We start from the raw sequence: 57,671 nt of genomic DNA on the forward strand, positions 1-57,671 counted from the left end.
TGGAGTTCCTCCAGTAGCAAGACCCAATACCATTTTTGGATTTGCTTTTACTTTATCTATAATATACTGAGACGCTTTCTCGCTCATTTCCTGATAATCATTTACTTTAATAATGTTCACTTTATTCATTCTCCTTTCGATAGGCAACTTCACCGCGGCATAAGGTCATAACAACATCATGCTCTTCATTCAAAATAACGATGTCTGCATCCTTTCCTGCTGCGAGGCTTCCCTTGCGGTCAAATACACCAAGCTGTTTTGCTGGATTAACGGAAGCCATCTGGATCGCATCCTCTAATGAACAGCCGGTAAATTCAATCATATTTTTAACTGCGTGTCCAAGGCGCAATATGCTTCCTGCTAATGTTCCGTCTTGAAGTACTGCTTTTCCATCAGCAACAGTTACATCCTGTCCGCCTAAATCATATTGTCCATTTTTCAGGCATTTGGCTCTCATGGAATCTGTGATTAAAATTAATCCTTCTTCACCCTTTTGCTTAAATGCAAGCTTGACCATCTCAGGTTTGACATGAACACCATCTGCGATAACTTCAACCATCAACTCATCATGCAGAAGAGCTGCTCCTGCAACACCTGGCTCACGATGATGCAGGCCGCGCATTTGGTTAAACAAATGGGTAACATGCGTGCATCCCGCCTCGATTGAATCTTTCACTTCTTCGTACGTGGCATTTGAATGGCCAATGGAAGCAACAATGCTTTTGCTGCTTAAGTATGATGCCAATTCCTTGCCGCCCGGCCGTTCAGGTGCAAGGGTTACTAATTTTATATTCCCTTGAGATAGGTTTTCCCATTTTTTAAAAAGTTCAACATCAGGATCAATAATATATTGTGAAGGCTGTGCTCCAGCCATCTCTTTATTCACAAATGGTCCTTCAAGGTGCACCCCTAAAATTTCAGCTCTTCCCTCAGACTGCGGTTTACTCATATAGCCTGCTGCGGATTTTAATGCTTTTTCAATTTCTTCCTGCTCTTGTGTCATGGTAGTCGCTAAAAAGCTGGTCGTGCCTTCTGCAGGCAAGGTATTCGCCATAGTCATAAGAGCAGATTCCGTTCCATCCATTACATCAGCTCCAGCAGCACCATGTATATGCACATCTATAAAACCTGGTACTGCTGTCAGATTTTCCTGCAAATCAAAGACGACAGCATCTGTTATATCTTGCAGATCTTCTAATCGTCCGATCTCACTTATTTTTTGGTTCGTAATTTTAATATATCCTGTATAAAATTGATTCTTTTCTGAATAGATTTGCATACCCTTTAACAAAATAGGCTTATCCATCATTTTTCATCCTTTCATTTTCAAGGTCATTTTAGCATTGTACTCATATAGTTGTCTATACCAATTAATCGTAAATTCATATAGACAACTAATAAACTAGCTGTTATGATTATTTTCATGAAAAGCGCTTTCAGCTTAACAAGCACAACCAAAATATAATTAAGGAGTTGAGATTTATGTTAGGTTTTTTACAGCGCATTGGTAAAGCTCTAATGCTTCCGATCGCAGTGCTGCCGGCAGCAGGTTTGCTGCTTCGCTTCGGACAGCCTGACTTACTGGATATTCCCTTCATCGCTAATGCAGGGGACGCTATTTTTGGAAATTTAGCTTTAATTTTTGCTATTGGTGTTGCCATGGGATTTGCAAAAGATAGCAACGGTGCGGCCGCTTTATCAGGAGCGATCGGCTATTTAGTTTTAACAGAAGGTGCAGTAGCAATTGATCCGGATATTAATATGGGTGTTCTTGGCGGTATCATTGCCGGGATCATTGCAGGGCTATTATATAATAAATTTCATGATATTAAATTACCGGATTGGTTAGGGTTTTTCAGCGGACGCCGGTTCGTACCAATCGTAACATCTGTTACCATGATTTTGCTCGCATTTATTGCAGGTTATGCATGGCCGCCTGTTCAGGCAGGAATAGATGGAATTGGAAATTGGATTATTGAACTGGGTGCAGTTGGTTCAGGTATCTTTGGATTTTTAAACCGCTTATTGATTCCATTAGGACTTCACCATGTTCTGAACAGCTTATTTTGGTTCCAGTTTGGTGAATTTAATGGAGCAGCTGGGGATATTGCCCGTTTCTTCGCTGGAGATCCAACTGCCGGCGGATATATGACAGGCTTCTTCCCAATCATGATGTTTGGTTTGCCTGCAGCAGCGTTTGCAATTATCGCGACAGCAAAGCCGGAAAACCGTAAAGCAGTCTCTGGTATGTTTATTGGTCTAGCGTTAACTTCCTTCTTAACGGGAATTACAGAGCCAATTGAATTCTCATTTATGTTTATTGCTCCACTTCTTTACGGAGTGCACGCTTTATTAACTGGGGTATCCATGTGGTTAACTTCCATGTTAGGCATTAGAGATGGTTTTACCTTCTCAGCTGGTGCAATTGATTATTTGCTCAACTTTAATATTGCCGAAAAGCCGCTTCTTCTTTTACTAATCGGTCTCATCTATGCGGCAGTCTACTTTGTCCTATTTTACTTCCTCATTCGGGCCTTTAACTTAAAAACACCTGGCCGCGAGGATGAAGATGAATCTCTTACTGAAGATGAAGACACGGAAACAACTGGCGGTACTAAATATGATAAAATGGCAAGTCAATTTATCAAAGATATTGGCGGCACAGAGAACATCGATGTCATTGATAACTGTGCGACACGCTTACGTTTAAATGTTCATGATATGAATAAAGTAAATGAGTCTGCATTAAAAGCGCACGGCGCCAAAGGTGTTATGAAGCTCAACAAAACGAATCTGCAAATCATTGTAGGTACAGACGTTGAATTTGTTGCAGATGCTATGAAGAAACAGAATAAGTAAAAATGAAAGCTGACTGGGGTCTTTTCCAGTCGGCTTTTTTATACCTTTTCCTTTTCTGTAATGAGGCGAGACGGGGCTTCGTTTGATTCTAACTTAATACCTCTTCCTAATTTATGGGATTAGCACTGTTAAAACTTTATTTATGTAGTTGATTACCCTTTTATAGTGTTTATAATTCAGCTTTTCGAGTCACGGATTTCAGACCTGTGTTTCTGCTCTTTTTGTATTTATATACCACTTATTGGGTGTCCGTGTCCTGTTGCTGCTCTTTTTGTCTCTCTATATACCATTTACTAGGATTCACTGTCCTGTTTCTGCTCTTTTCGCCTCTTTATTTACCATTTACTGGGATTCACTGTCCTGTTTCCGCTCTTTTCGCCTCTCTATATACCATTTACTGGGATTCACTGTCCTGTTTCCGCTCTTTCCGTCTCTCTATTTTCCACTTACTGGGGTTTAGTGTCCTGTTTCCGCTCTTTCCGTCTCTCTATTTTCCACTTACTGGGATTCACTGTCCTGTTTCCGCTCTTTCCGTCTCTCTATTTCTCATTTACTGGGTTTTAGTGTCCTGTTTCCGCTCTTTCCACCTCTCTATTTTCCACTTACTGGGGTTTAGTGTCCTGTTTCCGCTCTTTTCGCCTCTTTATTTACCATTTAATAGGATTATATGTCCTGTTTCAGCTGTTTCCGCTCTTTCAGTCTCTCTACTTACCATATATCATGATCCCCTGTCCCGTTTTTCTCATTTCTACTAACTATATACCCATTATTGGATTTCCGATTCCTTTTACTTGTCTCCAGCTATAATATGCTGGTCTATATGTTTATACTTCTGAGATTTTTTTGAACACATCCTTAACGATTTCACATTCATTACTCATTCTGATAAGCTCCCCTGCAGATGTTTTAAATCTTTCTCAACCTTTTCCAGTTTTAGGTACATTTGCATATCCATTGCTATCGTGATAGCAGTCTATTATACTATGAATATATTGTCTTTTTTCGACAATATTGGACATAATGCGTAATTTTTGCATGTACCCCTGAAAAAAGGAGGTCTTTTAATGAAAAAAAATCAGCGCAAAACGGAGTTCACTTCTGCACAGGAGGAGGTAGCTGCAACTGCAGTTATGCGAAGCAGCCGAAAAACAGGATTTTCATTCCCATTTTTCAAGCCTCTAAAATTGAAGTTGTTTTTTGCTGTGCTTTTCACCGTACTGCTTATTGGTACAGGGATTTTTATGTACCAAAAGCTTTTTACAGGCAGTACTTATGCCAGTGAAACCGTGAGCATTGTTGAGGAAGTTCGGGAACTTTCTTCTCTCGCAACTGCTGAAGCCGTGATTACTACTGTCATCAAAGAAGAAAACAATAAGATTTTTAATAAAGAGATAAATGTAAACTTCCCTGGTACGAAAAGAACGATCCTGCTTGTTGTTCCAGCAACTGTTCTTGCAGGTGTGGATTTACAATCAATCAGCAATGAGAGCTATACGGTAGACGAAGAAAAGAAACATATTACAATGACACTTCCGCATGCAGAGCTGCTGCAGGAGCCATCGATTCAAATGGACAAGGTTCAGACATTCTCCGACCAAGGAATCTTCCGAAGTGATGTAGATTGGGAGGAAGGCTTCGATTTAGCAGCTGTCGCTTCTGATGATATAAAAGAACAGGCTGTTAATTTAGGACTGTTAGCAAAAGCAGAGCAAAGTGCAGTTAATGCGCTCACTAGCCTTTTTAGCGGTCTTGGCTACACAGCGTCTATTGAATTTGAATAATTGAAGCGAATGCAAGTAGAGAATGATCTCTGCTTGCTTATTTTTTGTCTAACAGAAGTTTGTTTATTGACCTTTCTTTTTTCTCTTTTATTCCTTATCATGAAAGAGAGTAATCGTATACATATTAGATCTCACTGGAGATACAGCCAGTGAATTGGAGTGACGGATCAGTGGAAACCAAAAAAGCTTTGCCTGTACTTTTTGCCGTGATGTTTCTGGTCATGGTTGGTTTTGGAATTATTATTCCGGTTATGCCCTTTTACGCAGAAGAGATTGGAGCTTCTCCAACACAACTCGGACTGTTAATGGCTGTTTACTCCCTTATGCAGCTGCTTTTTGCACCGATGTGGGGAAGAATTTCAGATAAAATCGGCCGAAAACCTGTCATTATGATTGGGATTTTTGGTTTAGGTATTTCCTTTCTTTTGATGGCACTCTCGACGGAGCTATGGATGCTCTTTGCAGCGCGTGTGCTAGGCGGCTTTCTTTCCAGTGCCAATATGCCAACTGTTATGGCATATGTAGCAGATATTACAAGTGAAGAAGATCGCGGCAAAGGGATGGGTATTGTTGGAGCTGCCGTTGGCATGGGGTTTGTGTTTGGACCTGCTATTGGCGGTGTGTTTTCCAGCGAAAGCCTGCATATACCATTCTTTATTGCCGGAGCTTCTTCCTTTATCACATTCTTTTTCGTATGGATGGTTTTAAAAGAATCACTCACACCTGATCAAAGAAGCTCTGCAAATAAAAGAGCTCCGCTTCGGCAGGCATTTAATGGACCCACCTCCATGCTGTTTTTACTGCAGCTCTTTGTTTCCTTATCTCTATCAGGACTTGAAGCGACTTTTGCCTATTTTGCTGCTGAAAAGGCAGGCTTAGGCACTGTTCAGCTCGGCTATATCTTTATGATCATGGGACTGGCAGGAGCCATTGTCCAGGGTGGAATCGTTGGCAGGCTGACGAAAAAATGGGGTGAAGGTGCTGCGATTCAAATTGGAATTGTTGTCTCAGCCATCGGTTTTGGACTTATTCTTCTGACTGACAGCTTTTGGAGTGCTGCTTTATTTTTAAGTGTGTTTGGAATTGGAAATGGCTTTATTCGGCCAAGCGTCTCTTCTTTGCTGACCAAGCAATCTGTTTCTGGTCACGGAAGTATGACCGGGCTATTATCATCCTTTGATTCGTTCGGACGTATTATTGGCCCTCCCCTCGGCGGCTGGCTTTTTGCCTTTGCGATTGGGCTTCCTTATATTTCAGGAATACTACTATCCCTGCTGGCGCTGATTCTATTCCAGGTCTATAAAAGAAAGTCAAGAACAGCTATTAATCACAGCTCCCCTATAAAATAGATACATTGAAACTCGGCTGACAAACGCTTCTGCATAAGTAGCGTTTGTCAGCCTTTTTCCTGCTCTTTTATGATTGCACTGGTATTGAAGATTAGGATCTTAACACTCATGGTTTAATAAAACAATGATGCGGGGAAAAATACTGTCATCTTTACCTAGAGTTAAAGGTTAGGAGGATTTTATATGGAGCTTCATAACGGTAAATTATTTTGGGAAGAAATCACTGAAGATATAGAAGTAAAAACAGGAAAACAGCCAAAAAGTCATTATGATGTCATTATTATCGGCGGAGGCATGTCAGGAGCATTAAGTGGTTACATACTGGCAAAAGAAGATTTAAGAATTGCTATTGTTGATAAGCAGAAAATGGGCACAGGAAGCACAATGGCTAATACTGGTTTGCTGCAGTATTCGAATGACATCATGCTTTCTGAATTAATACAGCAGATTGGCAAAGACAAGGCCGTCAGATTCTATCAGCTTTGCCGGGAAGCAATGGATCAGCTGAGAAAGGTCGCTGAGGAAATCGGATCAGAAGCTGATTTTCTGGATAGAAGCAGCTTTTATTATGCAAGCGAAGAATCTCACATTGAGCTGCTGAAGAAAGAATATCAGGCTCTTTCCGAAAATGGTTTTGAGGTCGAATACTTATCAGAAGAGGATATCAGGGAGCAATACCCTTTCACAAAACCTGCCGCACTTAGAACGCACGGCGATGCTGAAGTGAATCCTTTTAAATTTAACCGAGACATTTTAGCAGAGCTGAGTAAAAAGGAAAATGTTGATTTATTTGAGAATATTGAGGTAACAGAAACAAGAGAAAAGGATAATGAAATCGAACTCGTGACGTCTTTAGGGGTTTTAAAAGCAAATCACCTAATATTTGCAACCGGTTATAATAAATCACTTGCATTTCCTGGTACAGAACCTGAAATCAACCGTTCTTATGCCATAGCAACTGAACCAATTGCTGATTTATCACCTTGGAAGGACAGAGAAATGATTTGGGAAACCAAACGGCCGTATCTGTATTTGCGGACAACAGCAGACGGACGCATTATAGCTGGCGGGCTTGATGAAGAGAAACCAAATGCGCCTAAAAAAGATCGCACCATTGAAGATCATGCTAAAGAACTGCAAGAAAAAGTGCAGTCTCTGTTTCCTATGTTAACGATTGAGATTGCTTATTCCTGGGGAGCTGTTTTTGGAGAGTCTGCAGATGGTCTTCCTTTTATCGGGCGTATTCCAAAGAAAGAACAGACCTATTGCCTGTTAGGCTATGGAGGAAACGGTACAGTATACAGTATGCTCGGAGCCCATATCCTGCGCGATTTAATAACTGGCCAGCATAATCCGGACGCTGAGATCGTTCAGTTAAATCGAAATTAAGAATTTTTTCCTGCTGCCATACAGCATCTCGATAAAAGCAAAAGGGCTCTCCATACACAATACTTTGAGAAAACCCTTTTGCTATTTATTTTGTTGGAGGCGGTTCTTCCATCCAGCTGTGCTTAATCATAAGTTTTGCCCCTTTATGGGCATATTCAAAAACATCTTTCATGATCCCAGCTAATGTACCCGCAATATCATTTCTTAAGCTAAAGGCTGTGCCAAGTGAATTGCCTCCTAAAGAAAAGCTGCAGAATAAACTGACACAATACATCATTAGTTTATCTGAAAAAGGTGCTAATGTAGACTTTGTGATGTTCCCCCCTGGGGGTACAGGAATCTTTAAATCACTTGCTGCCAGCAGCTGACTTAAGTCTTCTACAATCCCCTGTGCTATTTTCCCGCCTTCAGTAAAATAATCCTTAACTTCTTGTTCATAAGCACATTGTGCAAACCCTTTAATGAGAGTCATGCCAAAGAGATTTGCTTCAATCGCATGGTACATATGAGCAACTTCTACTGTATTTAAAGATCTTTTATTAGCAAGAGGATTGATTCCGCCTAAATAGCTGTTGTCTTTAACAAAGTCTACTTTTAATGGCATTGGTACACTAGGAGACTTCGTTAATAGCCCTCTTTGCAATAAATAAGCTGTACAAACCTCATAATAGCGCTGTGTGATGACTGTTAATTCTCTAAATAACTTTATTATATCTTCCCGATATGCCATCGTTATGTTCAAGGTGTGCATGCCCATGCTTATTTGCTTAAGAAGTCGCACAAGCATAATGTCAAAACCATTATCGTATAGCTTTGGCACCTCTTTATTCACATCTGCTTCTGTAAAACCTAGAGGAACCGCCATTCCTTCGTCTTTAAAAATATCAGTGATCCGTTGTATATATGGCTTAATTTCACCCTGAAGGCTTGTCATAATTTCTTTTGCTTCTTCATCATCTGCTTGCTCAATAAAGTAATCAATCATTCGGGTAATCATGGTCTTCTGTTTAAACGTCATCCAGAGTATGCCTATTTCAGAAGAAGTGATTGCAGTTTGCTTTGACATCCTTTTCCCTCCAAGAAGTTCACAATTCATCATTCCATGCTATTTTTCACATGGACCGCAGAAATCATTCTCTCTAAGAGAAAGTATTTAGCCTCAATTTCAGCTGGCTTTTTCCTTTGCAAATCATTCCCCCGCTTGCCTAGCTGCTGCTTGTCATTTAGAAACTTTTTCCTTTAGAATAAACATCATAAAGGAGAGTGCGTATCATGTTTTCTATTTTGCTGATTGAGGATGATACTTCCTTGTTCACAGAGATAAAAGAACGGCTTGGTCAATGGTCTTATACTGTTCATGGTGTACAAGATTTCAGCAATGTTTTAGACGAATTTTCACAATTAAAACCTGATCTTGTCATCATTGATATACAGCTTCCTAAATTTGACGGTTTTCACTGGTGCAGAGTGATTCGTGCTGTTTCAAATGTACCGATTATTTTTCTGTCATCCCGTGATCACCCAACTGATATGGTGATGTCCATGCAGCTTGGCGCAGATGATTTTGTCCAGAAACCATTTCACTTTGAAGTTCTCATTGCTAAAATTCAAGCTATTTTAAGACGCGTCTACAATTACAGTTCAAATCAGTCAGAGTTTAAAACCTGGTGCGGAGCTGCTGTTGACTTTGAAAAAAACACAGTTTCTAATGAACATGGAACGATTGAACTCACCAAGAATGAAATCTTTATTTTAAAACTGCTGATTGAGAAGAAAAATTCAATTGTTACACGAGATTCATTAATGAATAGCTTGTGGGACGATAAACGATTTATCAGTGACAATACACTTACTGTCAATGTAAATCGCTTGCGGAAAAAGCTTGATGAAATTGATTTAGGCAAGCAGATTGAGACTAAGGTCGGACAAGGCTATGTGGCGCTGGAAGAGGAAGTTTCATGATGATTGGCACCTATTTACGTGAAAGATTGAGCTGGATCCTTCTTTTTTTCGCAACACAGTTTTTGATTCTTTTTATAGTCTTTATTGATTCAAGTATTCCTGTTGGCTCTGTGCTGTACATACACTTACTGTCATTCCTTCTGTTCGCCATTTTTTTGACTGTTCGTTACCATAAAGAAACAAAATTTTACCGAAGTCTTGCAGATAGAGAATACAATCTCGATATTACAGGCATTATCCAAGCTGAAAGTCCATTTGAGAAGCTTGTTGAGGAAACCATCACAGAGCAGACGGCTCTGCTAAAGCGAGAGGCAGCTCAAAATTTTATCCTGCTTGAACAAGAGAAGGACGATTTATTAGCATGGATTCACGAGGTGAAAACGCCGTTAACTGCCTTGAAGCTTATGATTGATCGTCTGGATGATGAAACGATGAAGAAGCAAATGACTTATGAATGGCTGCGGGTTCATTTGCTGCTTGATCAGCAGCTCCATAAGAAACGGCTGCCTTTTATGCAGAATGATTTATATATCGAGAAAACAGAGTTAGAACCGATTGTTTTTGAAGAGATCCAAACATTGCGGGCATGGTGCATGCAAAAAGGGCTTGGCTTTCACATTGATCTGCATGAAGAAGAGGTATATACGGATGCGAAATGGCTTGGCTTTATCCTTAGACAAATCCTGTCTAATGCAATTAAGTATACTGAACAAGGGGATATTATTGTAAGAAGCGAAAGAAAAGGTGATCAGCATATCCTTCAAGTGCAGGATTTTGGCAAAGGCATAAGTGCAAAAGATCTCCCCCGTATATTTGATAAAGGCTTCACATCAACTGAACAGCATCAGAATAGCGCTGCAACTGGAATGGGCCTCTATTTAGCGAAGAAAGCAGCAGACTCCCTGCTCATTCATATTGATGTAACATCAGCTAGAGGCAGCGGTACTACCCTTACTTTAACCTTTCCTAAAAAGAATGATTTTGTAGATATGAAAGCATTGCATTAATCTATATATATACGTTTCAAGCATGTGACAAGAATGTCACATGCTTTTATCATTTGTTCGTCCAATCGAAGGAAAAGAATGTTCCCACATTTTATAATAAAGACAAATTTACAGAATGAAAGGAAGGATCCAATATGGTAATTTTAGAGGCTCAAAAAATATATAAAAGCTATGGAAATAAATTTAACAAACAAGAGGTTTTAAAAGGGATTGATGTCAGCATTGGAAAAGGAGAATTCCTTAGTATTATGGGTGCATCCGGATCCGGTAAAACGACATTGCTGAATGTCCTTTCCTCTATTGATCACGTAAGTACTGGAAGCATCAAAATTGAGGGCAAAGAAATCACATCTCTAAAGGAAAAACAGCTTGCTGAATTTCGCAAAAAGAGTTTGGGATTTATTTTTCAGGATTATAACCTGCTCGATACTTTAACGGTGAAGGAAAATATCCTGCTTCCGCTCTCGATTGCGAAGGTATCAAGAAAAGCGGCTGATTCCCTTTTCCATTCCCTTGCAACGGAGCTTGGCATCCGTGAGATTGAGCATAAGTACCCGAACGAAATTTCAGGCGGGCAAAAGCAGCGTACTTCTGCAGCACGTGCGTTTATTCATGAACCGAGCATTATTTTTGCTGACGAGCCTACTGGTGCTCTTGATTCGAAATCAGCTTCAGACCTGCTGAATAAATTGAGCGAGTTAAATATGAAGCGCGGTTCTACCATTGCGATGGTGACACATGACCCTGTCGCTGCAAGCTACAGCTCGCGCGTTATTTTCATAAAAGATGGGCAGATTTATACACAGCTGACAAAGGGCGATCAGGACAGACAGGCATTTTTCAAGGATATTATGAAAACACAGGCCGTTTTAGGAGGCGTCCAGCATGAGTCTTAACCAGCTAATTTTTCGCAACTTAAAGAAAAACCTAAAAAATTATTATTTATATGTGTTTGCGCTTATTTTTAGCTCGGCTCTCTATTTTTCCTTTGTGACGCTGCAATACGATCCTTCCATGGATGAAATGACAGGATCCATAAAAGGCGGCGCGGCACTGCGGGCTGCATCAGTTCTGCTTGTCGCTATTGTTTCCATCTTCTTAATTTATGCAAATAATCTTTTCATCAAAAGACGAAGCAAGGAAATTGGATTATTTCAACTGATCGGGATGACCAAAGGGAGAATATTTCGGATTTTGACTTTGGAAAATTTCCTGCTGTATTCTGCATCCGTCATAATCGGTATTGGAGCAGGCTTTGCTTTTTCAAAACTGATACTGATGATTCTTTTCAAAATTATTGATATTGATATGCTTGCAGAGCTGCGGTTTTCACCAGAGGCGCTTCTTCAAACAGCTATTGTATTTGCAGTTATATATCTGCTGATCATGCTCATGAACTATTTGTTTATTAAAAGGCAAAGCATCTTATCTCTATTTAAGGTGACATCGTCTACAGAGACTCGTGTCCGGAAGCTATCCATATTTGAAATTCTAATTGGAATTGTCGGAATCACCCTAATTTTAACTGGCTATTATGTTTCTTCTAAGTTATTTAGCGGTGATTTTACCAATATGAATCGTTTATTCATGGCGATGATCTTTATACTGGCATCCGTGATTATTGGCACGTATTTGTTTTTTAAAGGCTCGGTCAGCTTTATCTTTAATTTAATACGGAAAAGTAAAAATGGTTACTTAAATATTAATGAAGTTCTTTCACTATCCTCCATCATGTTTCGCATGAGGTCGAATGCGATGCTGTTATCGATCATTACAACGGTATCAGCCCTGGCAATTGGACTCTTGAGCTTAAGTTATATTTCGTATTATTCGGTGGATAACGGTGCAGCAAGCAGTCAGCCAGATATGTATACATTGGCTGATTCAGAAGCTGCTGCAGCGTTTACAGCAGAACTGGATGCAGAAAATATTGATTATAGCCAAAAAGAGATTGAAGTGTATCAGGCGAAATTAAATATAGGTGAAATTATGGACTCCAGCTTGGAAGAAATGAACTTTGACCCTGCTAATGTCTCAATGGGAATTATCAGTGATGAAGCATTGGAGGATGTTGATGTTCAAGCAGATGAAGTATTATTTGCTGGATATAGTGATGCTTTAGGCAGATTTTATAATTTCGAGGACGATGGCAGCATTACTCTTTTTTCAAAATCTTCTTCCATGGATCTGCGCTATATTGGACTTGAGAAACAATCGGTTGTTCCCTACTTTTTTTCAGGCGGAGGATTCCCAGCCGCGATTGTAGATGAAGGTGTTTTTACACAGCTGCAGAATGATCTGGATCCTGAAATACAGTATGAAACATCTGCTTATATTGGGATGAATATTAAGGAAGAAGCACAATATGAGCTTGCGAATGAAGTTTTTAATGACCTATTCGCTGATGCTGAGGGCATGAATATGTCCAGGATGAACAGCAGTGCTTCACAAAAGCTTGTGATGGGTCTTGCGATGTTTATCGTTGGCTTCTTAGGACTAACCTTCCTGATTACTTCTGGATGTATCCTATATTTTAAACAGATGGACGAAAGTGAAGAGGAAAAGCCAAGTTATGTCATTTTGCGCAAGCTCGGATTTACGCAATGGGATCTGCTGCGCGGCATACAAGCAAAGCAATTATTCAGCTTTGGAATTCCGCTTGTGCTAGGTCTCTCTCATAGTTATTTTGCCGTGCAATCGGGCTGGTTCTTTTTCGGTAACGAGCTGTGGACACCAATGCTGATTGTTATGGTCGTTTATACTGGATTGTATTCAATCTTTGGGGTGCTTTCCCTATTGTATTATAAGCGTGTGATTCGGGAAGCACTTTAATCTAAATACCAGCTGCCTATTTCTCTAGTTGAAATAGACAGCTGTTTTTTTGTATTACAACTTCCTAATGGTATGCTGCCTTTTGAGTTCCTATAGACAGAATGTTCTTTATGGTTAATGAGCTGGAACCGAAAAAATCGTCTATCCGTCTTGCTTCTTTGCAGAGTATTTGGTAAGATAACTGACGAACGTTCGTTAGATTCGAGGTGATTGAATTGAAAAGTACGGAAATTAAGGAAGCTGCTTTGAAGTTCTTTACCATTCATGGATATGAAGGGGCTTCTCTTTCACAAATAGCAGATGAAGTTGGCATTAAGAAGCAATCTATTTATGGACATTTTAAAGGGAAAGATGATTTGTTTCTTCAAGTGCTGCGCGATGCAAAGGATACGGAACTTTCTTCAAAGTTAACTTATTTTCAATCAACATTGGATGAAGCTCCAGAACAATCTTTATATGGTTATCTTCAGCTTGTCATTGATCTGTTTCAGAAGAATGAGCATCTGAAGTTTTGGCTGCGTATGTCCTTTTTTCCGCCCGCACACTTGGCTGAAGCCATCACAGAAGAAGTTGTGGACTTGGAAGATCAAATGCAAGTGGTCATTGAAAAACGATTTAGTGAATGGATTGAAAAAGGGCTGATTCACAATAGTGATCCTTCCATACCTGCTCTCGCCTTTATTGGGGTCGTCGATTCAATTCTTCTAGAACTTGTATATGTAAATGATGAAAAAAGATTATATAAAAAGCTGGAAGCATCCTGGTCCATCTTTTGGAGAGGAATTTCATCGTAGAAAAAGAGGTGTTCATTATGAAAAATCAAAAAGCAGTATTAGTCATCCTTCTTAGTAATGTTTTCATTGCTTTTTTAGGGATTGGACTCATTATTCCTGTCATGCCGTCATTTATGAATATCATGCATTTGTCAGGCGCGACGATGGGCTATCTGGTCGCCATGTTTGCCGTTGCCCAGCTTGTGATGTCACCGTTCGCCGGGCGCTGGGTCGACCGGTTTGGGCGGAAAAAAATCATTATTCTTGGACTCTTCTTATTTGGGGTATCTGAACTTATCTTCGGTTTAGGCAAAAGTGTGCCTGTCCTTTATCTCTCCAGAATATTAGGAGGGTTTAGTGCAGCCTTTATAATGCCAGGTGTTACTGCATATGTAGCAGACATCACGTCCCTGAAAGACCGTCCTAAGGCTATGGGATATGTCTCTGCGGCTATTAGCACTGGATTTATTATTGGCCCTGGAATCGGCGGGTTTATAGGCGAATATGGTGTACGGCTTCCATTCTTTTTTGCAGCTGGCATTGCTTTTGCAGCCTGTATTCTATCGGCCTTTATATTAAAAGAGCCGCTTTCTAAGGAGAAGCTTGCTGAATTAGCAAACAATCAGGCACAATCTAATTTCTTCTATGATCTTAAAAAATCAATTCGGCCATTATACTTTATTGCCTTTTTAATTGTATTTGTACTTGCATTTGGCTTATCTGCCTATGAAACAGTTTTCAGCTTATTCTCAGATCATAAATTTGGATTCACACCAAAAGACATTGCGGGTATTATTACGATCAGTTCCATCTTTGGTGTTATCTTTCAGTTATTTTTGTTTGGGAAATTGATCGATCTGCTTGGGGAAAAGAAGCTCATTCAGCTTTGCTTGATCGTTGGTGCTATTTCTGCATTTTTATCAACCGTTATCTCAGGCTATTTTGCTGTTTTAGCTGTCACATGCTTCGTTTTTCTTGCTTTCGATCTCTTGCGTCCAGCGTTAACGACATTCCTGTCTAAAGCAGCTGGAGAGGAGCAGGGCTTTGTGGCCGGCATGAACTCAACATATACGAGTCTCGGCAATATTGTGGGTCCAGCTATTGGCGGTATTCTATTCGATGTGAATATTCATTACCCTTATCTCTTCTCAGGTGTGGTAATCGTAGTTGGACTTCTCATTACGGTCATCTGGAAGGAAAAGCAGTTCTCTGAGAGTTTAGCGAAATAACACAGCGCTAAATAGATTTAAAGGAATATAACAAAAGGCATAGCGGAACATACCGCTATGCCTTTATTTTTAGGCACCTGCTCTTTTACAGAGCTCCTTAAATGTTTGAAGCAGTTCCACATCGATTTCATGCAATAGGCTTCTATTTTTCCGTACACCTGAGCCAACATGAATTTCATAAGGTGAAACATCTTGTAAAAATGCCTCGATATTCTCTGGTGTTATGCCTGATCCCGGCATAATCGTCAAATGGCTGCCTTCACAGGAATTTATCAGCTCTTGCAGCTGTTCTTTTGCCTGTGGAGCTTTTTCTGCTCCTCCAGATGTTAAAATACGGGATATCTGTTTGTAAGACTTTAACACTTCTAATGCTTCCAATTGATTCTCTACTTGATCAAAAGCACGATGATACGTAACATCCAGGCCTTCTGTATCTTCCAGCAGAACAGAAAGAGCCTCTTCATCGACTTTATTCTCTGCAGTTATTGCTCCGATCACAATTCCCGCTGCCCCAATATCTCTGCATGCTTTAATGTCTGATTTCATGATTGCTACATCCTGCTGTGTGTATGTAAAACTCCTGTTATGCGGGCGGATCATCACGCTGACAGGAATCGAAACAGCATGGCAAACCGCCTCAATCAAGCCATAGCTCGGGGTAAGCCCGCCTTCTCCAACAGCTGTAATTAACTCAATTCGATCTGCTCCTGCTTTTTCTGCTAGTATTGCATCGTTTAGCGTATCCGCAATAACTTCTATCAACATATGTTTTATAACTCCTTTAATTGAAAAACTTCATGGATCGTGCCTACTTCATGGCCTGAATCATTTTTCACTGAATTGGGCTTAAGTGCCCTTAAATTCCGAATGGTTTCTTTATTGCTATAGTCAATCTGCTCTAAGATAGAAGCAACAATATTTGGCCACACTTCTTCGGATCCATTGATCACCTTTAAAGCAAAGCCAAGGCGCTCTTTTCTTAACCCAAAGCAGTATACACCCTGCGCTCCCCCTTTAGCAAAGATATTATCGTCCCGAAGCAGAATAGAGCAAATAAAATGATGAGAAGCAATGATATTTGGCTCCTTGTTCATGATTGCTCCAAGCTTTTGAACAGCTGATCTTAATGCGGAATCTTTAATCATATCTGGACATGCCAGTTTTAAGTAAGTTAAAGCCATATTTTCCAGAGGGATTGCCAATACAGGAACACCACAGCCATCCGTCCCTGCCTTGATTAGGTCAAGTGGAACTTCTGACAGCTCAGAAAAAATGTCATTGATTTGCTTCTGCAGCGGGTGCTCCTGTCTCCAATAGCCGCTTACCTCATATCCTAATTCCCTGCAGACAGCGGCAAAGCCGATATGCTTGCCTGCACAATTATGATAGAGACGCCGTTTTTCTTTGCCTTCTCGAAGCATTTCCTCATAAGGTCCCTTATTTAATGGATAGGACGGGGGACAGAGCAGTTCTTCTTCACGAACAGGCAATTTATTCAGCAATGACTCCAGTGCTGCAATATGGTAATGCTCTCCGCGCTGAGAAGCGCCAAACAGCGCGGCCTCTTCATCCGTTACTCCATATTTTTCAACGATATCTGTTAGCAATAAAGGCAGTGCTTGAATCGGTTTAGCCGCTGATCGAAAGAAAACATCCTGCTTGATATCTCCAAATTGGCGGACTGTTTCTTTCTTGTCGTTCACACCTGCAATAATCCCAAAATGGACATTTTCAACACTTCCATTTCTTCTTTCTTCAATGATGGCATGATGCATGAAGATTCCCCATTTCTGCTGTTTATTACCTATCATACTATATTGCCCGATATATTTTCTAAATAGCTTTTTCAAGCATTTATTACTTAGTGTAAACGAACTGTTGTCAAACTATAAGTTGTTCGAACAACCTAGAAAGAAGTTATGTCAAAAATACAGAATAAAATTCTAAATATTATAAAAATAGTATAAAATAATATAAAAAGAGTTTCGGGGGTTTTGTATGGGGAGATGGAAAATGATTTTATTAATAGTTGGTGTCTTTTTGCTTATATTCGCCATTGTTACAGTAACACGTACCTTTATGACAGAGTCAAGGCAGCCTGAACCAAATAAGGCTGAAGTAACGCTTGATGAAGACAAAGCTATACGTCATTTTTCGGAAGCGCTTACCTTCAAAACCATTTCCTATCAGGATCGAACTGCCTTTGATTATCCAGAGTTTGAGCGCTTTATTGAATTTTTAGAAGACACATATCCGGCTGTTCATCAGCAGCTTGAGGTAGAGAAAGTAAACGATTATGCGCTAATTTACAAATGGTCTGGAAGCGAATCCGGCAAAAAACCAATTGGTTTAACCAGTCATTATGATGTGGTCCCTGTTCTTGAAGGAACCGAAGCAAACTGGGAGCAAGGTCCATTTAGCGGCACTGTTACCGACGGAGAAATTTGGGGACGCGGCACCTTGGACGATAAAATTGGGGTAATTGGAATTCTTGAAGCTGCAGAACATCTTTTAGAGGAGGGCTATGCACCGAAAAGAGATGTGTATTTTATGTTTGGTTTTGATGAAGAAATAGGTGGAGATGAAGGAGCGGCTGCGATTGTCGATCTGCTTGAAGAACGGGGAGTGACATTTGATTTTGTTCTTGATGAAGGCGGAGCGATCGTGGAAAATATGGTTCCTGGCGTTGAACAGCCTGTTGGTGTGGTAGGTGTGTCAGAAAAAGGGTCGGCTACTGCTGAACTGACCATTTCCGGAAGCGGAGGGCACTCTTCTCAGCCAAAGGATCATACCAATATCGGCCGAGTCGCCAGTGCGATTGCAAAGCTTGAGAATACTCAATTTAAAGCAGATCTGCGCGGTCCAGGTGAAACCTTATTTGAATTTGCCGCACCAGAAATGAGTTTCGGCATGCGATATGTGTTTGCAAATAAGTTTATTTTTGAACCGATTATTGAATCGATTTTACTAAAACAGCCAGCTACTGCCGCCTTAATTCGAACAACCATTGCACCAACCGTCTTCCAGGCTGGTGAGCAATATAATGCGCTGCCTGAACAGGCGACGGCCATTATTAATCTTCGTGTCATGCCAGGCGAATCGCTTGAGAATGTGAAAAAGTTTATTGAAGAAACCATTGATGACGATGAAATCTCTGTGTCTGTAACTGGGAGCGAGGCAACAAGTGTATCCTCGACAGACAGCTGGCAGTTCCAAACCATTCAGCAGGCTGCCCGCAATGTCTACAGCGATGCTGTTATGGTTCCATACTTAATGTTTGCCGGATCAGACGCAAAGCATTATGACCGTATCGCTGATAATACGTATCGTTTTCTGCCCGTTCTCATCACCTCAGAAGATTTAACAAGGATGCATGGCACAAATGAACATGTCAGCATTGATAATTATTTGAATGCGATTGCTTTTTATATGGAGGTTATGAAGGAAAGTGATCGAAAATAAAAAGTGCCCAAGAATGTCTGATCATTCTTGGGCATTTTCTTATTTCCATTGTGCAATTGTATTGACAGGCAGACGGTAAGATTGGTATCCCTCTTCATCTGCTTTACCAATTGAAATGAGCATAATTGGTACATATCTGTCTTTATCCATATCAAACGCTTCAGCAATTTGATCCTTTTCAAAGCCGCCGATTGGGTTCGTGTCATACCCATGCGCCTTTGCTGCAAGCATAAGCTGCATCGATACCAGACCGCTATCAACAAGCGTAAGCTCTTTATTGATTTGCTCTGGCAATGTGGAATAAATTTTTGAGATTGATTGAATTTGGCGCTCTTTTACTTCCTCAGGCATAATGCCAAGTTCAACTGATTTTGTGAAAATTTCTTCTGCATACGTATGACTCTGCAGATCGGCAAATACCGCAATCACCGCAGATGATGTTTGCACTTGTGATTGATTAAATTTAGCAAGCGGCGCAAGTTTTGCCTTTGCTTCAGGGCTTTCAATTACAAGAAAGCGCCAAGGCTGCAAATTAAGAGATGAAGGAGCTAAGCTTGCTTCCGTTAAAATTTCCTCCATCTCTTCCCGGCTGATTTTTACCTCAGGATCATATTTTCGAATTGATCTTCTGCCTTTTAAAACATCCATAAAATGGTTCATATAAGTTCTCTCCTTATGTTTAATTTTCAGGCTGTGAACGTTGTTTTATAACTCCGCAAGCATCTTCAAACAGTGTGTAATTTTGATCCTTGATAGGTCAATGGTTATTAAATCCAATATATATTCTTTCCCTATAGTGGTCAAAAAAAGTGCTCAATGAGGAAATTGATAGGAAACTTGCTGATTTTGATAGGAAATTCAATAAGTTTGATAGGAAACTTTGGAATGGTTTGTGAATTTTTACAAGTCCGTTCCATTGCGCTGCAGACCCTCGCTTTCCGTGGGGAGGAAGCTGAGCCTCCCTCATGAAATTGGCAAGTTTCTTAAAATTGCTTTGTTTTTCTTCATTTTTCTCTAGTGTCTAAAAGAATGGATATAGCACATTCAAACAAATATATCCACGTTTTTTAAAAAATGGAATATAAATTTGAGTTTATATAGACCGGAGGAGGCGTTTTCCAGTTTTAGGTAGTGATCATATAATCGCACCTATGGATCTCCACTTACGACATGGTGGTGGACCCTCCCATTTCTCTCAGCGTCTATGCGCGCAAATTCCTTCGTTCGACCTGACCATGTGTGGATGCCGGATATGCTCCTCGGGGGGGTCTTTGCCCTAATGCTCGGAATGTTGACCGGCTAATCCATGCTTCATTTGTCATAATTAAGAAAAAGTACAAAACAATATCACTTGTCTATTGGTTAAGCAGCTACCTGGTTATTCGTAAAATATGGGATATCTCGAAGCATGCGTTCTTCACTGAACGAACTCTCACGTGTTCCAATCATAAACAATATTTTGATTAGTTTTCGGCCTAAAGCAACATAAGATTGTTTGCCCTTTAAGGGATTCTTTGTCCTATTTTTGTAGTGATTATGAAGGGCATTGAAGGCTTTATTATGGCAAGCCAGGGGACGGGCAACTTGATACAGTATGGAACGTAATCTTCGCCGTCCCCGCTTTGTAATCGTTGTCTTCCCTTTGTGTTTACCGGATTGGTTCATCTTCAAATTGAGTCCCGCTAATTTAATAATTTGGCGTGGATCTCTATAGTTTGAAAGGTCACCAACCTCGGCAAAAAAACCAACAACTGTCATTGCCCCAACACCTTTTATGGCAATCATGCGCTCCGCTCCTGGAACGCTCAATACAAGCTCTTCTAGCTGCGTCTTAAGAGCTTCAAGACGTTCTTCTAACCGTTGATATTGGCCTACAAGATAGAGAATTTCTTCACGAGCCATACGGAGACCTACGGTCATTCCAATACTCGAGGCAGCTGCTTGTTTTAACTTTCGTATTAGCGTGATACTAATATTCTTGTACACTGACGTCTTTAGTTCTTGGAGTAGTTCATCTTCTGTCTTTTGACAAATATCTTTCGGCAAGTAGCCACATTTCAAGAGGTATACTGCCGTTTTCCCATCCCATTTTTTGAAAACGGTCAAGAATTCAGGGAAATATCGATCTAGTACATTATGCATTTGTGCTTTAATGGATGAAAGATCTTCCTGAATAATGTCAAATAGTTTTACGCCTTCACGCAGCTCTGCATATACCCCTTCAGGTAAAGTGGGCTCATGGTAGCGCCCGGCACGAATGAGTTGAGCAATGACTTTTGCATCCTTGGTGTCATTCTTGGTAGGGGAATCATCATCTAATTCCTTTGACTTTTTGACCTTCATTGGATTGACTAGAACCACCTTTATCCCTTGTGATTTCAAGAAATAAGCTAAGGGAATCCAATAATGGCCGGTCGGCTCCATGCCAATAATCACATTGGGACGGCCTGTTTTTTCGCTTAATTCTTTTGCCCACTCAAATAATAGCTTGAATCCCGCTAAACAGTTCCAGAAAATAAGCCGTTTGGATAACTCAATTCCCCGATCATCAATCACCCGGGCAACATGTCTGTACTTTGCAATATCGACACCGATAATCAGTGTGTGTTCATTAATTTGCTTAATTCGTTCATTTTGTGTAATATCCATAATAGAAGTCTCCCTTCGGTACTTAATTCGAGGTCATGCATGACACTCTCTATCGTACCAAGGGGACTTTTTTTTTGCACATCGCTTAAACTTCGAATTATAGTCAAATTACTTTATTACAGGAATGCTCCTCGGAGCAAGCTCCTGTGGGGTCTCACCTTTTCCTCTATTGCCCACAGGAGTCGAGGGTCTTCCGCTCCATTTCACTCATGTTGATGATATATGACAAATAAAAAAATAAAACAACATATGATTAGAAGAATTCACTTTCTAACCATTCGCTGCTATGATCGTGCTAGATTGTGTCCCAGCCACCCTATATCTCAAAAAAAATAGTAGGTAAAGCCATCCGCCAATGACCTTGCCCACTATTCTTAGTATGTTTCTTCCAACATCTTATACAGTCTTCAATGTCCGTTTTAAGAACTCTCTTGTACGCTCCTGGTCAGGATTGTTAAAGATTTTTTCTGGAGGTCCTTCTTCCGCAATGACGCCTTTGTCCATAAATACAACACGGTCAGAGACTTCTCTCGCAAATTCCATTTCATGTGTAACGATTAACATGGTTAAGCCTGTTCCAGCGAGCTCTTTCATAATTTTTAATACTTCGCCAACCATTTCTGGATCTAACGCAGAAGTCGGTTCATCGAAAAGCATTACATCGGGTTCCATTGAAAGGGCACGAGCGATAGCAACACGCTGCTTTTGACCGCCTGATAAATGGCGAGGCTTAGCATTAATGTAATTTTCCATCCCTACAACCCGCAAGTATTTGCGTGCAATTTGTTCCGCTTCTTCCTTTGAACGCTTTAATACTTTTATTTGTCCGACCATACAGTTATTTAATACATCATGATTATTGAACAAGTTAAATTGCTGAAACACCATCCCCAGCTTTCGGCGGTATTGGTGGATATCATGACGGTCGTCCAAAATATTTTCTCCATTATAAATAATCTGGCCGCCGCTTGGTTTTTCAAGTAAGTTTACACAGCGCAACAGTGTTGATTTCCCCGAGCCTGAAGAGCCGATAATTGTAACAACTTCACCTTTTTCCACAGAAAAATGAATATCCTTTAAAACCTCATGCGAACCAAATGATTTGCTTAAGCGCTGGATTTCAATGATTGTTTCCATATATGTTCCTCCTCTCAGTCAAAAAATTACATCCCTTTATTGGCTTTCTTTTTCATATCTTCTGCTGTTTCAATATGCAAGTTATTGCCGATCACAGTGTAGTTATCCGGCCCCTCGAGTTTGCGTTCGAAGTAGCGCAGGATGAGAGTAATCGCAAATGTCATAATAAAGTAAATAATACACGCGACAAAGAATGATTCAAAATAGCGGAAATTATTGCCCGCCACCGTTTTCGTCTGGAAAAATAATTCTGTCACAGAAATAACACTTAATACAGCCGTGTCTTTAATATTAATAATGAATTGGTTCCCTGTTGCCGGCAAAATATTGCGGATTACTTGCGGCATAACTACATGAATCATGGTCTGCACATGATTCATGCCGATCGCCTGTGCCGCTTCATATTGGCCTTTATCAACCGAGATGATGCCTCCACGCACGATTTCAGCCATATAAGCACCTGTATTAATCCCTACTACCACGATACCTGCAATAATCGGGTTCATATGAAAATTAAAGGCAAGTGCAGATCCATAAAAAATGACCATTGCCTGTACAATCATTGGCGTGCCGCGGAAAAATTCGATATAAATGGTTAAAATGGCATTGATCAGTTTAAGCAGATTCTTTTTTATTCCTTTTTCAGGAGCAGGTATTGTTCGAACTACACCTGCCAGCAAACCAATGAGCGATCCAATAATTGTTCCTGTTAAAGCGATGACTAATGTCCAACCAGCTCCGCGCAAAAACATCGGCCAGTTTGACTGTATGATTTGTATCATCCAATCGAGACTCATGGTGATCCTCCTTTTTTAATGAATATGTCAAAAAAGAAGCCGGCTACATGTCATGTCATGCAGCCGGCCGTGCAGCGGTATTAGTTTGCTGCTGGCTGATTTTTAATCGCCTCATCCATAATTTCTACACGTTCTTCTTCAGAGATACCCGCTAAGATTTCATTGATCTTTTCAGTTAGCTCGCTGTCTTTTGCAACACCTACAGCAATAGCTGTATCGTCCTCAGATGTTTCAAAGCCTTCTGTAAATTCAACCATTGCAAAGTTTTCATTTGCAGAAGAAGCACTCACACCTTCAGGACGTTCGGAAACGTAGCCGTCAATTACGCCAGATTCTAGCGCAACACGCATAGCAGGGAAGTTGTCCATTGCCGGCTGCTGTTCAACACCATCAATTTGTTCAATAACTGAGTAATGGAACGTATTCAGTTGAGCCGTTACTTTTGCACCGCTGAAATCTTGAATAGAAGTGGCATTTTCATAGTCTCCGCCTTTTTTCACTACCATGACAAGGTCGGATTTATAATAGTTGTCTGAGAAATCAATTGTTTGCTTTCTTTCCTCAGTTGGTGACATCCCTGCGATAATCGCATCAATTTTATCAGAAGTTAAGGCAGGTACAAGACCATCCCACTCTGTTTTAACAATCACTAGCTCTTTCCCTAAGCCTTCAGCGATTTTTTTCGCAATTTCCACATCATAGCCGCCTGCAAATTCAGCGTTTCCATCAATTTTTACACCGCCATTTGCATCATCCATTTGTGTCCAGTTAAAAGGTGCATAACCTGCTTCAAGACCTACACGGAATACATCTTTCTCAGCATCAGAATCTGAGCCTGAACCCGCAGAACCCTCATCTGAGCTAGTCCCGCACCCTGCTAAAAGCAATACTGCCGCAAGTGCCAATACACTTAAAAACGATAATTTTTTTCTCATATTTTTCTGCCCCCATTTTTTCTTTTAATAAAAAACAAAAAAGACCTGAGATGAACTCAGGTCTTTGTATACATAGATAGCCTAAATCCTCCACTTTTCCCTTAAAGAGATAGCACACCTCGAGTAAACCGGGAAGTTTACCGAGACAGTCCTGCAGCTCTTAACTGCAGACCCAGCATCCAATACTTGAGCATATTGCACACTTCGGCGGGATTTCCTTCTTTTTAGCATCATCGCTGCTCACGCTCAACTAAAAACTAATAAATACCGCACCTCTACCTCACCGAAAAGTGAGGTTTATTCAATTTTCATATAATCATAGGCTACAATAAAACATATAGTTCTGTCAACCTAGTAAAAACTGACAGCTTTTGGTTAGTTATTCTGAAATAATTTCTAGCTTTTCTCTAATAGAAGTTCTTGGCTTTGCTTCCGGCACATGTTCAGCATATCCGATCATTAATGTGCCAACGATCTTTTCACCTGGCTGCACACCCACCTTTTCACGGAAAACCGGATTGTAAATCCAGTCATTTGTGCGCCAGATCATTCCGATCCCTCTTGCCCATGCTGCAAGCTGGAAGTTTTGAATAAATGCTGAAACGGCCCCGTAATCCTCGTCCCATGTTTTTTGACGAGGATCCTCAGGCATAATGACGACTAGATGTATGGGAATAGAACGGAAATACGCTGCTTTTTTTGCTGCCTTTTCTGCCGCTTCCTCTCCAGTGCCCTGAGTTGCTTTAAAAGCTTCTATATATTTTTCTTTTCCTTCCCCGCTATATAAAAGAAAACGCCATGGCTCAGTCATTTTGTGGTTTGGCGCCCATTTTGCTACCTCAAGCAAGTCAATGATTTCCTCAAGAGCTACTGACTTCTCCTGAAACTTCTTAATGGAGCGTCTTCCTTTAATCAATTCATCAATACTTTGCTGCATTTCTCCTCATCCTCTCTCATTATTCCCCTCTTCTTATAAGCGTAATTTAAATTGGTCTTTTAGGCAATTTAAGCGTCCATGGAGTGTGTTACTGAGATTTATTTATCTATGACTGTACTATCTGCTATGAGCTTACTTATTCAAGTCCGACCTGCTTGGCATTCCTGCCTGGGCACCAAGTTTTGTTACAGAAAGACCTGCTGCTTTAACGGCAAATTGGCAGGATTCTTTTAAAGGCAAGCCCTCAGAAAGGGCAACTGCTAAAGCACCAATAAATGTATCCCCTGCTCCTGTTGTATCAATTGCATCCACTTTTAATGCAGGTATCGAGACTCTTTCTCCTTGATCAAAATACTCCGCACCGTCTTTTCCTTTCGTGATAACCAGCTTTGAGAGAAGAGCTTCTTTGTTTGTAAATGCCGAAAACAGCTTGTTAGCCTCCGCTTCATTTGGCGTGATATAGGTAATTTTATCAATCCAATTTTCTGGTATGTCATGATAAGGAGCAGGATTGACGATCACATTTACATGACCTTCAGCAGCTATTTCTAGTGCTCTTTCTACCGATTCAAGCGGTATTTCAAACTGAAGCAGCAGCCAGCTGCTCTTTAATATCTCTTCTCTATGCGACTCAACCATTTCTGGTGTAATTCTCTTATTCGCTCCAGGCACGACTATAATTTTATTATCGTTATTCCAAACTGTAATACTGGCGATCCCCGTTTTTTCATTCTTTAGACTGCGAATATGCTCAATATTAATCTGATGGCCTTTTAAATGGTTTATATATTGCTCACCAAATAAATCGTCTCCCACACAGCCAATCATTTTTACCGGCGCCCCCAGTTTTGCTGCCGCAACCGCCTGATTAGCCCCCTTTCCTCCTGGCACTGTAAGAAAGTTTTCTCCCAGAACTGTTTCGCCTAATGCAGGCTCTCTGTTTGTAATTGTAACAAGATCCATATTCATACTGCCGATTACAGTGATCATCTTTATTCTCCCTTCAATTAGTAAAAAACACGAAGAATTATCTCCACTCTACTGTAAAGAATAAGTTAAATAAAAGTAAAAACCTTTGACAACTGCAAAAAAATCCTGTAAATTACCGTATGTACGAACATTTAATAACTAACACAATAATAATATTCGCTTTTAGGAGTGTTGAACCTTGGATAATGTATTTGATTATGAAGATATTCAGTTAATTCCTGCAAAATGCATTGTAGATAGCCGTTCTGAATGTGATACATCTGTTAAATTTGGCAAGCATACATTTAAGCTGCCAGTTGTGCCTGCGAATATGCAGACTATTATTGATGAGAAAATCGCTGCTTATTTAGCTGAAAATAATTATTTTTATATTATGCACCGCTTTGAACCGGAAACACGTATTGCATTTATTAAAGATATGCAGTCTCGTGGTTTAATTGCCTCAATTAGTGTTGGGGTAAAAGAAGAAGAGTACGGGTTCATTGAGCAATTAGCGGCAGAGAAGCTTGTGCCGGACTATATTACAATTGATATTGCCCATGGTCATTCAAATGCTGTAATCCGTATGATTCAGCATATTAAGAAGCATTTGCCTGAAAGCTTTGTCATTGCCGGGAACGTCGGGACACCTGAAGCGGTAAGAGAACTTGAACACGCTGGTGCAGACGCAACAAAAGTCGGAATCGGACCAGGGAAAGTTTGCATCACAAAGATTAAAACTGGGTTTGGCACTGGCGGCTGGCAGCTTGCGGCATTACGCTGGTGTGCAAAAGCAGCAAGCAAGCCAATCATTGCTGACGGCGGTATCCGTACACATGGCGATATTGCAAAATCAGTCCGGTTTGGTGCTTCAATGGTTATGATCGGCTCTCTTTTTGCGGGGCATGAGGAATCACCTGGCGTTACAACTGAAATTGACGGCAAACTAGTTAAAGAATATTTTGGCTCGGCTTCAGAGTTCCAAAAGGGAGAAAAGAAAAACGTTGAAGGCAAAAAAATGTATGTTGAGCATAAAGGTGCTTTGCAGGACACATTAACCGAAATGGAACAGGATCTGCAATCCTCCATCTCATATGCTGGCGGAAACAAACTTGAATCCATTCGCACTGTAGACTACGTAATCGTGAAAAACTCTATTTTCAACGGTGATAAAGTTTATTAATACTGTGATAAGGCCAGGGAGATCGTTCTCCTGGCCTTTTTTATTTTGGATTGTGCAATTTGGATGAAGGCTATATCCGTAATTGATTCATTAAAAAAAGCAAAAGCCCGCTTGTCTCCTTCTGACTAGCCAGGCTTTTGCTGCTACCATTGTGAAATGCGGAAGACAGTCTGTTCTCCCGTTTTTTATACGGTTAATGCCTCTTTCATTTTTTTCTTAACGATTTTAGCTGCATTAATTTTTGTGTGCAGATTTGGGGCAATGAAGCGTTTGTACTGGTTTCCTTTAATGGCTTCTCTGATTTCCTGGGCAGTGCTAAAGTCTTTTTCAAATACATTTTTGACAACTCCAATGTGGATAGGGTGATGGGAGTCGCTTCCGCAAACGACTGGAATGTCCAGCTGTGCAGCAAACGACAGAACATCTTCCATCATTTCTTCTATCCCATGCTCATGCATATCTTTTCCATTCAAATCAAAAGCATGGAACCTTTTGAGCAGAGCAGGATCATGATGATGCAATGGTGTTGTTTCTCTTAACGGATGGGCACCAATCATCAGCAGGTCATGATGCTCACCTAAGTCCAGTAAGTTCGGAAGTGAGATAAAGGATTCCTTATCCGTATGGAAATCAAGCAGCCTGCGGATTTGCAGAAGCCTCTCTTTATGTCCTATGAATAAAATATGACCTGTTTCGTAAACATCAATTTCCATTCCAGTAAACACTTTAAAGCCATCAACATCGTAATAATCATCTATATAATCAAAGTGCTCATCGAGCTGCTCGTAGATTTCATAGTAATTTTTCGTGTTAAAATGCTCCGTCATTGCGATTGCAGTCAGTCCTGCCTCTCTTGCATTCAAAATAACCTCTTTAAAAAATTCAATATCAAAATCCACTCTTTTTGCCAGTTTAACATGTGTATGAAAATCTATGATCATGCTGAATCTTCCTTTCTATTAAAGCGGGAATTGATATCCCACTATGTAGATCAATGCTGTTATTAGCGTACTAATTCCTATAAAATAGTAATCATATTTTGTCATTTTTAAATAATTCAGTTTGATATCTTTTGCAATATTATTCTCCAGCGTGTAACTAAAACCTCTTACCTCTAAAACCTCTACCGTTGTTCTGGTCCGCTTCGCTGTATTCAGCATCATCGGATAAAAGGCCATGATACACATTTTGATATAGTAAAAGACATAACGGCTGTAAAGAAAGCCTGATTTAGCCGGCAGCTTCCCTCTTAATCGGAAGGAATGAATAATGTTCTGATATTCCTCGATTAAAATCGGCAGCATACGATAACCATATGAAACGCCAAAGCTAAACTTTCCTGGTACCCCTAATTTAAGAAGTGCGTCACTAAACTTTTCAGGATCCATACTTGTAAAGACTGCCATTGTCGCTAAGGAAACCGTAGCTACCTTCATCGTCACTGGAATAACAGCAATTAAGACTGTAAAGCTATTGCCTAAAAACATGGCCGCAAAAACCAAATACGTAAACTGCGAAATAACACCAACAATCAGAAGGAATATAAGCAGCGGGCTTACTCTCGACATATAGGCAAGTACTGCCGTAAATAAGGTCAGCCCAATTAGGATCGTCTGATTATGTGTCAGCCATGGAATGATTGAATAGATGAGCACCCAGAGAATCAGCATACGCGGATCCAGCTTAGCAAGCGGAGTTGGTTCATTTCCATATGCTGTTCGCATGAGTTCAATTTTTATATTTTCAACGGTCAGCTTGCTAAAGAACTTTTGAAAAACACTCACTTGCAGATTCCTCCCATTTGATTCTTCTTAAAAAGCCGTCAATCGTGAGTTCAACTGGGTGGATCTTCAATTCATGACATAAAGAAACGATTTGAGGCTCAACCAGTGAGGCTTCCTTTAAAAGAAACTGGTTTGAAAATAACTCCTGCGGTGTTGTATCAGCGATGACTTCTCCGTGATTAAGAACAACCACCCGCGTTGCCCACTCAGCAACAAGCTGCATATCGTGGGTAGCAATCACAGCGGCCTTGACCGAAGAGTCCAGCTCCCCGAGCATGGCAATCATTTCTTTCCTTGTTGCAATGTCCAGGCTTGCTGTCGGCTCATCTAATAAAACAACCTCAGGCTGCATTGCCAGTCCGATGGCAAGGGATGCTCTTCTCTGCTGTCCCCCGCTCAATAAGCGTCCATCCCGATGCTTCAGCACTTCTAGGTTAAACTGCTGAACAATTCTATTCGTAATCTCCTCTTGAGCAGGATGATTGCGCACTTTAAGGAAGAAGGATATATCTTTCCGGATTTCATCTTCAATGAACATCTCTTCTGGATTCTGATAGATATGGGCAATTTTCTCAGCCCTTTTTTCAGGAGAAACCTTTTTAAGAGAATCCCCTTTATAAAAGACATCACCCTGCAGCGGTTTAATCAGACCGGAAATAAGCTTGAGTATTGTTGACTTTCCCGCTCCATTACTTCCTACTAAGGCAATTCTGTCACCTGTCTTAATTTGAAGTTTAAGATTTTTAATAACAGGTACAGTCTTGCGGGATAAGGTTTTATAGCCATAATGTACTCCATTGAATTCAACAATTGACTGCTGTTTTTCAGGAGAGACCGTAAACGGCATACCTTTCTCATGAATGGTGTAGTTTTCAAACCAGCGTCCCGCTTCTTCTAGTGTCACAGGCAATTGCTCTGACAGAGGACGTTCATGAAAGGCTGCCATTGTTACTTGAGGAGGATGTATATGTTTTTCTGTGAGCTCCTCCACCAAGTTCAATGCCTCTTTCACAGGCTTCTTCCACTTAACGCTTCCTTTTTCCATCAGCATCACATCTTTGCAGTAATTCGCAATAAATTCAGTATGATGCTCAATGACAAGAATCGTTAAACCTAATTCGGAATGCAGGTATTTTAACTTTTCGTACAATTGTATAGCATGCGCAGGATCCAGCTGTGCTACTGGTTCATCAATGATTAATACTTCAGGCGTAAGGGCAAGTGCACCTGCTAAAGCCACAAGATGCTTTTGCCCTCCGCTTAACTGCCAGACATATTCATCTGCTAAATGAGTGAGATCAAGAAGCTCCAGTGCCCTCTTGCCTCTTTCCATATAATCCTTATATCCGTAATTTAACGGAGAAAAAATGACTTCATCAAGCACCTTTGGACGAACTAGCTGATTCTCAAAATCCTGATATACATAAGCAACTTTGCTTGAAAGGGATGCAACATTTGAAGCTGCTGCATCCTCTCCATTAATAGACATTTTCCCTTCAAAATCTCCTACATAATAATAGGGGATTAGGCCATTTATCACTTTGCAGAAAGTAGATTTACCTGCCCCATTTCCGCCTATGATTGCCGTAAACTCATGCTTTTTAATTTCGACAGAAACATCCTTTAACACCCATTCTTCTGATCCGGGATATCGAAATGAAACATTTTCAAATAGAATCATTGAACCTGCCCCCATCTGACTTGTTATTATGCTGCTTGATCAAGATCAGCTGTTCCGCTTCCTTTTTTGCGAACCAATTTATAGATGATAAAGGTTGCTCCTGCCGCTAAAATTACCCAAGCACTATAGCCAATCCATTTTTGATCATCTGCAAACTGATTAATAAAGTCTGCTGACCAGAAAGCTAAGTTCATATCCATCTCAGCAATAAATTCTGCAATCATACCAACAAATGTTAAAATAACAATCGTTGCAATTAACCCAGGCGTAATATAAGAACCAATAGATGTTTCCACTTTCGCATCACGCGGACGCATACCTAGTAAAGGTTCGATTTTTCCATATAATTTTGGTGTTAAGATCAACGTAGGAATGAGACCGACTAACACACCTGTAATGACCATTTCATTTAAAAAGCTAACACCTTCTAAGACAACTATACTTTCAGGCAATCCTGGTACGGCATCAAAGCCTTCTACTCCAAACCAGACCTTCCCGATATCAACAATTGTGCTGAGGAGCTGATCAATTCCCACTCCAACAAGGGATGCAATCGCAAGCTGAACCTTGCTTAACGGGTTGCGGACAAGGAGACCTGCAACATATATGGCGAGCGTAAATTCAATGAATCCTTCAATTTCGCCAATGCCGCCAAAATCGCCCATCAGCAAACCTGCAAAAACGATATTTCCTACTGAAGCACCGACTGCAACATAAAGCGGATGAAATAAAGCTGCTAAGATGAGTGGAATAAAAGCAAAATAAGAAATAGAAAATTCAATTGGCCCCACTTCATTTGATGGAAGCAGCTCCGTAATCATTTTCGATAATCCAAATAAAGACATAGACAAAACAAATACCATCATTTTTTGTGACTGTGTTAATTTTCTTTCCTTGTTAATACTCATTTTCTTCACTCCCTTTTTTGATCTTGCCTCCAGTATAGAGATGGTTTGTGAAGATAGTTTTAAGATAATGTAAAATTACTATCTTTTTTATTTATATGAAATTTTTATTTCATTTTTGTAGTATACTCAGATTATGAAGATGAAGGAGGGCACAGAGAATGGTAGATTTCACAAAGCAGCAGCTTTCAAAAAGCCAGCAGATTATTGCTGACTATATCCAAAAAAACATCGATAACGTACCTTTTATGAATGAACTGGACATTTCAAAAGCTTGCGGGACAAGTGTTGCCACTGTATCCCGCTTTTGGAATGCTGTTGGTTTTCAAAATTTAAAGGATTTTAAACAATATATTAAAACGGCGGCAAATCAAGTGACACCAGCGAGCAAAGTAGAGGCGTCCCTGAGAAAATATGAAAACGGCTATACGCCGTTTATGCTTGATAGCGCACTCCACTATTTATCGGACACAAAAAAACACTTAGCAGATCAAAGTTTTCAGCAATCGATTAAAAAAATTGCGAATGCGGAGAACATTCATTTATTTGGTGCAGGCTCTTCAGCAAGTCTTGTTTCGCTATTCGCCTTTCGTCTTAAAAGATTTAATAGTAATGTATACACCTTTAACTCAAGCGGCCATGAGATATTTGAGGATATGATTCATATGAAAAAAGGGGATGTGCTCTTTCTTTTTGGTTTTGTGCAAGCATCTGTTGAAATTAATGTCTTGCTCGATTACGCCAAAAAGAAAGAAATCTGCACCATTTTAATGACAGATATGCTGGTATCTCCATTGCTTGAACAAGCCACTTATACCTTGTATACAAGCAGAGGTGATGTGGGAGAGTTCCACTCTATGGTGGCTCCCATTGCTTTAATTGAAAGCATTGTTGTAAATGTAGGAAAGCAAATGGGAGATCAAGCCTTAGATAAGCTGCATGAACTTCATCAGATTCGGAAGGATTATCATGATCGGCTGCCCCGAAAGTAGACAAGTTGATAGCGATTGACTTAACTGCTTTCACTAATGAAGATTTCTGCTATACGAAAAATTACTTAATGCACAAAAAGCTAATTGCCCGCATTCGGACAATTAGCTTTTTTCAATTGTTTTATAATTTGAATTTCGTTACCGCATTTTGCAGTTCCAGGGCTAAGTCGCTTAAGTTTCGTGCAGATGAAGACATCTCTTCAATTGCTGCTAATTGTTCCTCGGCTCCAGCAGCCACTTCCTGGGTGCTGGAAGTAGTTGTTTTTGTAATAGTGGAGATTTCATTAAAGGAAGCAGAAACCTCCTCTGCCGCAGCTGATATTTCCTCTGACGTGGCCGACATCTCTGAAATATGATCAGCCACATCTTTCGTAAGCTCGACAATTTCCATAAAGAGCTCTCTTGTATCTTTTGCAACGATTACACCATTTTGGACTTCATCAATCACACTTTTCATCGATTTGCTTGACTGTTCAATATCATACTGTATTTCAGTAATGATATTTGAGATTTCTTTTGAAGATCTCTGTGATTCCTCAGCAAGCTTACGGACTTCGTCTGCTACAACTGCAAATCCTTTGCCATGCTCTCCAGCACGAGCCGCTTCGATAGCGGCATTGAGGGCCAGTAAGTTTGTCTGATCAGCTATCGCAGTGATTGCATTTAAGATCTTGGTAATATCCTGTGAACGAACGATGAGTGATTGTGTTAGTTGATCTGATCCAATCACCGATTCATGGATTGCGTTCATTTGCTCTATTGTTTTTTCTACAGACCCACTGCCTGCACCTGCTTTATCCAGTGTTACATTTGACTTTTCTGTGATTAGAGCAGAGGCTTCGGCCATCTGCTGGATGCCCTGTGCGACTTCATCAAGTGCCTGCACACTTTCAGAAACCATTTCTGATTGCGCTGAAGCACCTTCGGCAACAGTTTGCATGGATTCAGCAATTAACATGCTTGTTTGGTTGGATTGGTCTGCACTTGCTGCCAATTGTGCCGATGTGGAGGCAGTTTGCTCAGATCCCTCTTTTACCTGCAATATTAACGAATGCAAATTCTCTTTCATGGTACTAATATCTTTTGCCAGTATTCCAAGCTCATCCTTTGAGCGTATGGCCAGCTTTTCTCCGGTTAAATCACCTGCTGCAATGGTTTGAACTTGTCCTGTTAATTGTTTAATTGGCTTACTGATTCCGTTCGCAATGAGAACAGCTGCTAGAGTAATTAGGATAAAAGCAGCAATAATAATAATGATCGCTATGTTTCTAATACTATCCGTAACTGTTAAAACAACATCTAAAGGTGTAAATAAGTAGATGCCAAATCCTCCAGCTTGCAATGGGGCATAAGAAACTAACAGATCTTCCCCATTCTCTTGAATGGTTTTTGTGCCGCTAGCTGTTTTCCCCTCTTCTAAAAGCCCTTTCAAATCAGCAGAAAAAGAGGCTTCATCAACCGTTGTTCCAACTAATTCTGTTTCAGGGTGATATTGAATCACATTTTCCTGATCAATTAAGACAGGGTATGTGCCATTATTCGTCCCTTCTTCATCCTCTAAAAACTGCTGCACAAGACTTTCGAAATTAACGGAGGCAGAGACTACACCTAATATATCCCCCTGCTCGGATGTGATTGGGGTAGCAACAACAATGATCCGATTTCCTGTTGCTTTCGATACGATCACATTTGAAATCGTTTGCTCTCCCTTCATCCCGTTTATAAAATAATCCCGGTCTGATAGATTTAATGTCCCGACATTACTTGCGGTTGTATGGGCCTCAACGATTCCATCCTGCCCAGTGACAACAACTGTCTCATAATTTGGATCTTGTTCTTTTACAACACTCATTATCTGACTGCGTTCTTCTAAATCTCCATTGATAATGGCATTTGATTTTGAAATAATCGTTATTTCATCTAATCTCTTTAAGATCCAATCTTCCATGCTTGAAACTGTATTCTCTGTTTCCGCTCCTAACCACTCTTTCTCATTTGAAACAACTTCCTTACTGCTTGTTTCATAAATAAGGTAAGAAGCAGCTGCAAGAGGAATTAATCCAATTAATAAAAAATATAAAATAAATTTAGTGCGAATGTTTGCTGATCCTGATGCACGTTTTTTCATTGATTATTCCCCTTTAAATTTTCTAAGCTGTAGCTTACTTTACATATCGGTGAAATTTAAAATAACTTCACTAATATGCCGAGGTTTTTGGGGGTTTTTTTATTGCCAGTTTCTTCATCTATAAAAATATCTATATCAATATAATATATGACCTGATTTAGAGAGGATAAGCACTTCTTCAACTATACTAGTTAAGAATTAGGTTCATACTTGTTGCTTCCAGGACGCCTTTTGATTTCATTCCACGCTTCGATTGCTTCATTACGGCTTCTTCCTTTGTTCCTTGAATCAGAAAAAAAGTCTTGAATAAATTGATTATATTCAAACTGAGGAGCAATGGCTTTCTTATAAGAAGGATCTTTCTTTCTTTTTTCTTCCTCATGCCAGGCAGCTAAAGCATCACGATATGTTTTTCCAATATTACTTTTAAAGTAGTTTTGAATATATGTAGAAAAATGAAAATTTGGTATAACGCTCTTAAAAAAAGCTCTTACATCCTGACTGCAGCGATGATTTTCTGTAATGACAGTATCAAGACTCAAATCACCCTTTGCCTCTACATTCTTTCTAATGTTTGAATTTCTAACAGGTTTTCTGATCTCTCCTGTCTGAAGATAGATTTCTATTCTCTCAGCAATCTCCATTTTGGAACCTGATGCACTGATGCCATTTTCTCTGCAAAATGTTTGCAGTTCAGTTTTTAGCCAATAGTATTCTTTATAAGTATCTATCTTTATATCCTTCGTAAGAACTGGTCTCAAAAGATTTCGCCTCCTATAACGGTTTCAATTTATTTTAGAACAAACGTTCCCTTTTTACAATATTATCCTTTATAATAAGTTTTTCTCTAGAATCCCACTCTGCTTTTGATTACATGTTCACAAACGTGTTTCAGCCTTAATGAAAAAGGTATTAACTCTATAAGCAGTTATTTGGGAAAGGGGGATTTTTTTTTCATGTCTTTAGGAGTTGCTGGTTTTGCGCTTGTTCTTTTGGCCATTTTACTTGTTCTGGCAATGTGGGTTCGGTTGAAGATTAGAATTCTGCAAAAGTTGTTTTTACCGGCATCTCTGATCGGCGGTTTTCTCGCTTTGCTTCTGGGTCCTGAGGTGCTCGGCCGCCTCGTAAGCAGCCTTGGTTTCAGCCGTTTAGAGTCTGGTTTATTTACAGAGGAAATTGTGGAGGTCTGGGCAGATTTACCGGGACTGCTGATTAATGTGGTTTTCGCATGCCTATTTATCGGACTTTCCTTGCCGAAACCAAAGAAAATCTGGAAAATTGGCGGACCACAAACTGCATTAGGCTACACTATTTCTTTAGCTCTATATGTTGTTGGAATCCTGCTTACTATTACAGTTATGACACCTCTTTTTGGTTTAAATCCTGCAGCTGGCGCCTTACTCGAAATCAGTTTTGTAGGCGGTCACGGCACGGCTGCAGGTCTGCAAAGCACTTTTGAAGAGTTAGGATTTCCAGAAGGATATGACCTCGCGATCGGACTTGCTACAGTAGCGATATTATCTGGAGTTATTATTGGGATGGCTTTAATCAATTGGGCAGCACGAAAAGGAAAAACAAAAATATTGGATCATCCCAATGAAATCTCAGTCGAGCAGCGCTCTGGCATTATTAAGGAAGAAAATAGGGAAGGTGCCGGTCTTAAGACGACTTCACCTATGTCTATTGAACCGTATGCTCTGCATCTGGGCTTTATTGGGATTGCAATTTTCATAGGATACATTCTTTTGGAAGGTTTCATCTGGCTGGAGGAAGCTACATATGGAAGCGCCTATGATGTTTTTTTATTTCAGTATGTGCCGCTTTTTCCCTTTGCCATGCTTGGCGGGATCCTCCTTCAACTTGTACTTGGACGATTCGATTCTCATAAACTGACAGATCGTGAAACCATTAATCGCATCCAAGGTGTTGCGCTCGACTTTTTGATTATTAGTGCGATGGCGTCTCTCAGTCTCCAAGTTATTGGAGAGAATTTGCTTCCGTTTATTATTTTCGCTGCAGCCGGAATTATGGTTAATCTACTATTATTCTTGTATCTTGCTCCCCGAATGATTCCAAATTATTGGTTTGAACGGGGGATTGGAGATTTCGGCCAAGGAGTCGGCGTGGCTGCAACAGGGATCATGCTGATCCGAATTGCTGACTCTGACAATAAGACACCTGCGCTGACTGGCTTCGGCTATAAGCAAATTCTATTTGAGCCTATGCTCGGCGGAGGCCTCATCACTTCGGCCGCTGTCCCCTTTATTATTCAATTTGGCGCTATCCCTGTTCTAATTGCAGTAACACTCCTGATGATTGGCTTTTGGTGTTTAGGCGTGCTGTATTTTGGCCGAAAAAAAGAGGAGGAATAAGAGCTCTTCTCTTAGATGCTCTTCCTTCTCTTTATTCTAAAACAAGAATAGATCTTTAGATAATTTTCTGCTAACCTCGCACATTGTCCCTTAAAGGGATACTGAAAGAGTAAAAGGAATTATTTACAAAAAGAAGGCGAAAAGGAGAAAATTTCGTCTCTTTCAGGAAGGTCTGTGTGATAGATTTAATATTTTCACGAGCTGATCATTTAAATAGTCTGCGCTGTAGGAGAAATCACTTTTATACCACTCAATGATAATGCCGATAATAGCATTGGCTTGATATGCACAGTGAATTTGTGCATTTAGGTCTTCTGGCATTTTAGGATCCGCTTCTTGCAGCAATAAACGGTTGATTTCTTCGAACAGCAAATAGTAATACATAAGAGGAACTTTCTTAGAAAAGACAATCCGGTAAAAGTGTTCATACTTTTGAATATGATGAAAGATGCGAATCGTTGAAGAGTTTAGCCTGCTTACTTTTAAGACCGAAACAAAGCGATAAGGTTCTCTGATAAGCACGCGAAAGATCTCCTGTAATTTCTTTAAAATATTCTTCGAAGAGGTCTTCAATTTGAGCATAGTGTAAATAAAAAGTTCCTCTATTAATATTGGCAGTACGGCAAATTTCCGTTACTGAAATGTCTTCAAGCAGCTTTTCATCTAATAAATCAAGCAGGGCATGGTGCAGGGCATTTTTGGTTTTTACAATTCTCATATCTTGTTTTGTCATTTTTTTACCTCTTAATAAACAAATTTTTAAAATCTGTGCACTAACAGCACAATCTCTCTCCACCATCTATTGAAAGCGTTTTATTCTTTATAATATTATTTATTCAACAAGTGTACAATAAAACTCGTTTGAGATTCTTACCATCTATGAATGGATGTGCTCTTGTCACTATGAGTTTAAAGGAGATGTTCACAATGCGATTACAGGACAAAGTAGCGATTATCACTGGTGCAGCATCCGGCATGGGGAAAGCAATTGCCGAATTGTATGCAAAAGAAGGAGCAAAAGTAGTTGTTTCAGATTTAAACTTTGAAGGGGCTAAGGCTGCAGCAGATGAAATTAATAATGCTGGCGGCGAAGCGATTGCCGTTCAAACAAATGTGACGTCTGATTCAGATTTGGAGCAGCTGTTCAATGAAACGAAAAAATCATTTGGGAAGCTTGATATTCTTGTCAATAATGCAGGGATTATGGACGGCATGGAGCCGGTTGGCGAGATTTCCGATGAACGCTGGGACAAAGTCTTCGAGGTCAATACTGTCTCTGTTATGAAAGCTTCTCGTATTGCTATTAATCTCTTTTTAGAACAAGGACATGGAACGATCGTTAATAACATTTCTGCAGGTGGTCTATACGGTGCTCGTGCAGGAGCAGCCTATACGGCTTCAAAGCATGCAGTAGTTGGTTTAACGAAAAACACAGCCTTTATGTATGCAAATAAAAACATTCGCTGCAACGGAATTGCACCAGGAGCAGTCATAACAAATATCAGCTCTTCTATGACAAATGTGAGCGAATATGGCGCAAGCAGGCAGTCACTCGGCATGCCAATCAACCCGCGTGCCGGACAGCCGGAAGAAATTGCCCAAATGGCTCTCTTCCTCGGTTCAGATGAATCAAGCTTCGTCAATGGCCAAGTCATTGCTGTCGATGGCGGCTGGACTGCCTACTAGGAGACAGTTTCCCCAGCAATTTAACAATCGTAACTATAAAGGCACATATGAGCGCCTTGACGCTCGTTGTGCCTTTTTTGTGTTGTTTGAAATGCACCTGTTCCATTTTTATGAAATCATTCTTCTTAAGCCAATAAATATTATTTTATAATACTAATTCAAAAACCTGGTATCCATGCCGATATAAGTAAAGTTGTCTATTTTTTCAAGCACATCAGGAGGAAAAACAGTTATGAAATTATCTATTAAAAATAAATTAATTGCGGGATTCCTGCTTATCTCTCTTATTTTTGGGATTTCCTCATATTTTTCATACCAAAATATGAAAAGTTCCAATGAAGCCTATGATTATATTGTTGATACCGCGGCTGAAGTAAGGAGCATTGTTCAATCCATTCAGACAGATACGGCTTTGCAATCGGGGTATTATCGTGCTTTCATGCTTTATGGCGGCGAACAAAAGTATAGAGATTTAATGAACGAAGCGAATGACCGAGTAGAGGACTCTATTATAAAAGTGAAGGAATTATCAACATTGCAGGAAACTGTTGATCGCATTGACTCGATTGGTAAGGCAAATAAAGAATTTCGCACCGTTTCAAACCGAGTTATGGATGAAAGTACAAATGATAGCGAACAAGCCATTGAAGATGGACTAACTTTCATCGTCCCGATCAGTACTCAATTAACGGATGAGACACTTTCTATGTATAATTGGTTAACTGATGATATTTTAAAGGTCAGATTTCAAGATACACAAGATCAGTCTAAACAAGCTAGAATTACGTTGGTGATTCTAAGTGCCGTGGCAACCTTGTCCGCTATCGCTGCAGGTTTTGCTATTGCAACATTCATTTCAAGACCGATTGTTAAGCTTGGACATGTTGTGAAGCAAGTAGCCTCAGGGAACTTGGATGTCGAAAAAGTAACAGTAAAAAGCAAAGATGAAGTCTATGATTTGAATCAATCATTTGAGCAGATGACTTACAGTCTGCGTGAAATGATCGGCTCTATTTTAAGCAATTCAGATCAGGTGGCTGCTTCTGCTGAACAGCTAAATGCTAGTGCTGAACAATCTAGTCAAGCTTCTGCAACAGTTGCTTCGGCCATTCAGGAGATCTCCGGTGGGGCAGAAGAAACAACAATTAGGCTTGAAAAGAATACGAACTCTCTAAAAGAAGTTTTACAAGGCGTCGTCATGATTTCCGAAAGCTCTGCCAATGTTTTAGAATTGGCGAAAAGAACAGGTACTGAAGCGAAGGAAGGCAGCCGCTATGTCGAAAATAACATGCAGCAAATGCAGTTTATTCATCAATCCATTCTGCAGTCTAATGATGTCATTGCATCCCTCTCACAGCGTTCAAAAGAAATTGGCACGATATTGGATGTGATCAGTACTATTGCAGATCAAACAAATCTGTTAGCATTAAACGCTGCGATCGAGGCTGCCAGAGCGGGTGAAAATGGGAAAGGTTTTGCGGTTGTAGCCGATGAAGTACGTAAACTGGCTGAGCAATCACAAGAGTCTGCTAAAAGCATTAGCAAGCTGATTGGGCTTATACAGCATGATACGGATGAGTCTGTGAAAATCATGGGTGAAGCTGTGGTGAATGCAGAAGAAGGTGTAAAGGTATCTCAGCAGACTTCAAGCAAATTTGCTCAAATTCTGCAAAGTACACAGCGTATTACACCAGAGATTGAGCAAGTTTCAGCAACTGTTCAGGAGATTTCTGCAAGCATAGATGAGATTACCCATTCAGCAATTGAGATATCCAAATTAGCACAAACAAACTCGGCCAGCTCTGAAGAAGTTGCTGCCTCTACCGAAGAACAGCTTGCCTCGATGGAAGAGATTGATTCATCAGCTCAAAGTTTAGCTTCAATGGCTGAAGAACTGCAGCAGGTTGTGGCGCAATTTAAATTATAAGATACAGTTAAAAAACCGTATTGTACTATTAATATCAAATAAAAAAGGCTGTCCAAATGTCAAATAAATGACTAATTGGACAGCCTTTTTGTGTATAACCGCCTGCTTGATTAAAACGCAGGAATAGCTGTTTCGTCGTAATTTTCTTCCAGGAATTTCTTAACTTCCGGACTTGTCATAGCCTCGGCAAGTTTTTGAATCGCTTCTGATTCGGCATTGTCTTTACGTGCCACTAAAGTGATTGCGAAGTCGTTGTCTACTCCTTCGGTCAGCAGGGCATCATTTTTCGGAGTGAGGCCAAGCGGTGCTGCATAAGCAGGTGTCATCACGACTGCATCGGCATCATCATACATTCTCGCCAGCATAAGCAGATCAACTTCTTCAAATTGATAGTTTTTAGGATTTTCTGTGATATCCCCGATTGTATAATAGGGTCCTGTTTTTTCCTTTAGTGTAATAACTTCGTGCTGAGCAAGCAGTGCTAAGGAACGGTCGATGTTCGATACATCATTCGCTATTGCAATCACTGCTCCCTCTGGCAGCTGGCCAATCTCATCGTATTCCTTTGCATACACACCATAGTTAGCAAAGTAAATTGGTGTGACAGGCACTAGTTCAGCATCGTTGCTGCGATTAAATTCCTCCATGTAAGGAACATGCTGAAAGAAGTTTGCATCAACTTCTTCTGCTGCAAGTGCATTATTGGGCTGTACATTATCACCAAGCACAACAACCTCAAGGTTAACTCCTTCTTCTTCAAGCTGCGGTTTAACCAAATCTAAGATTTCCGTCATCGGCGGAATTAACGAAGCTACCTTTAGTGTGACTTCTTCTTGCTCCGGTTTCGTCTCTGTTGCTTGTTCCTTTGTTTCTTCATCTTGACCACTGCAGCCTGTTACAAATAAAAGTACAGCTGCTAATAGAAATAATAGTTTCTTCATGCTGTCATCCTCCAAGTTTATCTTTTATCAATTACTCTGGACACCGTAGTTCCAGTAAATTGAATTAGTTGTACAAGTATAACCATAATGATAATCATATACATCATCAGTTCAGTTTGAAATTGCTGATAGCCATATCTAATGGCGAAATCACCAATCCCTCCTCCTCCAACAACACCCATAATGGTCGAATATGAGATAAAGCTTATGATCGAAGTCGTTAATCCGAGCACAAGTCCTGATCTCGCTTCAATGTATAAGAATTTAAAAATAATTTCTCTGACAGAAGCACCCATAGATACGGCTGCCTCTAATACGCCTTTAGGCACATCCAAAAGCGATTGTTCCACTAGTCGCGAATAATGGGCTATTGCGATAATCGATAACGGTACTGTTGCAGCCGCCGTCCCAATCGCTGTCCCAAGCAGGAGTCTTGTAAATGGAATTAAAAAAACGACCAATAACAAGAATGGAAAAGATCGAATCACATTCACCAAAAGATTCAGGACCGAGAAAACATATCTATTTTCGAGCAGTTGACCTTTTCTGCATAAAAAAAGAAAGGTACCTACAGGCAGTCCAATTAGGATGGCTGCCAGTATGGACACACCGACCATAACAAAAGTTTCGCCAATGGACTGCCAAATCTCCGCTTCATACTGCAGCATGATTTGCATATGTTACTCACCGTCCCTTTTAAGCTGCTGGACAAAGTATTCAGGATGGCTATTAATTGCCTGTATGCCTATAGGTTCAATGGAGACGGTCTCATAAATCTCTCCTGCTTCCATAACAGACACCCTGCGGCAGATCCTTTTCACAACATCCATTTCGTGGCTGACGAATACAATCGTCACCCCAAGCTGTTCATTAATATTTTTCAAGACGGTCAGAATTTCTGCAGTTGTATTCGGATCCAATGAAGACGTCGGTTCATCACAAAGCAGTACCTGCGGATTATTAGCAAGTGCTCTTGCGATAGCCACTCTCTGCTTTTGCCCGCCGCTCAGCTGAGCAGGATATTTTCCTGCCATCTGTTCAAGACCAACAAACTGGAGACATTCTTCCACTCTTGATCTAATGTCCATCTTACGCGAACCTGCCAGCTGCAAAGCCACCGCTACATTATCAAAAACGGTTTTATTCGCAACCAGATGAAAGTGCTGAAAGATCATTCCAATCGACTTGCGGGCACGCCGAAGTTCTTTGGCACTTAAGCGTGTTAGCGTCTGTCCGTTTACTTCCACATCCCCTGTATCCGGAAGCTCTAATAAATTCATCAGCCGCAGCAATGTAGACTTCCCTGCTCCGCTCGCACCGATCAATCCGTGAATTTCGCCTTTTTCAATTGTTAAATTCACTGATTTGATCGCTTCAAACTGTGAAAAGCTCTTGCTCACATTTTGTAATGTAATCATAAAAAAACCCCCTATCCAGAAAGAACGGGTAATGGCAACGCAATTTATTATAGCTTAATAAAGGATGGATGTCATGGGGAGACCATTCCATTGCCAATCCTTGTTCCTTTTATGTATGTTTAATGAAATGATCGGCTGTTCACAGAAATGTATGTGAAAATAAAAAATCCGAATTGCTCCTAATTCAGAAAGAATTTGAAGCATTTTTCGGATTTTAAGCAGAGCATTTATTACTAAAAACATAACGATTAGCTGTGAACAGGCTGTTCTTTACTAAGTCCAAGTGTCTCCGCTGTTGAATGCAGCAATTCCTGGAATAGGCGAGGATTCGCCTCTAATGATACTCCATAGGATGGAACCATTTCTTTAATCTTAGGCTCCCATTCATTTATTCGCTGCGGGAAGCACTTTTCTAATACTTCAAGCATGACATGAACGGCTGTTGACGCCCCTGGAGAGGCACCAAGCAAGGCAGCAACCGATCCGTCAGAAGAGCTGACAACCTCTGTCCCGAATTGCAATGTTCCTTTACCTGCAGGTGTATCCTTGATAACCTGTACACGCTGGCCGGCAACAACAATGTCCCAATCCTCTGCTTTAGCATTGGGGATAAATTCCCGCAATTCTTCCATGCGCTTTTCATTAGACAGCAAAACCTGACCAATCAGATACTTGGTTAAAGCCATTTCTTTTACCCCTGCAGCCAGCATCGTCAGCACATTATTCGGCTTTACAGACTTAATTAGGTCCAGATTAGAACCAGTTTTCAAAAACTTTGGAGAGAATCCTGCAAACGGTCCAAATAATAGTGATTTTTTATTGTTGATGTATCTCGTATCAAGGTGCGGCACAGACATAGGCGGTGCTCCAACCTTTGCCTTTCCATACACTTTTGCGTGGTGCTGGGCCGCAACTTCTGGATTATTGCACACCATAAATAAACCGCTGACTGGGAATCCCCCGATCTGTTTTGATTCCGGAATACCCGTTTTTTGCAGCAGCGGCAAGCTGCCCCCTCCTCCTCCGATAAAAACAAAGGATGCTGTATGATATTCAATTTTGCCGCCTTCCATATCCTGAACCTTTAACTCCCAAGTGCCGTCACTGCTGCGCTTAATGTTTTCTACACTATGCTTATAATTCACATAAACATTCTGCCTTTTTAAGTGATTAAAAAGAATGCGTGTTAATGCACCAAAGTTAACATCCGTACCAGAATCAATTTTCGTTGCAGCAATCGGTTCTGATGAGGTTCTTCCCTCCATCATCAGCGGAATCCATTCCTTCAGTTTTTCTGGATCACTCGAGAATTCCATCCCTTGGAATAACGCCGTGGCTGATAACGCTTCCAAACGTTTTTTAAGAAAAGTGACATTTTTTTCGCCTTCTACAAAGCTCATATGAGGAATCGGCATAATAAATTCCTGCGGGTTTTGTATAAGATTGCTTTTGACTAAATAAGACCAAAATTGTCTTGAAAGCTGAAACTGCTCATTGATCTTTACAGCCTTGCTGATATCGATGGTTCCATCCGGACGTTCAGAAGTATAATTAAGCTCACACAAAGCGGAATGGCCTGTGCCTGCATTATTCCATTCGTTCGAACTCTCTTCTCCTGCTTCTGCAAGCTTTTCAAACACTTTTATTTCCCATTCTGGAGCTAATTCCTTCAGTAAAGCACCTAAAGTCGCACTCATGATTCCAGCACCAATTAAAATAACATCTGTTTTTTTCTGTACGCTGCTCATCACAATCATCCTCATCCCCAAATTTGCCAAAACATTCGGTTAAGCCCTTCCATACCCCTTAAGAGCACACCGCACCGTGTCTAAAAAAACAATATCATAATATTATTATAATAATTTATGCAATAAAATATCTAGTATTATCTGATAATTATAAACTATTTATAGCTTGAAAAAAAGGGAAAGGTTTTGGAAATGAAAAGGAAAAATCACTTTATATTGAAAGCGCTCTAATAAAAAGAGGATTAATCCCTTAATTTCCCCTAGTATTAATAGGAATGACTACTAAACCCCATTTAGCTTCCTTTCAAAAGTATTAGGGTATAATAATTTGATTAAGAAAATTCTTCATTATAGTAATCCTCTCTTAGTTATATTCTTGAATCAAAAAAAATAAGACTGGGAGATCCCAAGTCTTATAAATCATCATGATTATACTCTTTTACAGTATTACGCCCTTCCCGCTTCGCTTTGTACAGGGCTTTATCCGCCTTTTGCAGAAGCTGATGTAAGGTTTCTTCTTCGTTTAATTCTGTTTTGGCTATCCCCATACTCACCGTTACATAAATCTTTGTACCTTCAATAATAAGGGGCTTTGATGCCAAAAGCTGCCGAAGCTCTTCAGCTATGATTTTTCCATTTGAACCATTAAGAGCAAAGACAAATTCCTCGCCTCCGTAACGGGCAAATAGCATGTCTTCATTTACTAACGTGTTACATACCTTAACGACATGTCTTAATAGATGATCTCCTGCCTCGTGTCCGTATGTGTCATTTACTTTCTTAAAGTAATCAATATCCATTAGGATAACCGATAGCGGCTGAACCTTTTTCTTTGCTTCCCGGAGCATTTGTTTAGACATCTGGAAAAAGGCTCTGCGGTTATAAATTTGGGTGAGATCGTCATAGTCAGCTTGATGCTGCAATTTAATCTGTAATCTTTTTAGCTCTGTAATATCCGTGAAAATAATTAATAATCCTTTAGTATTACCAGCCTGCTGCAGCGGGGTTGTGCGAACCTGATAAATGTGATCATCATGGTTAACCTCCCGGGTGGCCGCCGTTTCGATTGAAAAAGGGACCTGACCGCCTGACAGGTCATTCCAAATTTGATGAAACGGCAGACCAAACATCTTTTTATTTAATTTCGGAAACATATTTTTACATGCATGATTAAACTCAACAATCTGTTTTGCTTCATCCAATACGATTACCCCATCATTAATGCTATGAAAGATCGCATCTTTGGCAATTGGCATAAGGGTAAACATTCGTGATGAACTAATTGACCAAATATATAAGATAGATGTTAGCCATAAAACGAATGGAACTGGATCTAGACCAGGCGGAGTTAATCCAATTAAATAGATGAAAGCCGTAGCCATTGGAACGAATTGGCCAAACAATAAGGATATTAATTGGGGGCGATATACTCGTTCTGTTTCTTTCCATCTAGTGAGGACAAGAACGAAAGCAAAAAACATACTTGCAAAAGTATAGATGCCATGAACCACGTACCAAACGCCCATCTCCTGATGCACATACGGAGCACCTAATAATGGGTCGATTTCATAGACACGATAATGGAGATGATGAAAGTCATTTGTTGCTACCATGAACAGACTGATCATCGGGATTGTTAAGAGCGCAATCCATTTTTTGCGTGTTAGTTCAAATCCTAAGTAATTCATGATGAATAACAACCCAACAGGGGCGGAAAGCGGCATGGCTGTGTACTGAATGATGGTCCATAGCTTGATTTGCTCAATATTTGTAGACATTAAGCCAAAAGCTGAGGAAAAACAATATACAGTGATCAAAAAGGTGTATAAGCTAAAAACCTTCCCTATACTTGTATATTTGTGGCGATTAAGGAAGACATTTATAAACAAGTACATATTTAATACACCCGAAGTGCACACAAGGGTGATATACGCTGTTAATTCAGAATTCATAATAGAGTCCCTCTTTTGGAAATTTCCTGCTATTAGCATATACGATAACCGCTGTGCATTTCAATGCTCTTCTGCGCATTTAGCTTCCTTTAAATGTAAAAGAACCCATTAAAAAGCTGAAAATATACATAGTGGCGCACCCATTGGGCAAACTATCCATTACCAATACAATAGAGCAAAAAGAGGGGCAACATGAACGCACAGCCACGCAGAAGCCTTTTAAAGATTAGCATGTTCGGCATCTCTTATTTAAAAGACCATAATCCTTATATGATTGCATGGTGGTCAGCCGTTTTTCCCGGCTTTGGCCACTATCTGCTTAATCAGTACATACGCGCCACGTTACTGACATTATCAGAGGTTATTATAAATACTTTAGCTCATATAAATGAAGCAATGATCTATTCTTTTTGCGGAAAATATGAACTAGCCACCTCTATATTGGAACCCACATGGGCATTTGGATACTTGGTAATCTACCTATACACAATAGGAGATAGTTTTCGAATTGCTTTATATCAAAATAAACTTACTCATCTGGCCCTAAAAGAAAACAAAAACATACCATGTCTGGCAGTCACAGCCGCAGAAATTCAATATCTTGAGGAAAAAAGCCCGTTTTTCAGTGCTTTTTATTCTTTTTTCTTTCCGGGATTAGGGCAATTATATAACCATCGATTTGGCCTTGCCTTTTACGCGATGTTCTGGTGGTGGATCTACATCTGGCTTTCAAAGGCACATGAAGCATTATTGACCCTTTTACTCGGACAACTAGAAGCTTCTAATAGCATGCTAAACCCTCATTGGTTCTTATTTATGCCTTCTGTCTTGTTTGGATCTATTTACCAATCTTATTTAGCAACAATGGAACAAAACCAATTATTCCGCTTGGAACAAAGAACTTATCTATCCAAGAGGTATAGCAATTCGAAATTAAGAATCTTCTCATAAGCAGGTGCTTGACCATGTTGATTTTTGGATTATTTGAGCAGTCAATTGAATTAGAACAGGCACTTGCGGAGTTAGAGGAATTCTCAGTTTTAAACGAACAAATCCTTATCGTGTTTATGGATCAAAACAAGCAAGGCAGTAACAAGCAGCACCCTCCTCCTCATGATTTTGAAGTCGGCGTTGCCTGTGCCACTGGAGCTGCCGTTATAGGAGCAAGCCTTGGGTTTACCCTCATGCTTGGGCCTATTCTTTGCGGCATAATTGGCGCATTTACAGGTTTTATCACAGGATTATCCGTCTCCAAACTTCTCAATAAAGCCAAGAATCATAAAACCTTAAAGGAAAGCCGTCAGCAAGTGATCATCGTCATAGAGTCCCCTGAGTCCTTAACTTCACAAATAACGGCCATACTCCGGCGCTACCAGGCACTCTCAATTGGAGTACCAGGTAAATAGCAGGGACATTTCCAGTAATTTTGATAGCAAGAATAGATTGCAAAATAAGGTTTAATCAATTATATCTTCATCTTTTTAGCACGCTGCTCGTTTTACTCCTTATATAAAAAAAGCAGGAGATCGCTCCCCTGGCTTTTTTATGTCAATCTTTTTCCAATAACGACGCCCCTGCAATGCCAGGGTGTGTCATTTCATATGGGTCTAATATGAGATCAAGTTCTCCTTCTGTAAGTACATCGTATTTCAGGCATAAATCTCTTATGGAGGTACCATTCAGGATCGCTTCTCTCGCAATTCTGGCAGCTACTTCATAGCCAAGATGCGGATTAACAGCGGTGATAATTCCTGCGCTCTTTTCGACATATTCCTTTAATCTTGCTTCATTTGCTTCAATGCCTTTAACACAATGCTCCGTAAAACTGGTAAATGCGTTTTTCATGATGCTAATTGACTGCAGAAGATTAAAGATCAAAACTGGCTCCATCACATTTAGTTCAAGCTGCCCTGCTTCAGAAGCAAGAGAGATCGTATGATCATTTCCAATTACCTGAAAAGCCACTTGGTTAATAAGTTCTGGCATAACGGGATTAACTTTTCCTGGCATGATGGATGAACCAGGCTGTCTGGCGGGCAGTGTAATTTCCCCTAAGCCTGCTCTTGGGCCTGAAGCCATAAGTCTTAAATCATTGGCAATCTTAGACATATTGGTCATACAGATTTTTAGCGCAGCAGACACTTCTGTGTAGGAATCCGTATTTTGAGTGGCGTCCACCAAGTGTTCAGCACCTTTAAAGGGCATCCCGCTTATATCAGCCAAATATTGTACAACCAGTTCAATATAGCGAGGCAAAGCGTTTAAGCCTGTCCCAACAGCAGTAGCACCCATATTCAATTCATATAAATGCTGTCTTGACTGCTTAATTCGCTTAATATCGCGACCGATTACACGGCTATATGCTTCAAATTCCTGTCCAAGCCGAATAGGTACAGCATCCTGCAGATGTGTTCTGCCCATTTTAATCACATGATTAAACTCTTTTCCTTTTTCAAGAAAAACAGTTTGCATTTTCTCCATCGTTATAATGAGCTGTTCCAGCAGACTTAAAATGGCAATATGCATAGCTGTAGGAAAAGAATCGTTTGTTGATTGGGACATATTCACATGCGTATTTGGACTGCAATGGAAATAATTTCCTTTCTCTTCTCCAAGAAGTTCAATGGCACGATTGGCAAGAACTTCATTTATGTTCATATTAATAGATGTTCCAGCTCCGCCTTGAATTGGATCCACAATGACCTGCTCATGCCATTGTCCTTCAATCATTTCATCTGCTGCTTGTACAATTGCATTTCCAATGCCGGAATACAATTGCTTAACATCCATATTTGCCATGGCTGCCGCCTTCTTTACCATTGCCATGGCTCTAATTAGTTCAGGATGAATTCTATACCCCGTAATTGGAAAGTTTTCTACTGCCCGAAGCGTTTGTACACCATAATACGCCTCAGCAGGAACTTCCTTTTCCCCTAAAAAATCTTTCTCAATCCGAAAGTTATTCATTGATGCTAGCATAAAAGTCATTCTCCTTTTTATAAACCATCAAGCCTTATTTTCTCTATAATAAATGTTCCATTTTATACTCGTATCCACTATAAAGCGATTAGATTGAAATGGCAACATAATTGACGAAAATCCGCCTGTCACATTCATTTTAATCGATAAGACTCTGCTTAAAAGAATAGCTCCCTCAATTGACAGTCTAATATTCAGTCGAGGAAGCTCTATTTTATAGAAGCGAAGCAATTCTGTATAAAGTTATTGTAACCTGCTTAACATCGTCCAATTCCTTATAAATAGCAGGTATATTGTCAAGCTTCATCCAACATTTTCATTAAAATACGTTTCAGCTGGATAAACTCTTCTTCATTTAAATTCGTTTGCTCAAGGAATTTCAGCGGGATCTTTTCGGCTTGTGCTTCTGCTTGTTTTCCCTGCTCTGTTAATGTCACTTCTACTACGCGCTCATCTTCCTTTAAGCGTGTTCTTTTAATTAACCCATTCTCCTCCATTCTCTTCAGCATCGGTGTTAAAGTGCCAGAATCAAGATATAGTTTTTCACCTAATGCTTTAACAGAGATTCGATCTGTCTCCCAGAGAACGAGCAAAACTAAATATTGCGGATACGTAATGTTTAACTCCGTTAGTAATGGACGATATAATTTTGTCATTTCCCGTGTTGCTGCATAAAGCGGGAAACAAATTTGATTATCTAATTTTAAAATTTCCTTCGTCATTGGTAATCACTCCTGAGTTTATTATATCAAGGAAGGGGAATAATTATATAAGATTTGACTAACGACATTTAAATTGTGTACAATTTAATTGTAAACAACCAAATTAAAAGGAGTGTTTCATAATGTCAGCATTATATACTGCTTCATCAACAGCTTCAGGCGGCCGTCAAGGTTCCGTTAAATCATCTGATGGTACACTAGATTTAGCTCTTTCCATGCCAAAAGGATTAGGAGGCACAGAAAAAGAGGGAACAACAAACCCTGAACAATTATTCTCTGCCGGCTATTCAGCATGTTTTGACAGCGCCCTTCAATTAGTTGCAGGTCAAGCGAAAAAAAGAATTACTTCTGCTGTAACAGCTGAAGTCAGCATTGAAAAACAAGGTGCAGGCTTTGGCTTGAGCGTTAAATTGATTGCTGAAATGGAAGGTGTCACACAAGAAGAAGCTGAAGAGCTTATGGAAAAGGCACACGCAGTCTGCCCATATTCCCTTGCTATTGAAGGAAATGTGAAAGTAGAAAGATCTGCTGTTGCAAAATAAGCCCTTAGTATAAACAAAGAAGGCCGCGATGAACGCGGCCTTCTTTCTATTCAAGATTGGCATGCTTGCCATACATTTTGTTAGAATCCAGACCCTTTTTATCCATAAAGCTTAAAATAAGGGCATCGTAAAATAACAGCATCGTTTGTTCAAATAAAGATCCCATAGGCTGAATGGTTTTATAGTCCCCTTCAGATTGATCTTTTGTTACGCCAGGCAGTTTCACAACAATATCAGCCAATTCACCAATTGTTGAGTTAGGCGAAATGGTAATAGCTGCAATGGTACCGCCAATGCTTTTTGCCTTTTCAGCAATCGCTACCAGGGTTTTCGTTTCACCTGAACCAGAACCGATGATTAATAAATCATCTTTTTCTAAATTGGCTGTTACAGTTTCACCTACTATATAAGCATCAATGCCCATGTGCATCATTCGCATAACAAAGGATTTACCCATAAATCCAGATCTGCCTGCACCTGCGACAAAAACCTTTTTAGCCTTTAAAATCTGTTCGACCAATGCGTCCGCTTCAGATTCAGAGATTAAATGAACCGTTTGACTTAATTCCTGAACAATTTCTGTTAAGTATTCAGTCGTCGTCTTCATCACTAATTATCCTTGCTGGATTAGCTTTTGCATTTCTTGTGCGACTGCTTTTTTATCATCTTTACCAGTAATGCCTCCGCCAACGATTACAAGATCTGGCTGCTGTTTAATAACATCAGGAAGTGTTTCTAGTTTAATTCCGCCTGCAACAGCTGTTTTTGCATTTTTAACAACACTTTTAATCGTTGCAAGGTCTTCAAAAGAGTCTTTGCCAACAGCTTGAAGATCGTAGCCTGTATGAACACAAATATAATCGACACCTAGCTCATCTAGCTCTTTTGCACGTGCAGCAACATCTTTCACGGCAATCATATCAGCAAGAATTTGCTTGCCTTGTTTCTTCGCTTCTTCTACTGCGCCTTTAATTGACTCATCTTCAGCTGCTCCAAGAATCGTCACAATATCAGCACCTGCTGCTGATGCTTGACTCACTTCATAGCCAGCTGCGTCCATGATTTTCAAATCAGCAAGAACCGTCATGTTAGGGAATGCTGCTTTTACTTCTTTTACAGCTTTAAGACCTTCATTGATGACAACGGGTGTCCCGATTTCTACAACGTCTACATGATCTTGTACTTCTTTAACCACTTCAATTGCTCCTGGAATATCGACTAAATCTAATGCTAGTTGTAATTTCATGAACATTCACTCCTACTGGAATATTTTGATAAGTCTAGTTAAAAACATTTACTCATCAATATACGGCTTAGTATACTGAACATATATCAAAAGAAAAAGTACGCACTTTAAAAGCATATAGTGCTAAAAAGTATACCATTTGATATAGCTGGGCTGACGGAAAATCAAAAGCTATGTTATTTCTCCAGTGTCACTCAGCTTTATATTTTCCCTAACATTTGAAAAAGGAGACGTGAAAACAATGCCAAATTTAGGTGAAAGAACATTTAATTGTGAGAAAGAATTAACACTTGCGATCATTGGAGGCAAGTGGAAAATGCTGATACTTTGGCATCTCGGCAAAGAGGGGACGAAGCGCTTTGGAGAGTTAAAGTCACTTATGCCGGGCATAACTCAAAGAATGCTTGTCAATCAATTGCGTGAATTAGAGGATCATATAATTGTTCATCGCGAAGTGTATCCCGTTGTGCCTCCTAAAGTGGAGTATTCACTAACAGAAAATGGACAGAGACTCATGCCCATTTTGGAATCCATGTATGAATGGGGCAAAGATTATATTGAAAATGTCCTGGAAAAAGAATCGGAAGAACATTCAGCAACAAAATAAATTTTAAAAAGCCTTATCAGTGATTAGCATCATTGATAAGGCTTTTTTATGGTTACTTTTGATTCACTATTGTACTTTGATGTAACTATATGAAAATAAAGTGCGTACTTTCACCTGCTAACTATACATAATATACTGATTTCGCAAAGCATTGTACGAATAGGAATGTGACCTCTCGGAAATTTGCAAGCTGAAACTCCGTATCATTTGTTGTCATTTTTATCAGAAAGTAGGGCTGTTCATGGATTCTATGACCTTTGTATTATTTGGGGCAACAGGTGATTTAGCAAAAAGAAAAATTTATCCTGCACTGTTCAACTTATTTCTCGATCAAAAATTACCAAAATCCTTTTCAGTTATAGGGGTTGGAAGAAATAACTGCACTGACGCTGAATTTCAGGCTAAAGTAAAAGATTCGCTTTATACTTTCTCAAGGCACCTTTTAAACGACGTTTCCAAAAAACAGGAGTTTGTTAAACTATTTCATTACTGCCAATTAGATGTGACCGACCCAGAAGGCTATCATAAATTGCTGAAATTAACAGTAAAACATGAAGAAGAACAAAAAATTGCAGAGAATAGAATGTTTTACTTATCAGTTGCTCCACAATTTTTTGATGTCATTGCTCTAAATATTAAGAGAAGTGGCTTAGGCACCACCAATGGCTGGAAGCGATTAATCATAGAGAAGCCATTTGGCCATGATGTATCATCTGCACAAGCTCTGAATGAAAAACTGAGCAGAACCTTTGAGGAAGAGGAGATCTTTCGAATCGACCACTATCTCGGAAAACCAATGGTGCAAAACCTGGAAGCTTTCGTGCTTGCCAATCCACTGTTAAAAGCTATTTGGAACAATCAGTTTATCTCGAACGTCCAAATTACTGCCAGCGAAACGGTAGGAGTAGAAAATAGAGCAGAATATTATGATCATACTGGAGCCATCCGCGATATGGTACAAAACCATCTGCTCCAGCTGCTTATGATGACGGCTATGCGCATTCCTGAGAAAAAGAGTTCATATGATATCCGAAATGGTAAAAGAGAGGTAATGGAATCAATAAGACCATTAACTAAAGAGGATGCCCAAGCACAAATAGTTAGAGGACAATATCTCTCAGGTGAAATAAAGGGACAGCCTGTTGTTTCCTATAGCGAAGAAACAGGCGTTCAAGCGCAATCCAAAAATGATACTTTTATCGCTGCCCGCGTATGGATCGATCATCCTTACTGGAAGGGTGTACCTTTTTATATTCGAACAGGGAAACGAATGCAGGAAAAAATAACAAAGATTGTTGTTGAATTCAGAAATTCCAGTGATCTCGATTCTGTTGAGATAGAAAACACAAAACCAAACCTATTAACGATTAGCATTTTTCCAAACGAAGGCGTTTCGCTGCAGTTAAATAGCAAAAGTCTTATGAGTGGAAAGATTGAGCCTATTAACGTGCATTTTTCTGCCAGTCAGCGTGATTTGCCAGAAGCATATGAACGATTGCTCTTAGATGCTCTTAGCGGGGATCCTACCTTCTTTGCTCATTGGGAGGAAGTTGAAAGCTCATGGAAATGGATTGAGCCGATCCTGGAAGCATTTGAAGAAGATTTCGTTCCGCTGCACCATTATACTTCAGGATCCATGGGACCTGATGCAGCCCAGCAGCTATTAGATGAATGGGGCCATAGATGGTGGTAGATAAGAATAAGCATTAGTGACGGGAATCATTAAGGAGGATATGGTATATGAAAGTGGGATTAATAGGCTTAGGGAAGATGGGTTTGCATTTGGGTAAAAATTTAATAGATCATAATCATGATGTCGTTGCTTTTGACCTTAACAGCATGGCTGTTGAAGAACTTGGTCAATATGGTGCCACCGGGACCGAAAGCCTGAAAGAACTTGTTCAAGCTTTAACTAAACCACGCATTCTCTGGCTGATGGTGCCGCACCCTGTTGTAGATACTGTTATCCATGAGCTTTTGTCTTATTTAGATGAAGGAGATATTGTCATTGATGCTGGAAATTCTCATTACAAAGAATCCTTAAACCGATACAGCTTGCTAAAAGAACAAGGCATCCATTTTGTTGATGTAGGGACTTCAGGCGGTATAGACGGTGCCAGAAATGGAGCTTGCTATATGATCGGCGGAGACAGGGAAGCCTGGGAAATCATAGAGCCAATATTTAAGGATACAGCAGTAGATAATGGGTACCTTTATGCAGGTGAAGCAGGAAGCGGCCATTTCTTAAAAATGGTGCACAACGGCATAGAGTACGGCATGATGGCTGCAATTGGAGAAGGTTTTGAAGTATTGGAGAAAAGCCAATTTGACTATGATTATGAACAGGTGGCAAAGGTGTGGAATCATGGATCCGTCATCCGTTCCTGGCTAATGGAATTAACGCAGCAGGCCTTTTCCAAGGACGCTGAACTCGATGAAATTAAAGGCATTATGAACTCGTCTGGTGAAGGAAAATGGACAGTTGAAACAGCCTTGGATTTGCAAGCTGCCACACCAGTCATTGCGCTGTCGCTGCTTATGCGCTATCGCTCACAGGAGACCGATACATTCACAGGTAAAGTTGTTGCCGCACTGCGAAATGAATTTGGGGGCCATGCGGTGGAAAAAAATAATTAAAGCGGGGAAGGGATTCCTCCCTCCCTTACTTTGCGTTTTTAATAAACACAACCTTCAGGTAATCTCCCTCAGGAAATGACTTAATGGTTTTAAAATCCTCAGGCAGTGAATATTCCTCCAAAAGCTGATACTTCTTATTTGATTCTCTATAAGCCTGATCAATAAACCCTTTAAATTTATCCATATTAAAAGAGCTGGCATTCGTTGATGCTACAATGATCCCGCCCTCTTCTGTAATGGAAATTGCTTCTTTTAAAAGATTTTTGTAGTCTTTTTCGGCACTGAATACCATCTTTTTCGATCTTGCAAAGCTAGGAGGATCGAGAATGACCATATCAAATTTCAGCTGCTTTTTCACCGCATATTTAAAGTAGCGGAATACATCTTCTACAATAATATCCTGCGCTTCGTAATCAACTTCATTGATGCTAAACTGTTCAATTGTTTTACTTAAGCTTCTATTAGCTAAATCAACACTTGTTGTTTTTTGAGCATCTCCTAAAGCTGCAAAAACGGAAAAGGCACCTGTATAGGAAAAAGTATTTAAAACAGTCTTTCCTGCTGCATATGCGTCACGGATTCTTTTTCTAACTTCCCTTTGATCTAAAAAGACCCCAACCATTGCACTTTCATTAAGATAAACGGCAAAATGAACTCCATTTTCTTTAACGATAATCGGGAATGTGCCTCTTTCTCCCGTAACAAAATCATCTTCCTCAATATATTTGCCGCTTTCAGCAAATCGTTTCTTTTGATAGATTGCTTTGTACTGTACCAATTCCTGCAATGCCCCGATAATAGATTCCCGAAAGCTGTAAATTCCTTTGCTGTACCAATGGATTAGATAGTAGCCATCAAAATACTCAATCGTTAATCCGCCTAATCCATCACCCTCCCCGTTTACTACTCTGAAGGCAGTGGTTTCCTGGTTATTGAAAAATGACTTCCGGCTCTCAATGGCCTTCTTTAGTTGCTTTATAAAAAAGGACTGGTCAATTAGCTCATTCTCATTTCTAGTCAAAACCCAGCCATATCCTTTGTTTTGCTTGCCATAATAGCCTCTTGCAATAAATCTGTTCTTTTCATCTACGAGCTTAAGGATGGTACCTTCTTCTATACCATCATGCAGATTTAGAACAGACTCTTTTGAGATCAGCGGATAGCCGCCTTTAAATTTACTCACAAATTTACTCTTAACAGTTAAAGTGACATCTTTTTTCATCTTGTCATCCTATCAATAGTTTATGGTGTTGCTTAACATCATAATCATATCAGATCTGCAAGATGAAATCATTTTGCCGGGAAATAGATATCTTCAAGATCTGATTTGCTTCTTTCACTTACACTTTTAGAAAATAATATAACTATAACTACAGGGCTTATCTTATGAACATTTTGTTACAAATCCCAATCTGAATTGCTATTTGAGTGGATTTTCTTTAATTTTGATAGGGTAGTGTTTATTTCTTTCTGAAAAAACTGCATTCTATGAAAATTAGGATTGACACATTAACTGATAACGATTATCATTGAAAACGAATCTCATTACCAAATATTTTTCAAGAGTTTTGCAATACACTTCATTTTCCTGATAGCTAAGCATGTTTACATAGATTTATAACCGCTTTCAAATAAATGAAGAAAGTAATCCATTAATACAAAGGTTTAAAATGATTGCAGGCATTTCAAGTACTACTAACTTAATGACGAAAAGGATGAGAAAAAGAATGAAAGCGAACAAAAGATTTATTACCTTCATTATTTTTGCTATGACCCTATTCCTGCTTGCTGCATGTTCTGGCCAGGATTCTGATACAGCTTCAAATGAGAATGAGAGTAACTCAGACTCGTCCGAAGAGACAAATGCTACCGAAGATGAAAACTCCGAGTATCCGATTACGATTGAGCATGCTTTTGGTGAAACGGTTATTGAAAGCAAACCTGAACGTGTTGCTACTGTTCAATGGGCAAACCATGATGTTGCTCTAGCTCTTGGTGTTGTTCCTGTCGGTTTTTCAGCTGCAAACTTTGGTGTTCAGGATGACAGTGGTTTATTGCCTTGGACAGCAGAAAAGCTTGAAGAACTTGGGGAAGAAAACCCGAATGTTTTCCAAGATACAGATGGTCTTGATTTTGAAGCCATTTCTGATTCAG

General features: G+C 40.0%; 51 protein-coding genes, 1 pseudogene and 1 riboswitch (2 of these 53 only partly in view). Of the genes and pseudogenes, 23 read left to right on the top strand and 29 right to left on the bottom strand.

The annotated features are described in order from the left end of the window. Positions 1 to 120: the beginning of a glucosamine-6-phosphate deaminase gene (gene nagB / locus J1899_RS21425; RefSeq protein WP_214476591.1), read on the bottom strand. 603 nt of this gene lie to the left of the window's left edge; only the first 120 of its 723 coding nucleotides appear in the window; it begins with the start codon at positions 118 to 120; its stop codon lies off the left edge, out of view. A gap of 1 nt (position 121) precedes the next feature. After that, positions 122 to 1,306, bottom strand: coding sequence for an N-acetylglucosamine-6-phosphate deacetylase (gene nagA / locus J1899_RS21430; protein WP_214476594.1), 1,185 nt, complete (start codon positions 1,304 to 1,306; stop codon positions 122 to 124). 176 nt (positions 1,307 to 1,482) lie between these two features. Between nagA and nagE the strand changes: the two genes are divergently transcribed. The 4 genes from nagE to J1899_RS21450 all read left to right on the top strand — a co-directional run bounded on the left by nagE (position 1,483) and on the right by J1899_RS21450 (position 7,378). Continuing rightward, positions 1,483 to 2,859, top strand: a complete 1,377-nt coding sequence (nagE, locus tag J1899_RS21435; RefSeq protein WP_214476596.1) for an N-acetylglucosamine-specific PTS transporter subunit IIBC — start codon at positions 1,483 to 1,485, stop codon at positions 2,857 to 2,859. 1,064 nt (positions 2,860 to 3,923) lie between these two features. Then, positions 3,924 to 4,640: a DUF4230 domain-containing protein gene (locus J1899_RS21440; RefSeq protein WP_214476598.1), complete on the top strand. Its 717-nt coding sequence runs from the start codon at positions 3,924 to 3,926 to the stop codon at positions 4,638 to 4,640. A 170-nt stretch (positions 4,641 to 4,810) separates the two neighbouring features. After that, positions 4,811 to 5,989 (top strand): MFS transporter, encoded by a 1,179-nt coding sequence (locus J1899_RS21445; protein WP_066451274.1) that lies wholly within the window; start codon positions 4,811 to 4,813, stop codon positions 5,987 to 5,989. A gap of 183 nt (positions 5,990 to 6,172) precedes the next feature. Further along, entirely contained in the window at positions 6,173 to 7,378 is a 1,206-nt protein-coding gene (locus J1899_RS21450) for an NAD(P)/FAD-dependent oxidoreductase (RefSeq protein ID WP_214476600.1), read from the top strand. A gap of 85 nt (positions 7,379 to 7,463) precedes the next feature. On the opposite strand, the gene J1899_RS21455 is transcribed toward J1899_RS21450, so the two are convergent. Continuing rightward, the gene (locus tag J1899_RS21455) at positions 7,464 to 8,444 is read right to left on the bottom strand and encodes a DUF3231 family protein (protein ID WP_214476602.1); all 981 of its coding nucleotides are present in this window, start codon (positions 8,442 to 8,444) and stop codon (positions 7,464 to 7,466) included. Between the two features lie 206 nt (positions 8,445 to 8,650). On the opposite strand from J1899_RS21455, the gene J1899_RS21460 reads away from it, so the two are divergent. The 6 genes from J1899_RS21460 to J1899_RS21485 all read left to right on the top strand — a co-directional run bounded on the left by J1899_RS21460 (position 8,651) and on the right by J1899_RS21485 (position 15,181). Further along, positions 8,651 to 9,340: a response regulator transcription factor gene (locus tag J1899_RS21460; RefSeq protein WP_214476604.1), complete on the top strand. Its 690-nt coding sequence runs from the start codon at positions 8,651 to 8,653 to the stop codon at positions 9,338 to 9,340. Next, on the top strand, positions 9,340 to 10,347 hold the full coding sequence (locus J1899_RS21465; protein ID WP_214478973.1) for a sensor histidine kinase: 1,008 nt from the start codon (positions 9,340 to 9,342) through the stop codon (positions 10,345 to 10,347). The genes J1899_RS21460 and J1899_RS21465 overlap by 1 nt, the downstream gene beginning before the upstream one ends. 134 nt (positions 10,348 to 10,481) lie before the next feature. Further along, complete coding sequence (locus J1899_RS21470) at positions 10,482 to 11,243, top strand: ABC transporter ATP-binding protein (protein WP_214476606.1); 762 nt, start codon at positions 10,482 to 10,484, stop codon at positions 11,241 to 11,243. Further along, entirely contained in the window at positions 11,233 to 13,179 is a 1,947-nt protein-coding gene (locus J1899_RS21475) for an FtsX-like permease family protein (protein WP_214476609.1), read from the top strand. The genes J1899_RS21470 and J1899_RS21475 overlap by 11 nt, the downstream gene beginning before the upstream one ends. Positions 13,180 to 13,394: 215 nt before the next feature. Further along, the gene (locus J1899_RS21480) at positions 13,395 to 13,973 is read left to right on the top strand and encodes a TetR/AcrR family transcriptional regulator (protein ID WP_214476611.1); all 579 of its coding nucleotides are present in this window, start codon (positions 13,395 to 13,397) and stop codon (positions 13,971 to 13,973) included. Positions 13,974 to 13,990: 17 nt separating this feature from the next. Beyond that, the gene (locus tag J1899_RS21485; RefSeq protein WP_214476613.1) at positions 13,991 to 15,181 is read left to right on the top strand and encodes an MFS transporter; all 1,191 of its coding nucleotides are present in this window, start codon (positions 13,991 to 13,993) and stop codon (positions 15,179 to 15,181) included. Positions 15,182 to 15,250: 69 nt separating this feature from the next. Here the strand turns inward: J1899_RS21485 and J1899_RS21490 are convergent, their stop codons facing one another. Further along, positions 15,251 to 15,946: a copper homeostasis protein CutC gene (locus J1899_RS21490; RefSeq protein ID WP_214476615.1), complete on the bottom strand. Its 696-nt coding sequence runs from the start codon at positions 15,944 to 15,946 to the stop codon at positions 15,251 to 15,253. 5 nt (positions 15,947 to 15,951) lie between these two features. Then, on the bottom strand, positions 15,952 to 16,956 hold the full coding sequence (locus J1899_RS21495; protein ID WP_214476617.1) for an asparaginase: 1,005 nt from the start codon (positions 16,954 to 16,956) through the stop codon (positions 15,952 to 15,954). Positions 16,957 to 17,179: 223 nt separating this feature from the next. Here J1899_RS21495 and J1899_RS21500 point away from each other — a divergent pair, with 223 nt between their 5' ends. Further along, positions 17,180 to 18,643 (top strand): M20 family peptidase, encoded by a 1,464-nt coding sequence (locus J1899_RS21500; RefSeq protein WP_214476620.1) that lies wholly within the window; start codon positions 17,180 to 17,182, stop codon positions 18,641 to 18,643. A 39-nt stretch (positions 18,644 to 18,682) separates the two neighbouring features. On the opposite strand, the gene J1899_RS21505 is transcribed toward J1899_RS21500, so the two are convergent. From J1899_RS21505 to rbsK, 7 genes are all read right to left on the bottom strand, one after another. Beyond that, positions 18,683 to 19,303 (bottom strand): nitroreductase family protein, encoded by a 621-nt coding sequence (locus J1899_RS21505; protein ID WP_214476622.1) that lies wholly within the window; start codon positions 19,301 to 19,303, stop codon positions 18,683 to 18,685. A gap of 702 nt (positions 19,304 to 20,005) precedes the next feature. Continuing rightward, positions 20,006 to 21,292: an IS110 family RNA-guided transposase gene (locus J1899_RS21510; protein ID WP_214476624.1), complete on the bottom strand. Its 1,287-nt coding sequence runs from the start codon at positions 21,290 to 21,292 to the stop codon at positions 20,006 to 20,008. 396 nt (positions 21,293 to 21,688) lie between these two features. Further along, positions 21,689 to 22,429, bottom strand: a complete 741-nt coding sequence (locus tag J1899_RS21515) for an amino acid ABC transporter ATP-binding protein (RefSeq protein ID WP_066442124.1) — start codon at positions 22,427 to 22,429, stop codon at positions 21,689 to 21,691. 26 nt (positions 22,430 to 22,455) lie between these two features. Then, complete coding sequence (locus tag J1899_RS21520) at positions 22,456 to 23,226, bottom strand: amino acid ABC transporter permease (protein WP_214476626.1); 771 nt, start codon at positions 23,224 to 23,226, stop codon at positions 22,456 to 22,458. Positions 23,227 to 23,306: 80 nt separating this feature from the next. After that, a complete protein-coding gene (locus tag J1899_RS21525; protein ID WP_214476628.1) occupies positions 23,307 to 24,161 on the bottom strand; it encodes a transporter substrate-binding domain-containing protein in 855 nt (284 codons plus the stop codon). 102 nt (positions 24,162 to 24,263) lie between these two features. Next, a riboswitch (Lysine riboswitch) is annotated at positions 24,264 to 24,447 on the bottom strand. Positions 24,448 to 24,540: 93 nt separating this feature from the next. Further along, positions 24,541 to 25,098: a nitroreductase family protein gene (locus tag J1899_RS21530; protein WP_214476629.1), complete on the bottom strand. Its 558-nt coding sequence runs from the start codon at positions 25,096 to 25,098 to the stop codon at positions 24,541 to 24,543. Positions 25,099 to 25,230: 132 nt separating this feature from the next. Further along, entirely contained in the window at positions 25,231 to 26,088 is an 858-nt protein-coding gene (gene rbsK / locus J1899_RS21535; protein ID WP_214476631.1) for a ribokinase, read from the bottom strand. A gap of 178 nt (positions 26,089 to 26,266) precedes the next feature. Between rbsK and guaC the strand changes: the two genes are divergently transcribed. Next, positions 26,267 to 27,250 carry a GMP reductase gene (guaC, locus tag J1899_RS21540; RefSeq protein ID WP_214476633.1) on the top strand — a complete coding sequence of 328 codons (984 nt, stop codon included), beginning with the start codon at positions 26,267 to 26,269 and terminating at the stop codon, positions 27,248 to 27,250. Between the two features lie 185 nt (positions 27,251 to 27,435). On the opposite strand, the gene J1899_RS21545 is transcribed toward guaC, so the two are convergent. The 4 genes from J1899_RS21545 to J1899_RS21560 are packed head-to-tail and all read right to left on the bottom strand — an operon-like array spanning position 27,436 to position 31,623. Continuing rightward, positions 27,436 to 28,191, bottom strand: a complete 756-nt coding sequence (locus J1899_RS21545) for a PHP-associated domain-containing protein (protein ID WP_214476635.1) — start codon at positions 28,189 to 28,191, stop codon at positions 27,436 to 27,438. An 18-nt stretch (positions 28,192 to 28,209) separates the two neighbouring features. Then, positions 28,210 to 29,034: an energy-coupling factor transporter transmembrane component T family protein gene (locus tag J1899_RS21550; protein ID WP_246586542.1), complete on the bottom strand. Its 825-nt coding sequence runs from the start codon at positions 29,032 to 29,034 to the stop codon at positions 28,210 to 28,212. Beyond that, a complete protein-coding gene (locus J1899_RS21555) occupies positions 29,009 to 30,715 on the bottom strand; it encodes an ABC transporter ATP-binding protein (RefSeq protein WP_246586543.1) in 1,707 nt (568 codons plus the stop codon). Before J1899_RS21555 ends, J1899_RS21550 begins: the two co-directional genes overlap by 26 nt. Before the next feature lie 26 nt (positions 30,716 to 30,741). Then, positions 30,742 to 31,623 (bottom strand): DUF8171 family membrane protein, encoded by an 882-nt coding sequence (locus J1899_RS21560; protein ID WP_214476640.1) that lies wholly within the window; start codon positions 31,621 to 31,623, stop codon positions 30,742 to 30,744. A gap of 158 nt (positions 31,624 to 31,781) precedes the next feature. On the opposite strand from J1899_RS21560, the gene J1899_RS21565 reads away from it, so the two are divergent. Further along, positions 31,782 to 32,612, top strand: a complete 831-nt coding sequence (locus J1899_RS21565; protein ID WP_214476641.1) for a MurR/RpiR family transcriptional regulator — start codon at positions 31,782 to 31,784, stop codon at positions 32,610 to 32,612. Between the two features lie 121 nt (positions 32,613 to 32,733). Here the strand turns inward: J1899_RS21565 and J1899_RS21570 are convergent, their stop codons facing one another. Both J1899_RS21570 and J1899_RS21575 read right to left on the bottom strand, forming a co-directional pair. Next, a complete protein-coding gene (locus J1899_RS21570; protein WP_214476644.1) occupies positions 32,734 to 34,740 on the bottom strand; it encodes a methyl-accepting chemotaxis protein in 2,007 nt (668 codons plus the stop codon). A gap of 191 nt (positions 34,741 to 34,931) precedes the next feature. Then, a complete protein-coding gene (locus tag J1899_RS21575; RefSeq protein WP_214476646.1) occupies positions 34,932 to 35,501 on the bottom strand; it encodes a DUF6434 domain-containing protein in 570 nt (189 codons plus the stop codon). Positions 35,502 to 35,696: 195 nt separating this feature from the next. Here J1899_RS21575 and J1899_RS21580 point away from each other — a divergent pair, with 195 nt between their 5' ends. Then, on the top strand, positions 35,697 to 37,112 hold the full coding sequence (locus J1899_RS21580) for a sodium/glutamate symporter (RefSeq protein WP_214476648.1): 1,416 nt from the start codon (positions 35,697 to 35,699) through the stop codon (positions 37,110 to 37,112). A 162-nt stretch (positions 37,113 to 37,274) separates the two neighbouring features. Here the strand turns inward: J1899_RS21580 and J1899_RS21585 are convergent. Beyond that, positions 37,275 to 37,845, bottom strand: a pseudogene (locus J1899_RS21585) (TetR/AcrR family transcriptional regulator). Positions 37,846 to 38,039: 194 nt separating this feature from the next. Here J1899_RS21585 and J1899_RS21590 point away from each other — a divergent pair. Next, complete coding sequence (locus J1899_RS21590) at positions 38,040 to 38,798, top strand: SDR family oxidoreductase (RefSeq protein ID WP_214476650.1); 759 nt, start codon at positions 38,040 to 38,042, stop codon at positions 38,796 to 38,798. 232 nt (positions 38,799 to 39,030) lie between these two features. Beyond that, entirely contained in the window at positions 39,031 to 40,725 is a 1,695-nt protein-coding gene (locus J1899_RS21595) for a methyl-accepting chemotaxis protein (protein WP_214476652.1), read from the top strand. A gap of 110 nt (positions 40,726 to 40,835) precedes the next feature. On the opposite strand, the gene J1899_RS21600 is transcribed toward J1899_RS21595, so the two are convergent. The 5 genes from J1899_RS21600 to J1899_RS21620 form a co-directional block, all read right to left on the bottom strand. Then, positions 40,836 to 41,666, bottom strand: a complete 831-nt coding sequence (locus J1899_RS21600; RefSeq protein WP_214476654.1) for a MetQ/NlpA family ABC transporter substrate-binding protein — start codon at positions 41,664 to 41,666, stop codon at positions 40,836 to 40,838. A gap of 17 nt (positions 41,667 to 41,683) precedes the next feature. Beyond that, positions 41,684 to 42,343, bottom strand: coding sequence for a methionine ABC transporter permease (locus tag J1899_RS21605; protein ID WP_066442094.1), 660 nt, complete (start codon positions 42,341 to 42,343; stop codon positions 41,684 to 41,686). Between the two features lie 3 nt (positions 42,344 to 42,346). Continuing rightward, the gene (locus tag J1899_RS21610; RefSeq protein WP_214476657.1) at positions 42,347 to 43,084 is read right to left on the bottom strand and encodes a methionine ABC transporter ATP-binding protein; all 738 of its coding nucleotides are present in this window, start codon (positions 43,082 to 43,084) and stop codon (positions 42,347 to 42,349) included. Positions 43,085 to 43,332: 248 nt separating this feature from the next. Beyond that, positions 43,333 to 44,832: a malate:quinone oxidoreductase gene (locus tag J1899_RS21615; protein ID WP_066451261.1), complete on the bottom strand. Its 1,500-nt coding sequence runs from the start codon at positions 44,830 to 44,832 to the stop codon at positions 43,333 to 43,335. A 413-nt stretch (positions 44,833 to 45,245) separates the two neighbouring features. Further along, on the bottom strand, positions 45,246 to 46,784 hold the full coding sequence (locus J1899_RS21620) for a histidine kinase N-terminal 7TM domain-containing diguanylate cyclase (RefSeq protein WP_214476659.1): 1,539 nt from the start codon (positions 46,782 to 46,784) through the stop codon (positions 45,246 to 45,248). Positions 46,785 to 46,976: 192 nt separating this feature from the next. Between J1899_RS21620 and J1899_RS21625 the strand changes: the two genes are divergently transcribed. Together J1899_RS21625 and J1899_RS21630 are read left to right on the top strand one after the other, a co-directional pair. After that, the gene (locus J1899_RS21625; RefSeq protein ID WP_214476661.1) at positions 46,977 to 47,735 is read left to right on the top strand and encodes a hypothetical protein; all 759 of its coding nucleotides are present in this window, start codon (positions 46,977 to 46,979) and stop codon (positions 47,733 to 47,735) included. A 14-nt stretch (positions 47,736 to 47,749) separates the two neighbouring features. Continuing rightward, complete coding sequence (locus tag J1899_RS21630; RefSeq protein WP_066442086.1) at positions 47,750 to 48,190, top strand: hypothetical protein; 441 nt, start codon at positions 47,750 to 47,752, stop codon at positions 48,188 to 48,190. Between the two features lie 142 nt (positions 48,191 to 48,332). Here the strand turns inward: J1899_RS21630 and aspA are convergent, their stop codons facing one another. Continuing rightward, positions 48,333 to 49,763 (bottom strand): aspartate ammonia-lyase, encoded by a 1,431-nt coding sequence (gene aspA, locus J1899_RS21635; protein WP_214476663.1) that lies wholly within the window; start codon positions 49,761 to 49,763, stop codon positions 48,333 to 48,335. A 296-nt stretch (positions 49,764 to 50,059) separates the two neighbouring features. Continuing rightward, a complete protein-coding gene (locus J1899_RS21640) occupies positions 50,060 to 50,485 on the bottom strand; it encodes a MarR family winged helix-turn-helix transcriptional regulator (RefSeq protein ID WP_066442082.1) in 426 nt (141 codons plus the stop codon). Positions 50,486 to 50,607: 122 nt separating this feature from the next. Between J1899_RS21640 and J1899_RS21645 the strand changes: the two genes are divergently transcribed. After that, on the top strand, positions 50,608 to 51,027 hold the full coding sequence (locus tag J1899_RS21645; protein ID WP_214476665.1) for an organic hydroperoxide resistance protein: 420 nt from the start codon (positions 50,608 to 50,610) through the stop codon (positions 51,025 to 51,027). 46 nt (positions 51,028 to 51,073) lie between these two features. On the opposite strand, the gene hxlB is transcribed toward J1899_RS21645, so the two are convergent. Beyond that, on the bottom strand, positions 51,074 to 51,634 hold the full coding sequence (hxlB, locus tag J1899_RS21650) for a 6-phospho-3-hexuloisomerase (RefSeq protein WP_066442078.1): 561 nt from the start codon (positions 51,632 to 51,634) through the stop codon (positions 51,074 to 51,076). Positions 51,635 to 51,640: 6 nt separating this feature from the next. Continuing rightward, complete coding sequence (hxlA, locus tag J1899_RS21655) at positions 51,641 to 52,273, bottom strand: 3-hexulose-6-phosphate synthase (RefSeq protein WP_080843706.1); 633 nt, start codon at positions 52,271 to 52,273, stop codon at positions 51,641 to 51,643. A gap of 241 nt (positions 52,274 to 52,514) precedes the next feature. Between hxlA and J1899_RS21660 the strand changes: the two genes are divergently transcribed. The 3 genes from J1899_RS21660 (at position 52,515) to gnd (ending at position 55,517) form a co-directional block, all read left to right on the top strand. Continuing rightward, entirely contained in the window at positions 52,515 to 52,880 is a 366-nt protein-coding gene (locus tag J1899_RS21660; RefSeq protein ID WP_214476667.1) for a winged helix-turn-helix transcriptional regulator, read from the top strand. A gap of 241 nt (positions 52,881 to 53,121) precedes the next feature. Continuing rightward, positions 53,122 to 54,573, top strand: a complete 1,452-nt coding sequence (gene zwf / locus J1899_RS21665; protein WP_214476669.1) for a glucose-6-phosphate dehydrogenase — start codon at positions 53,122 to 53,124, stop codon at positions 54,571 to 54,573. 47 nt (positions 54,574 to 54,620) lie between these two features. Next, positions 54,621 to 55,517 (top strand): phosphogluconate dehydrogenase (NAD(+)-dependent, decarboxylating), encoded by an 897-nt coding sequence (gene gnd / locus J1899_RS21670; protein WP_214476671.1) that lies wholly within the window; start codon positions 54,621 to 54,623, stop codon positions 55,515 to 55,517. Positions 55,518 to 55,542: 25 nt separating this feature from the next. Here the strand turns inward: gnd and J1899_RS21675 are convergent, their stop codons facing one another. Next, a complete protein-coding gene (locus J1899_RS21675; protein ID WP_214476673.1) occupies positions 55,543 to 56,739 on the bottom strand; it encodes a class I SAM-dependent rRNA methyltransferase in 1,197 nt (398 codons plus the stop codon). Positions 56,740 to 57,244: 505 nt separating this feature from the next. Here J1899_RS21675 and J1899_RS21680 point away from each other — a divergent pair. After that, a protein-coding gene (locus J1899_RS21680; protein ID WP_214476675.1) for an iron-siderophore ABC transporter substrate-binding protein crosses the window boundary here: on the top strand, positions 57,245 to 57,671 show its beginning. 647 nt of this gene lie beyond the right edge of the window; the window shows 427 of its 1,074 coding nt (coding positions 1–427); its start codon is at positions 57,245 to 57,247; its stop codon lies beyond the right edge, outside the window.

Source organism: Cytobacillus gottheilii, assembly GCF_018582665.1.
GTDB lineage: Bacteria > Bacillota > Bacilli > Bacillales > Cytobacillaceae > Cytobacillus > Cytobacillus gottheilii.

What these genes read in the sequence shown, in the direction of transcription:
- J1899_RS21555 (WP_246586543.1), bottom strand. Translation starts at nt 30,715, where the DNA reads ATGATTCTATTTGAAAATGTTTCATTTCGATATCCCGGATCAGAAGAA.
- J1899_RS21560 (WP_214476640.1), bottom strand. Translation starts at nt 31,623, where the DNA reads ATGAGTATTAACAAGGAAAGAAAATTAACACAGTCACAAAAAATGATG.
- J1899_RS21495 (WP_214476617.1), bottom strand. Translation starts at nt 16,956, where the DNA reads ATGCATCATGCCATCATTGAAGAAAGAAGAAATGGAAGTGTTGAAAAT.
- J1899_RS21595 (WP_214476652.1), top strand. Translation starts at nt 39,031, where the DNA reads ATGAAATTATCTATTAAAAATAAATTAATTGCGGGATTCCTGCTTATC.
- J1899_RS21510 (WP_214476624.1), bottom strand. Translation starts at nt 21,292, where the DNA reads ATGGATATTACACAAAATGAACGAATTAAGCAAATTAATGAACACACA.
- J1899_RS21515 (WP_066442124.1), bottom strand. Translation starts at nt 22,429, where the DNA reads ATGGAAACAATCATTGAAATCCAGCGCTTAAGCAAATCATTTGGTTCG.
- J1899_RS21505 (WP_214476622.1), bottom strand. Translation starts at nt 19,303, where the DNA reads ATGAACCATTTTATGGATGTTTTAAAAGGCAGAAGATCAATTCGAAAA.
- J1899_RS21465 (WP_214478973.1), top strand. Translation starts at nt 9,340, where the DNA reads ATGATTGGCACCTATTTACGTGAAAGATTGAGCTGGATCCTTCTTTTT.
- J1899_RS21485 (WP_214476613.1), top strand. Translation starts at nt 13,991, where the DNA reads ATGAAAAATCAAAAAGCAGTATTAGTCATCCTTCTTAGTAATGTTTTC.
- J1899_RS21625 (WP_214476661.1), top strand. Translation starts at nt 46,977, where the DNA reads ATGAACGCACAGCCACGCAGAAGCCTTTTAAAGATTAGCATGTTCGGC.
- J1899_RS21590 (WP_214476650.1), top strand. Translation starts at nt 38,040, where the DNA reads ATGCGATTACAGGACAAAGTAGCGATTATCACTGGTGCAGCATCCGGC.
- J1899_RS21660 (WP_214476667.1), top strand. Translation starts at nt 52,515, where the DNA reads ATGCCAAATTTAGGTGAAAGAACATTTAATTGTGAGAAAGAATTAACA.
- J1899_RS21570 (WP_214476644.1), bottom strand. Translation starts at nt 34,740, where the DNA reads ATGAAAAAACGTGCATCAGGATCAGCAAACATTCGCACTAAATTTATT.
- J1899_RS21640 (WP_066442082.1), bottom strand. Translation starts at nt 50,485, where the DNA reads ATGACGAAGGAAATTTTAAAATTAGATAATCAAATTTGTTTCCCGCTT.
- nagE (WP_214476596.1), top strand. Translation starts at nt 1,483, where the DNA reads ATGTTAGGTTTTTTACAGCGCATTGGTAAAGCTCTAATGCTTCCGATC.
- J1899_RS21610 (WP_214476657.1), bottom strand. Translation starts at nt 43,084, where the DNA reads ATGATTACATTACAAAATGTGAGCAAGAGCTTTTCACAGTTTGAAGCG.
- J1899_RS21605 (WP_066442094.1), bottom strand. Translation starts at nt 42,343, where the DNA reads ATGCAAATCATGCTGCAGTATGAAGCGGAGATTTGGCAGTCCATTGGC.
- J1899_RS21620 (WP_214476659.1), bottom strand. Translation starts at nt 46,784, where the DNA reads ATGAATTCTGAATTAACAGCGTATATCACCCTTGTGTGCACTTCGGGT.
- J1899_RS21450 (WP_214476600.1), top strand. Translation starts at nt 6,173, where the DNA reads ATGGAGCTTCATAACGGTAAATTATTTTGGGAAGAAATCACTGAAGAT.
- J1899_RS21455 (WP_214476602.1), bottom strand. Translation starts at nt 8,444, where the DNA reads ATGTCAAAGCAAACTGCAATCACTTCTTCTGAAATAGGCATACTCTGG.
- J1899_RS21545 (WP_214476635.1), bottom strand. Translation starts at nt 28,191, where the DNA reads ATGATCATAGATTTTCATACACATGTTAAACTGGCAAAAAGAGTGGAT.
- J1899_RS21490 (WP_214476615.1), bottom strand. Translation starts at nt 15,946, where the DNA reads ATGTTGATAGAAGTTATTGCGGATACGCTAAACGATGCAATACTAGCA.
- J1899_RS21500 (WP_214476620.1), top strand. Translation starts at nt 17,180, where the DNA reads ATGGGGAGATGGAAAATGATTTTATTAATAGTTGGTGTCTTTTTGCTT.
- J1899_RS21525 (WP_214476628.1), bottom strand. Translation starts at nt 24,161, where the DNA reads ATGAGAAAAAAATTATCGTTTTTAAGTGTATTGGCACTTGCGGCAGTA.
- J1899_RS21630 (WP_066442086.1), top strand. Translation starts at nt 47,750, where the DNA reads ATGTTGATTTTTGGATTATTTGAGCAGTCAATTGAATTAGAACAGGCA.
- J1899_RS21580 (WP_214476648.1), top strand. Translation starts at nt 35,697, where the DNA reads ATGTCTTTAGGAGTTGCTGGTTTTGCGCTTGTTCTTTTGGCCATTTTA.
- hxlA (WP_080843706.1), bottom strand. Translation starts at nt 52,273, where the DNA reads ATGAAATTACAACTAGCATTAGATTTAGTCGATATTCCAGGAGCAATT.
- J1899_RS21530 (WP_214476629.1), bottom strand. Translation starts at nt 25,098, where the DNA reads ATGCAGCAAAGTATTGATGAATTGATTAAAGGAAGACGCTCCATTAAG.
- J1899_RS21440 (WP_214476598.1), top strand. Translation starts at nt 3,924, where the DNA reads ATGAAAAAAAATCAGCGCAAAACGGAGTTCACTTCTGCACAGGAGGAG.
- hxlB (WP_066442078.1), bottom strand. Translation starts at nt 51,634, where the DNA reads ATGAAGACGACGACTGAATACTTAACAGAAATTGTTCAGGAATTAAGT.
- J1899_RS21600 (WP_214476654.1), bottom strand. Translation starts at nt 41,666, where the DNA reads ATGAAGAAACTATTATTTCTATTAGCAGCTGTACTTTTATTTGTAACA.
- J1899_RS21645 (WP_214476665.1), top strand. Translation starts at nt 50,608, where the DNA reads ATGTCAGCATTATATACTGCTTCATCAACAGCTTCAGGCGGCCGTCAA.
- J1899_RS21475 (WP_214476609.1), top strand. Translation starts at nt 11,233, where the DNA reads ATGAGTCTTAACCAGCTAATTTTTCGCAACTTAAAGAAAAACCTAAAA.
- zwf (WP_214476669.1), top strand. Translation starts at nt 53,122, where the DNA reads ATGGATTCTATGACCTTTGTATTATTTGGGGCAACAGGTGATTTAGCA.
- J1899_RS21520 (WP_214476626.1), bottom strand. Translation starts at nt 23,226, where the DNA reads ATGAGTCTCGATTGGATGATACAAATCATACAGTCAAACTGGCCGATG.
- J1899_RS21460 (WP_214476604.1), top strand. Translation starts at nt 8,651, where the DNA reads ATGTTTTCTATTTTGCTGATTGAGGATGATACTTCCTTGTTCACAGAG.
- gnd (WP_214476671.1), top strand. Translation starts at nt 54,621, where the DNA reads ATGAAAGTGGGATTAATAGGCTTAGGGAAGATGGGTTTGCATTTGGGT.
- rbsK (WP_214476631.1), bottom strand. Translation starts at nt 26,088, where the DNA reads ATGATCACTGTAATCGGCAGTATGAATATGGATCTTGTTACAATTACA.
- aspA (WP_214476663.1), bottom strand. Translation starts at nt 49,763, where the DNA reads ATGCTAGCATCAATGAATAACTTTCGGATTGAGAAAGATTTTTTAGGG.
- J1899_RS21615 (WP_066451261.1), bottom strand. Translation starts at nt 44,832, where the DNA reads ATGAGCAGCGTACAGAAAAAAACAGATGTTATTTTAATTGGTGCTGGA.
- J1899_RS21565 (WP_214476641.1), top strand. Translation starts at nt 31,782, where the DNA reads ATGGTAGATTTCACAAAGCAGCAGCTTTCAAAAAGCCAGCAGATTATT.
- J1899_RS21470 (WP_214476606.1), top strand. Translation starts at nt 10,482, where the DNA reads ATGGTAATTTTAGAGGCTCAAAAAATATATAAAAGCTATGGAAATAAA.
- J1899_RS21675 (WP_214476673.1), bottom strand. Translation starts at nt 56,739, where the DNA reads ATGAAAAAAGATGTCACTTTAACTGTTAAGAGTAAATTTGTGAGTAAA.
- nagA (WP_214476594.1), bottom strand. Translation starts at nt 1,306, where the DNA reads ATGGATAAGCCTATTTTGTTAAAGGGTATGCAAATCTATTCAGAAAAG.